Origin of the sequence: Streptomyces tagetis (assembly GCF_018069565.1) — a bacterium.
GTDB classification, from domain to species: Bacteria; Actinomycetota; Actinomycetes; order Streptomycetales; family Streptomycetaceae; genus Streptomyces; species Streptomyces tagetis.
Genome location: NZ_JAGPNL010000003.1, coordinates 172,279 through 228,140 on the forward strand (window position 1 = coordinate 172,279; position 55,862 = coordinate 228,140).

54 protein-coding genes and 1 pseudogene (2 of these 55 only partly in view) are annotated in these 55,862 nt (G+C 74.5%); 30 read left to right on the plus strand and 25 right to left on the minus strand.

Annotation, left to right across the window (positions count from 1 at the left end):
• A protein-coding gene (locus J5Y05_RS12825) for an alpha/beta fold hydrolase (protein WP_307853886.1) crosses the window boundary here: on the minus strand, positions 1-877 show its 5' portion. The gene continues 635 nt to the left of window position 1, outside the view; 877 of the gene's 1,512 nt are visible here — the first part of the coding sequence; its start codon is at positions 875-877; the stop codon falls past the left edge of the window.
• Between the two features lie 145 nt (positions 878-1,022).
• Here J5Y05_RS12825 and J5Y05_RS12830 point away from each other — a divergent pair, with 145 nt between their 5' ends.
• The 13 genes from J5Y05_RS12830 (at position 1,023) to J5Y05_RS12890 (ending at position 15,382) form a co-directional block, all read left to right on the plus strand.
• Complete coding sequence (locus J5Y05_RS12830; RefSeq protein ID WP_210871736.1) at positions 1,023-2,279, plus strand: ATP-grasp domain-containing protein; 1,257 nt, start codon at positions 1,023-1,025, stop codon at positions 2,277-2,279.
• A complete protein-coding gene (locus J5Y05_RS12835) occupies positions 2,276-3,268 on the plus strand; it encodes a hypothetical protein (RefSeq protein WP_307853887.1) in 993 nt (330 codons plus the stop codon). The genes J5Y05_RS12830 and J5Y05_RS12835 overlap by 4 nt, the downstream gene beginning before the upstream one ends.
• The gene (locus J5Y05_RS12840; protein ID WP_210871738.1) at positions 3,265-4,362 is read left to right on the plus strand and encodes a PLP-dependent cysteine synthase family protein; all 1,098 of its coding nucleotides are present in this window, start codon (positions 3,265-3,267) and stop codon (positions 4,360-4,362) included. The genes J5Y05_RS12835 and J5Y05_RS12840 overlap by 4 nt, the downstream gene beginning before the upstream one ends.
• The gene (locus tag J5Y05_RS12845) at positions 4,359-5,414 is read left to right on the plus strand and encodes a dipeptide epimerase (RefSeq protein WP_210871740.1); all 1,056 of its coding nucleotides are present in this window, start codon (positions 4,359-4,361) and stop codon (positions 5,412-5,414) included. Before J5Y05_RS12840 ends, J5Y05_RS12845 begins: the two co-directional genes overlap by 4 nt.
• A complete protein-coding gene (locus tag J5Y05_RS12850; RefSeq protein ID WP_210871742.1) occupies positions 5,411-6,670 on the plus strand; it encodes an MFS transporter in 1,260 nt (419 codons plus the stop codon). Before J5Y05_RS12845 ends, J5Y05_RS12850 begins: the two co-directional genes overlap by 4 nt.
• Positions 6,671-6,759: 89 nt before the next feature.
• Positions 6,760-7,578, plus strand: coding sequence for a class I SAM-dependent DNA methyltransferase (locus J5Y05_RS12855; protein ID WP_210871745.1), 819 nt, complete (start codon positions 6,760-6,762; stop codon positions 7,576-7,578).
• An 88-nt stretch (positions 7,579-7,666) separates the two neighbouring features.
• Complete coding sequence (locus J5Y05_RS12860; RefSeq protein ID WP_210871747.1) at positions 7,667-9,241, plus strand: ABC transporter substrate-binding protein; 1,575 nt, start codon at positions 7,667-7,669, stop codon at positions 9,239-9,241.
• Positions 9,238-10,191 (plus strand): ABC transporter permease, encoded by a 954-nt coding sequence (locus J5Y05_RS12865; RefSeq protein WP_210871749.1) that lies wholly within the window; start codon positions 9,238-9,240, stop codon positions 10,189-10,191. Before J5Y05_RS12860 ends, J5Y05_RS12865 begins: the two co-directional genes overlap by 4 nt.
• Complete coding sequence (locus J5Y05_RS12870) at positions 10,188-11,087, plus strand: ABC transporter permease (protein WP_210871751.1); 900 nt, start codon at positions 10,188-10,190, stop codon at positions 11,085-11,087. Before J5Y05_RS12865 ends, J5Y05_RS12870 begins: the two co-directional genes overlap by 4 nt.
• Before the next feature lie 17 nt (positions 11,088-11,104).
• On the plus strand, positions 11,105-12,718 hold the full coding sequence (locus J5Y05_RS12875; RefSeq protein WP_210871753.1) for an ABC transporter ATP-binding protein: 1,614 nt from the start codon (positions 11,105-11,107) through the stop codon (positions 12,716-12,718).
• Positions 12,719-12,793: 75 nt separating this feature from the next.
• Entirely contained in the window at positions 12,794-13,489 is a 696-nt protein-coding gene (locus J5Y05_RS12880; protein ID WP_210871755.1) for a hypothetical protein, read from the plus strand.
• Positions 13,486-13,950, plus strand: a complete 465-nt coding sequence (locus J5Y05_RS12885) for a hypothetical protein (RefSeq protein WP_210871757.1) — start codon at positions 13,486-13,488, stop codon at positions 13,948-13,950. The genes J5Y05_RS12880 and J5Y05_RS12885 overlap by 4 nt, the downstream gene beginning before the upstream one ends.
• Before the next feature lie 370 nt (positions 13,951-14,320).
• Positions 14,321-15,382, plus strand: coding sequence for a PucR family transcriptional regulator (locus J5Y05_RS12890; RefSeq protein WP_210871758.1), 1,062 nt, complete (start codon positions 14,321-14,323; stop codon positions 15,380-15,382).
• Positions 15,383-15,476: 94 nt separating this feature from the next.
• On the opposite strand, the gene J5Y05_RS12895 is transcribed toward J5Y05_RS12890, so the two are convergent.
• The gene (locus J5Y05_RS12895) at positions 15,477-17,012 is read right to left on the minus strand and encodes a flotillin family protein (RefSeq protein WP_210871760.1); all 1,536 of its coding nucleotides are present in this window, start codon (positions 17,010-17,012) and stop codon (positions 15,477-15,479) included.
• A gap of 156 nt (positions 17,013-17,168) precedes the next feature.
• A complete protein-coding gene (locus J5Y05_RS12900) occupies positions 17,169-17,678 on the minus strand; it encodes an NfeD C-terminal domain-containing protein (protein WP_210871763.1) in 510 nt (169 codons plus the stop codon).
• Between the two features lie 380 nt (positions 17,679-18,058).
• On the opposite strand from J5Y05_RS12900, the gene J5Y05_RS12905 reads away from it, so the two are divergent.
• Positions 18,059-19,957: an NAD-binding protein gene (locus J5Y05_RS12905; protein WP_210872733.1), complete on the plus strand. Its 1,899-nt coding sequence runs from the start codon at positions 18,059-18,061 to the stop codon at positions 19,955-19,957.
• A 469-nt stretch (positions 19,958-20,426) separates the two neighbouring features.
• Here J5Y05_RS12905 and J5Y05_RS12915 read toward each other — a convergent pair whose 3' ends face one another.
• Positions 20,427-22,256 (minus strand): S9 family peptidase, encoded by a 1,830-nt coding sequence (locus J5Y05_RS12915; protein WP_210871765.1) that lies wholly within the window; start codon positions 22,254-22,256, stop codon positions 20,427-20,429.
• Positions 22,257-22,375: 119 nt separating this feature from the next.
• Between J5Y05_RS12915 and J5Y05_RS12920 the strand changes: the two genes are divergently transcribed.
• Complete coding sequence (locus J5Y05_RS12920; protein ID WP_210871767.1) at positions 22,376-23,242, plus strand: SURF1 family protein; 867 nt, start codon at positions 22,376-22,378, stop codon at positions 23,240-23,242.
• 65 nt (positions 23,243-23,307) lie between these two features.
• On the opposite strand, the gene J5Y05_RS32240 is transcribed toward J5Y05_RS12920, so the two are convergent.
• The 7 genes from J5Y05_RS32240 to J5Y05_RS12955 all read right to left on the minus strand — a co-directional run bounded on the left by J5Y05_RS32240 (position 23,308) and on the right by J5Y05_RS12955 (position 30,037).
• Complete coding sequence (locus J5Y05_RS32240) at positions 23,308-24,753, minus strand: hypothetical protein (protein WP_281730731.1); 1,446 nt, start codon at positions 24,751-24,753, stop codon at positions 23,308-23,310.
• Entirely contained in the window at positions 24,750-25,325 is a 576-nt protein-coding gene (locus tag J5Y05_RS12930) for a SigE family RNA polymerase sigma factor (protein ID WP_210871769.1), read from the minus strand. The genes J5Y05_RS32240 and J5Y05_RS12930 overlap by 4 nt, the downstream gene beginning before the upstream one ends.
• Positions 25,326-25,802: 477 nt before the next feature.
• Positions 25,803-26,915, minus strand: coding sequence for an aspartate-semialdehyde dehydrogenase (locus J5Y05_RS12935; RefSeq protein WP_210871771.1), 1,113 nt, complete (start codon positions 26,913-26,915; stop codon positions 25,803-25,805).
• Complete coding sequence (locus J5Y05_RS12940) at positions 26,915-28,192, minus strand: aspartate kinase (RefSeq protein ID WP_210871773.1); 1,278 nt, start codon at positions 28,190-28,192, stop codon at positions 26,915-26,917. Before J5Y05_RS12940 ends, J5Y05_RS12935 begins: the two co-directional genes overlap by 1 nt.
• 194 nt (positions 28,193-28,386) lie before the next feature.
• Positions 28,387-29,046, minus strand: a complete 660-nt coding sequence (locus J5Y05_RS12945; RefSeq protein ID WP_210871775.1) for a DUF5063 domain-containing protein — start codon at positions 29,044-29,046, stop codon at positions 28,387-28,389.
• Positions 29,039-29,638, minus strand: a complete 600-nt coding sequence (gene recR, locus J5Y05_RS12950; RefSeq protein WP_210871777.1) for a recombination mediator RecR — start codon at positions 29,636-29,638, stop codon at positions 29,039-29,041. The genes J5Y05_RS12945 and recR overlap by 8 nt, the downstream gene beginning before the upstream one ends.
• Before the next feature lie 57 nt (positions 29,639-29,695).
• A complete protein-coding gene (locus J5Y05_RS12955; protein WP_210871779.1) occupies positions 29,696-30,037 on the minus strand; it encodes a YbaB/EbfC family nucleoid-associated protein in 342 nt (113 codons plus the stop codon).
• 309 nt (positions 30,038-30,346) lie between these two features.
• On the opposite strand from J5Y05_RS12955, the gene J5Y05_RS12960 reads away from it, so the two are divergent.
• Entirely contained in the window at positions 30,347-31,099 is a 753-nt protein-coding gene (locus J5Y05_RS12960; protein ID WP_210871781.1) for an SLATT domain-containing protein, read from the plus strand.
• Between the two features lie 49 nt (positions 31,100-31,148).
• On the opposite strand, the gene J5Y05_RS12965 is transcribed toward J5Y05_RS12960, so the two are convergent.
• Positions 31,149-33,305: a serine/threonine-protein kinase gene (locus J5Y05_RS12965; RefSeq protein WP_210871783.1), complete on the minus strand. Its 2,157-nt coding sequence runs from the start codon at positions 33,303-33,305 to the stop codon at positions 31,149-31,151.
• A gap of 315 nt (positions 33,306-33,620) precedes the next feature.
• Here J5Y05_RS12965 and J5Y05_RS12970 point away from each other — a divergent pair, with 315 nt between their 5' ends.
• From J5Y05_RS12970 to J5Y05_RS32245, 8 genes and pseudogenes are all read left to right on the plus strand, one after another.
• A complete protein-coding gene (locus tag J5Y05_RS12970) occupies positions 33,621-34,976 on the plus strand; it encodes an aspartate aminotransferase family protein (RefSeq protein WP_210871785.1) in 1,356 nt (451 codons plus the stop codon).
• Between the two features lie 110 nt (positions 34,977-35,086).
• Positions 35,087-35,800, plus strand: a complete 714-nt coding sequence (locus J5Y05_RS12975) for a GntR family transcriptional regulator (RefSeq protein WP_210871787.1) — start codon at positions 35,087-35,089, stop codon at positions 35,798-35,800.
• Positions 35,801-35,907: 107 nt separating this feature from the next.
• Positions 35,908-36,558 (plus strand): putative DNA-mimic protein, encoded by a 651-nt coding sequence (locus J5Y05_RS12980; RefSeq protein WP_210871789.1) that lies wholly within the window; start codon positions 35,908-35,910, stop codon positions 36,556-36,558.
• A gap of 221 nt (positions 36,559-36,779) precedes the next feature.
• Complete coding sequence (locus tag J5Y05_RS12985; RefSeq protein ID WP_210871791.1) at positions 36,780-37,115, plus strand: PadR family transcriptional regulator; 336 nt, start codon at positions 36,780-36,782, stop codon at positions 37,113-37,115.
• Positions 37,112-38,002: a hypothetical protein gene (locus J5Y05_RS12990; protein WP_210871793.1), complete on the plus strand. Its 891-nt coding sequence runs from the start codon at positions 37,112-37,114 to the stop codon at positions 38,000-38,002. The genes J5Y05_RS12985 and J5Y05_RS12990 overlap by 4 nt, the downstream gene beginning before the upstream one ends.
• A 235-nt stretch (positions 38,003-38,237) precedes the next feature.
• Positions 38,238-39,224 carry a DUF4184 family protein gene (locus J5Y05_RS12995; RefSeq protein ID WP_307853888.1) on the plus strand — a complete coding sequence of 329 codons (987 nt, stop codon included), beginning with the start codon at positions 38,238-38,240 and terminating at the stop codon, positions 39,222-39,224.
• 87 nt (positions 39,225-39,311) lie between these two features.
• Positions 39,312-39,560: pseudogene (locus J5Y05_RS32610) on the plus strand (Tn3 family transposase); the annotation flags it as partial.
• 160 nt (positions 39,561-39,720) lie between these two features.
• Positions 39,721-40,074 carry an ASCH domain-containing protein gene (locus tag J5Y05_RS32245; RefSeq protein WP_210871795.1) on the plus strand — a complete coding sequence of 118 codons (354 nt, stop codon included), beginning with the start codon at positions 39,721-39,723 and terminating at the stop codon, positions 40,072-40,074.
• Between the two features lie 28 nt (positions 40,075-40,102).
• Here the strand turns inward: J5Y05_RS32245 and J5Y05_RS13010 are convergent, their stop codons facing one another.
• Positions 40,103-40,978 (minus strand): glycosyltransferase family 2 protein, encoded by an 876-nt coding sequence (locus tag J5Y05_RS13010; RefSeq protein ID WP_210871797.1) that lies wholly within the window; start codon positions 40,976-40,978, stop codon positions 40,103-40,105.
• 291 nt (positions 40,979-41,269) lie between these two features.
• Here J5Y05_RS13010 and J5Y05_RS13015 point away from each other — a divergent pair, with 291 nt between their 5' ends.
• Together J5Y05_RS13015 and J5Y05_RS13020 are read left to right on the plus strand one after the other, a co-directional pair.
• Positions 41,270-41,563 carry a hypothetical protein gene (locus J5Y05_RS13015; RefSeq protein ID WP_210871799.1) on the plus strand — a complete coding sequence of 98 codons (294 nt, stop codon included), beginning with the start codon at positions 41,270-41,272 and terminating at the stop codon, positions 41,561-41,563.
• A 106-nt stretch (positions 41,564-41,669) separates the two neighbouring features.
• Positions 41,670-41,849: a hypothetical protein gene (locus tag J5Y05_RS13020; protein WP_210871801.1), complete on the plus strand. Its 180-nt coding sequence runs from the start codon at positions 41,670-41,672 to the stop codon at positions 41,847-41,849.
• A gap of 279 nt (positions 41,850-42,128) precedes the next feature.
• Here the strand turns inward: J5Y05_RS13020 and J5Y05_RS13025 are convergent, their stop codons facing one another.
• The 5 genes from J5Y05_RS13025 to J5Y05_RS13045 form a co-directional block, all read right to left on the minus strand.
• A complete protein-coding gene (locus J5Y05_RS13025) occupies positions 42,129-42,422 on the minus strand; it encodes a hypothetical protein (RefSeq protein WP_210871803.1) in 294 nt (97 codons plus the stop codon).
• Entirely contained in the window at positions 42,422-42,694 is a 273-nt protein-coding gene (locus tag J5Y05_RS13030; protein WP_210871805.1) for a hypothetical protein, read from the minus strand. The genes J5Y05_RS13025 and J5Y05_RS13030 overlap by 1 nt, the downstream gene beginning before the upstream one ends.
• A gap of 142 nt (positions 42,695-42,836) precedes the next feature.
• Positions 42,837-43,025, minus strand: a complete 189-nt coding sequence (locus tag J5Y05_RS13035) for a DUF397 domain-containing protein (protein WP_210871807.1) — start codon at positions 43,023-43,025, stop codon at positions 42,837-42,839.
• A gap of 14 nt (positions 43,026-43,039) precedes the next feature.
• Positions 43,040-43,894 (minus strand): helix-turn-helix domain-containing protein, encoded by an 855-nt coding sequence (locus tag J5Y05_RS13040; RefSeq protein WP_210871809.1) that lies wholly within the window; start codon positions 43,892-43,894, stop codon positions 43,040-43,042.
• Between the two features lie 94 nt (positions 43,895-43,988).
• Positions 43,989-45,272 carry an adenylosuccinate synthase gene (locus J5Y05_RS13045; RefSeq protein WP_210871811.1) on the minus strand — a complete coding sequence of 428 codons (1,284 nt, stop codon included), beginning with the start codon at positions 45,270-45,272 and terminating at the stop codon, positions 43,989-43,991.
• A gap of 183 nt (positions 45,273-45,455) precedes the next feature.
• Here J5Y05_RS13045 and J5Y05_RS13050 point away from each other — a divergent pair, with 183 nt between their 5' ends.
• Entirely contained in the window at positions 45,456-46,352 is an 897-nt protein-coding gene (locus tag J5Y05_RS13050) for a diacylglycerol kinase family protein (protein WP_210871813.1), read from the plus strand.
• Between the two features lie 225 nt (positions 46,353-46,577).
• Here the strand turns inward: J5Y05_RS13050 and J5Y05_RS13055 are convergent, their stop codons facing one another.
• Positions 46,578-47,084, minus strand: coding sequence for a GbsR/MarR family transcriptional regulator (locus J5Y05_RS13055; RefSeq protein WP_210871815.1), 507 nt, complete (start codon positions 47,082-47,084; stop codon positions 46,578-46,580).
• A gap of 74 nt (positions 47,085-47,158) precedes the next feature.
• Between J5Y05_RS13055 and J5Y05_RS13060 the strand changes: the two genes are divergently transcribed.
• The 3 genes from J5Y05_RS13060 (at position 47,159) to J5Y05_RS13070 (ending at position 50,307) form a co-directional block, all read left to right on the plus strand.
• Positions 47,159-48,160: an ABC transporter ATP-binding protein gene (locus J5Y05_RS13060; RefSeq protein ID WP_210871817.1), complete on the plus strand. Its 1,002-nt coding sequence runs from the start codon at positions 47,159-47,161 to the stop codon at positions 48,158-48,160.
• Positions 48,157-49,776, plus strand: coding sequence for an ABC transporter permease (locus J5Y05_RS13065; protein ID WP_210871819.1), 1,620 nt, complete (start codon positions 48,157-48,159; stop codon positions 49,774-49,776). Before J5Y05_RS13060 ends, J5Y05_RS13065 begins: the two co-directional genes overlap by 4 nt.
• 267 nt (positions 49,777-50,043) lie before the next feature.
• Entirely contained in the window at positions 50,044-50,307 is a 264-nt protein-coding gene (locus J5Y05_RS13070) for a hypothetical protein (RefSeq protein ID WP_210871821.1), read from the plus strand.
• Here J5Y05_RS13070 and J5Y05_RS13075 read toward each other — a convergent pair.
• The 6 genes from J5Y05_RS13075 to kynU all read right to left on the minus strand — a co-directional run.
• Complete coding sequence (locus tag J5Y05_RS13075) at positions 50,287-51,501, minus strand: cytochrome P450 (protein WP_210871823.1); 1,215 nt, start codon at positions 51,499-51,501, stop codon at positions 50,287-50,289. The two genes, J5Y05_RS13070 and J5Y05_RS13075, sit on opposite strands and share 21 nt — an antisense overlap.
• Before the next feature lie 62 nt (positions 51,502-51,563).
• Positions 51,564-52,232: a response regulator gene (locus tag J5Y05_RS13080; RefSeq protein ID WP_210871825.1), complete on the minus strand. Its 669-nt coding sequence runs from the start codon at positions 52,230-52,232 to the stop codon at positions 51,564-51,566.
• A complete protein-coding gene (locus J5Y05_RS13085; RefSeq protein WP_210871827.1) occupies positions 52,229-53,575 on the minus strand; it encodes a sensor histidine kinase in 1,347 nt (448 codons plus the stop codon). Before J5Y05_RS13085 ends, J5Y05_RS13080 begins: the two co-directional genes overlap by 4 nt.
• Positions 53,576-53,693: 118 nt before the next feature.
• The gene (locus J5Y05_RS13090; protein WP_210871829.1) at positions 53,694-54,578 is read right to left on the minus strand and encodes an alpha/beta hydrolase; all 885 of its coding nucleotides are present in this window, start codon (positions 54,576-54,578) and stop codon (positions 53,694-53,696) included.
• Between the two features lie 345 nt (positions 54,579-54,923).
• A complete protein-coding gene (locus tag J5Y05_RS13095) occupies positions 54,924-55,250 on the minus strand; it encodes a hypothetical protein (protein WP_210871831.1) in 327 nt (108 codons plus the stop codon).
• Positions 55,251-55,285: 35 nt separating this feature from the next.
• Positions 55,286-55,862, minus strand: the 3' portion of a protein-coding gene (gene kynU, locus J5Y05_RS13100) for a kynureninase (protein WP_210871833.1). It continues 635 nt past the right edge of the window; 577 of the gene's 1,212 nt are visible here — the last part of the coding sequence; the start codon falls outside the window, past its right edge — the gene reads right to left on this strand; the stop codon is at positions 55,286-55,288.

Below are 55,862 nucleotides of genomic sequence, written 5' to 3' on the forward strand. Positions count from 1 at the left end.
CGCGGCGCACCGCCGCCCGGTCGGCGCCGAGCCCGAAGCGGTCCGGATGGGCCGCCGCCCAGGCGAAGAACGTGTCCCGCGCCTCCAGCAGCGCCCTGCTCTGGATCACGTCGAAGTCGTGCCAGTCCCACGGGCCGACCACGCTGTCCAGCACCATCCGGCCGGTGCGGTGCGGGAACGCGGCGACATAGGCCGCGCCGAGGTACGTGCCGTAGGAGACGCCGAGGAAGTGCGTGCGCGGTTCGCCGAGGGCGGCGCGTAGCGCGTCCATGTCGCGGACGGTCTGCTCGGTCGACAGGTACGGCAGCGCCTCGCCCGTGCCCGCCGCGCAGTCGTCGGCCAGCGCGCGCAGGGAGGACAGGTACGCCCCTTCCGCCGCCGGTCCGGCCGGGACCGGGTCGGGTGCGGGGACGTCGAAGAGGCCGCCCATCGGGCCGCAGTCGGCCGGCGCGCTCGCTCCGGTGCCGCGCGGGTCGAAGCCGACGACGTCGTAGGCGCGGCGCACGCTCTCGGGGAGCCTGGCGCGCTTGGTGACCGCGTAGGGCACCCCGGAGCCGCCCGGTCCGCCCGGGTTGACCAGCAGCGCGCCGCGCCGCTCGGCGGGGGTGCCGGAGGCCGGTACGCGGGAGACGGCCACCTCGATACGGCGGCCGTGCGGGCGGTTCCAGTCGAGGGGCACGCTCAGCCGTCCGCACTCCACCCGGTCCGGGGCCGGGGGGCGGGGGACGGAGGCGGGGCAGGCGGCGAAGCGCAGCGGGGGGACCTCGGCGGCGGGGGCGGTGATCGCCTTCCCAGGCGGTGGCGCGGGTGGCGGGGCCGGGGGCGGGAGGGCCGTCGTCGCGGCCAGGGCGCACAGCAGCGTGGTGGAGCGGAACACGGGCGGTCTCCGAAGTGTCTCGACAAGGGACTGGAAGATGAAAATGATTATCGCTACTGTGTCGATGCGCAAGGCCCGGCCCCCTCCCCCCGAGGGCGCTCCGGGCTGCCCTGACATCCGAACCTCCGGCACGTAAAGGGGAGTTGTGGCGCATCTGCTGATGGTCGAGAGCTGGGTCGGGTCGATGGGCAGACTTCTGCCACGGGCCGTCCGGGAAGGCGGGCACGAGTTCACGTTCCTCACCCGCGACCCGCACCACTACCTCCGCGAGGCCCCCGAGGGGACCGCCCACCCGCTGCTCGGCGCCCGCAACATCGTCACCGCCGACACCAACGACCCCACGTCCCTGCTGCCTTACGCGGAGAAGCTGCACACCGCCCTCGGCTTCGACGGCGTGCTCACCTCCTGCGACTACTACCTGCCGGTCGCCGCCCGCGTCGCCGAACGGCTCGGCCTGCCCGGCGCTCCCCCCGAGGCGGTCGCCGCCGCCTGCCGCAAGGACGTCACCCGCCGCGTCCTCGCCGCCGCCGGGGTGCCCGGACCGCGCCACGCCGTGCACGAGGAACGGCACCGGCTCGCCGCCGCCGCACGGGAGATCGGCTATCCGCTGGTCGTCAAGCCGGTCGACCTGTGCGCCGGGATGTTCGTCCGCCGCGTGGACGACGAACGGCAACTGCACGACGCCCTCGACGCCTTGGCCGGATTCCCGGTCAACGCCCGCGGCCAGCGCCGGGACCCCGCCGTACTGCTGGAGGAACTGCTCGACGGGCCCGAGGTGAGCGTCGAGACGGTGTCCTCGGCGGGCACGGTCCACGTGGTCGGCGTGACCGACAAGAGCCTCGGCGGGGCGCCCGCGTTCATCGAGACCGGGCACATGTTCCCCGCCGACCTCCCGTCCGCCGACGCCGAGGCCGCCGGGCGGACCGCCCGGGACGCGCTCACCGCGCTCGGCCTCGTGGACGGCGTCGTGGCCCACACCGAGATCCGGCTGACCGCCGCCGGCCCCCGCGTCGTCGAGGTCAACCCCCGGCCCGCCGGGAACCGCATCACCGAGCTGGTCCGCCGGGTGACCGGCGTCGACCTCGCCGCCGCCTTCGTCGACGTCTCCCTCGGCCGCGCCCCCGGCCTGGGGCGCCGGGAGACCGGGCTGCGCAGCGCCGCCATCGGCTTCCTCGTGCCGGAGACCTCGGGCACCCTGCGCGCGCTCGACGGCGACCGGCTCCGCGACGCCCCCGGCGTACTGGAGGCGCAGTGGGCCGAACCGGGCCGCGCCGTGCGCGCCGCGGGCAGCAACAACGAGTACCTCGGGCACGTCATGGCCGGGGACGCCGAGGGTCCGGGCGCCCGCGCCCGCGTCGAGGCGCTGCTCGCCGAGGTACGCGCCGGGCTGGTGATCCGGTGACCTTCCCCGCCCGGCCCGCGACCGGCACACCCGGCGGCACCGACTCCGCCGACTCCGCCGACTCCCCCGGTGCCCTCACCACGTCCAGCACCCCCGACACCACCCCCGACACCCCCACCCCCGACGCCGTCGACTCCCTCACCGCCCGTGTCCTCGCCGGGGCGTTCGGGCCCGATCCCGCCGGGCTGCGGGTCTCCGTGGCCTTCACCACGCGGCAGGCCGTCCGGCACGAGGGGCGCGGCACCGGGTACCGCAACGAGGTCCTGAGCCTGCGCCTCGCCGAGGCCGTCGGCTCCTGTGCCGTCGAGCCGGGGACGCTCCACGACACCGCGGTCGAGGAGTGCGCGGGCGCCGGTGTGGCCGGGCTGCTGGAGCATCCGCTGCGGCCGGTGCGCGTGGCCGCGCTCGACGCCTACCTCGCGCACGTGGTCCCGCACGCCCCGGACAACGGCGCCCGCCCCTTCCCGCTGCCCGCCGGGACCTCCCTGGAGCGGTCCCGGACCCGGGCACGCGCCGTGGTCGACCTGCTCGACCTGGCGCCGGGCTCCCGCGTCCTGGTGGTCGGCGTCGTCAACTCACTGCTGGAGGCGCTGCGTTCACGCGGGCTGGGGTACGTGCCCTGCGACCTCAAGGGCGGGTCGACCGAGTGGGGCGAGCCGGTCGTGACGGACGCGCTCGCCTCGGCGGGGCGCTGCGCCGCGCTGCTGGTGTCCGGGATGACCCTGGGCAACGGCACCTTCGAGCCGCTGCGGCGGCACGCGCTGCGGTACGGGAAGCCGCTGGTGATGTTCGCGCAGAGCGGCAGCGCCGTCCTGCCCCGGCTGCTGGGCGAGGGGGTGAGCGCGGTGTGCGCGGAACCGTACCCCTTCTTCTGGCTCGACGGCGGCCCCGGCGTCCTCCACCGCTACGCCGCCCCCACCAGCAACCCCGCCGGCACCACCGGCCCGTCCACCACCGCCCCCACCCCCACCCCCGAGGCCCTCCGATGAGCGCCACCGCCCTGCGCCCCGTCGCCCGGCCGGAGTTGCTGGAACTGCTCGGTGGCACGCCGCTGGTCCGGGTCACCGCCGATCTGCCCGGACCGCACCCCGGTTTCTGGGCCAAGCTGGAGGGGCTGGCGGCCGGGGGCATGAAGGCGCGGGCCGCCGTGTCGATGCTGTCCGGCGCCCGGGAACGGGGCGAACTGCTGCCCGGCGCCCCCGTGGTGGAGTCCACCTCCGGCACCCTCGGCATCGGGCTCGCCTTCGCCGGACAGGCCCTCGGCCACCCCGTCGTCCTGGTCGGTGACCGCGAACTGGAGCCGTCCATGCGGCGGTTGCTGGGCTCCCACGGGGTCCGGCTGGAGATCGTGGAGCGTCCGGCGCCCCGGGGCGGCTGGCAGGCGGCGCGGCTGGAACGGCTGCGGGAACTCCTCGCCGTCCTGCCCGGCGCGTACTGGCCGGACCAGTACAACAACCCCGACAACACGGCCGGTTACGCCTCCCTCGCCGCCGAACTCATCGACCGGCTCGACCACCTGGACGTCCTGGTGTGCAGTGTCGGTACCGGCGGGCACAGCGCGGGCGTGATCGGCCCGCTGCGGCGGCGCTGGCCGGCGCTGCGCCTGATCGGCGTCGACGCGGCCGGGTCCACCATCTTCGGGCAGCCCGCCCGGCCCCGGCTGATGCGCGGCCTCGGCAGCAGCATCCATCCGCGCAACGTCGCCTACGACGCCTTCGACGAGGTCCACTGGATCGGCCCGGCCGAGGCCGTGGACACCTGCCGCCGGCTGGCCCGGGGCAGCTTCGTCAGCGGCGGCTGGAGCACCGGCGCCGCCGCCCGCGTCGCCGCCTGGGCCGCCCGGGTCCGGCCCGGCGCGGTCGTCGCCGCCGTCTTCCCCGACGGTCCGCACCGCTACCTCGGCACCGTCTACGACGACGGTTTCACCGCCGCCCACGACCTCGACCCCGCCACCGCGGCCACCCGCCCCGTCCGCGTCCCGCACCCCCGCGCGGCCGAGTCCGCCGGCTGGGCACGCTGCACCCGCGTACGGGACCCGCTGACGGCCGTACGCCCTCCGGAAAGGACCCGGAACACCCTGTGAAGGCCCGTCTGCGCACCGTGCGCCTCGCCCTCGCCGAGCCGCTGCGCATCTCCCGCTCCACCCTGACCGCCCGCGACGCCGTGTGGCTCTCCGTCGAGCACGACGGCGCCGGCGGACACGGCGAGGCCGTCAGCAGCGTCTACCACGCCCTGCCCACCGGCGAGTTGGAGCGGCGCCTCGCCGCCGTCGGCGCCGGCCTCGCCCGCTTCCCCGATCCGGAAACCGCCCTGGAGGCCCTGCGGGAGGGCCGCGTCCCGGGCGCCGGGACCGGCACCCCGCCGGCGGTGACGGCCGCCGCCGAGGCCGCCCTGCTCGACCTGGCCGGACAGCGCGCCGGCCTGCCCGTGCACCAACTGCTCGGCATCACGGAGCCGCCCGTCGCGGCCACCGCCCGCACCCTCGGCATCACCGGCCCGGCCCAAGCCGCCGACCTGGCCCGGCGGCTCGCGGAGAGCGGCTTCCGCGTCCTCAAGGTCAAGGCCGGCTCCCCCGACCCCGAGGACGACCTCGAACGCGTCCGCGTGATCCGCGACGCCGCCCCGGCCGCCCGGCTGCTCCTCGACCCCAACGGCGCCTGGACCCCGGCGCGGGCGGCGGCCCTGCTGCCCCGCTTCGCGGAGCTGGGTGTCGAGGCGGTCGAGCAGCCCATCGCCCCCGGCGATCCGGAGCAACTGGCCGCGCTGGCACGCCGTTCGCCGCTGCCGGTCATCGCGGACGAGGACGCCGTCGGCCTCGACGACGTACGCCGGCTCGCCGGACGCGTCCACGGCGTCAACGTCAAGCTCGCCAAGTGCGGCGGCGTCCACGCGGCCCTGCGCATCGCCGAGGCGGTCGCCGGCAGCGGTACGGAGGTGATGCTGGGCTGCCTCACCGCGAGCAGCCTCGGCCTCGCTCCCGCCGTGCACCTCGCGGGCCGGGCCCGCTGGACCGACCTGGACGGGCACCTGCTGCTCGCCCACGACCCGTGGACCGGCATCGGCGGCGAGGACGGCACCGTACGGGCGGGTCCCCGGCCCGGACTGGGCGTCGCCGAGAGGGGGGCGCGGCCGTGAGGATCTGGCGCGAGACACTCCGCTTCCCGCTCGCCGTCCGGCTGCTGCTGGTCAACCAGTTCGGCGTCAACACCGGCTTCTACCTGCTCATCCCCTATCTCGCCACGCACCTCGGCGAGGACCTCGGCATGTCGGCGGCCGTCGTCGGCATCGTCCTCGGCGTGCGCAACCTGAGCCAGCAGGGGCTGTTCGTCATCGGCGGCTCCGCCTCCGACCGGCTCGGCGCGCGGGGCGTGATCATCGCCGGCTGCGCGCTGCGCACCGTCGGGTTCGCGCTCTTCGCGCTCGGCGACGGACTGGCGGTGCTGCTCGCCGCCTCGGTGCTCAGCGGCTTCGCCGGGGCGCTGTTCAATCCGGCCGTGCGCGCCTACCTGGCGCAGGAGGCCGAAGGGCGCGGGGCGGAGGCGTTCGCGCTGTTCAACGTGTTCGCCACGGCCGGGGCGCTGGTCGGCCCGCTGCTCGGCAGCGCCCTGCTCCTGGTCGACTTCCGCACCTCCGCGCTGACCGCCGCCGGGATCTTCGCGGTGCTCACCGTCGCGCAGGCGCTGGTGCTGCCGGCCCGGGACGTGGCGCCGAGCGGCGGCACGGTCCTCGCGGACTGGCGCGAGGTCCTGCGCAACCGGGCCTTCGTCGCCTTCGCGCTGGCCATGGTCGGCATGTTCACCCTGGAGAACCAGCTCTACCTGCTGCTTCCCGACGGCGCCCGGCGGGCCACCGGCTGGGACGGCGCGGCCGGGCTGGTGTTCCTCGTCGGCACGCTCGCCAACCTCACCCTGCAACTGCGCATCACGCGCGCCCTGAAGCGGCGGGGCGAACGGGCCCGGTGGATCGCGGCGGGCCTCGGCCTGATGGCGGTGGCCTTCCTGCCGCCGGCCCTCGTCGGGGGCGGCTCCGGCGGACCGGACGGGTGGGCCGGCGCGGTGCTGCGCGCCCTGCCCGTCCTGGTCTGCGCCCTGCTGCTCTACCTGGGCGTGATGGTGGCCCAGCCGTTCGTGCTGGAGCTGATCCCCGGCTTCGGCCGCCCGGAGCTGACCGGCACGTACTTCGGCTTCTTCTACGTCGTCTCCGGCATCGCCGCCGCCGTCGGCAACACCCTCGTGGGCTGGGCCATGGACGCCGGTGGGCGGGACGCCGGCCGGCTGCCGTGGGTGTGCTGCGTCCTGTTCGGGCTGGTCTCCGCGCTGGGCGTGGCCTGGCTGCACCGGCTGGGTTCGCTGCCGGCCCGGGAGCGGGCGAGCGTGCCGGCCCCGGCGTGAGAGGGCCCCGCGCGCCCAGGCCGGTCCCCGCCGCCCTTCCCACCCCCATCCCCCATCCCCCGACCCCCCGATCCCCGAGAGGAGCGCCCATGCCCTCCCCCGCCGCGCCCGGTCCGCGCAACCTGCTCACCGACCGCCCCGAGCTGTACGAGGCCCGGTTCCCCGACCCCGGCCGGCTGGCCGCCCGGTGGACCGAGGACGTCCTGCGCCGCCACGGGGCCGGGCCCCGGGTCCTGGACCTCGGCTGCGGCACCGGCCGCGACGCCGCCCACCTGCACGCCGCCGGCCGCACGGTGACCGGCGCCGACGTGTCCGAGGCGATGCTCGCGTACGCCCGCGCACACCACCCCGGGCCCCGCCACGTCCACGCCGACCTGCGCGGATTCGACCTGGGCCAGGGGGAGTTCGACGCGGTGACGTGCCTGGACAGCGCCCTGCTGTACTGCCACACCAACGAGCAGCTCGACGCGTTCCTCGCCTCCTGCCGCCGGGCCCTGTCCCCCGGCGGGCTGCTGGTCGCGGAGATGCGCAACGGCGCCTACTTCCTCGGCCGCACCGACCTGCTGGAGGCGCCCAAGGTCGCCGGGTTCGCCTGGGGCGGCACCACGTACCGGTCCACCACCACGCTCACCGTGGACCGCACCGCCCAGCTCCTGCGCCGGACCCGCCGGTGGACCGCCGACGACGGGTCGGCGCCGGTCGAACAGCACTCCGCGTGGCGGCTGGTGTTCCCGCAGGAGCTGCGGCACCTGCTCGCGTCGCACGGCTTCGACGTCCTCGAACTCCACGACGGACCCGGCCCGCGCACCGACCCGCCCTGGTCCGAGGACGGACCGCCGCCCGGCCGCGCCACCGACGCCGACCGCCTCCACCTGGTGGCCCGCCACCCCGGCCCCACGACCCCCTGACCCCCTCCACACCCGCCCCCGCTCACCGCCGCCCCGTCCCCCACCGCCCGGCGCCCCCGTCCGTCCGCCCACCACCGTGAGGAACCCCATGCCCGACACCCCCTTCCCCGCCCTGCGCCGGCGCGGCTTCCTGGCCGCGGCCGGTGCCGCCTCCCTCGGCGGCCTCGCCCTCACCGGCTGCGGCACCGGCACCGACGCCGACGCCGAGGCCGGGGGCGGCTCCGCGCCGAAGCGGGGCGGGCGGCTGCGCGCCGCGTTCGCCGGCGGCGGGGCGAGCGAGACCCTCGACCCGCACCTCGCCAACCTCTTCGCCGACGTCGCCCGCGCCAAGGCCCTCTTCGACAAGCTCGCCGACTACGGCGCCGACCTCTCCGCGCAGCCCCGCCTCGCCTCCGCCTGGGAGCCGAACGCGGCCCTGGACCGCTGGCACGTCACCCTGCGCGAGGCCGACTTCCACGACGGCCGGCCCGTCACCGCCGAGGACGTCCTGTACAGCTACCGCCGTATCGCCGACCCGGACAAGGCGTTCCGCGCCAAGGCGTCCCTGGAGCCCATCGACCTGGCGGCCAGCCGCGCCACGGGCGCCCGCTCGCTGGAGTTCGTACTGAAGCGGCCCACGGCCGAATTCCCCAACGTACTGGCCTCGTTCGGGGCGTACATCGTGCCGGAGGGCGCCGGGGACTTCGACCGGAAGCCGGTCGGCTCGGGCCCCTTCCGGTTCGTCTCCTTCGCCCCCGGCCGCTCGGCCGTCCTGCGCCGCAACGACGCGTACTGGGACGGCGCCCCGCACCTGGACGAGCTGGAGTTCGTCGTCGCCAACGAGGAGTCGGCCCGCGTCAACGCGCTCCTGGGCGGACAGGTCGAGTACGCCCACGAGCTGAACCCGACCACCGCCCGCGCCCACGAGGACGGCGGCCGGATCAGCATCGTGCGGCTGCGCAACAGCGCCATGCAGGCGTTCTGCATGAAGACCGACCGGCCGCCCTTCGACGACGCCCGCGTCCGGCAGGCGTTCTTCCTCATCGCCGACCGCCAGGAACTCGTCGACGGCGCGCTGGCCGGCGCCGGGGTGATCGGCAACGACCTCTTCGGCAAGGGGTACGAGTACTACGCCGGCACCCTCCCCCAGCGCACCCGCGACCTCGACCGGGCCCGCGCCCTGCTCAAGGAGGCCGGCGCCGAGAAGCTGAAGGTCACCCTCGACACCTCCGCCGTCGCCGCCGGTTTCACCGAGGCCGCGGCCGTCTTCCGCGACCAGGCGCGCGAGGCGGGGGTCACCGTCGAGATCCGGATGGGCAGCAAGGACTCCTACTGGAGCGACATCCTCGACAGCGGCACCCTGTGCTGTTACCGCTCGGGCGCCATGCCCATCGAGGCCCACCTCTCCCAGCGGCTGCTGACCGACTCCACCACCAACGCCACCGGGTGGCGGCACGCCGACTTCGACGCGCTGTACCGGCAGGCCCAGTCCACCCGCGACCGGGCCGAACGCGGCGCCGTCTACGAGCGGATGCAGCGCCGCCTCCACACCGAGGGCGGCTTCCTGGTGTGGGGGTTCGCCGACTGGATCGTCGGCACCGCCCGTTCGGTGCGCGGGGTCGACGCGAAGGCACCGGCCAACACGCTGGACTGGGCCCGGTTCGACAAGGTCTGGCTGGCGTGAGCGGAGTGCGCCGCTTCGTCGCCCGGCGGCTGCTGCTCGGCGCCGCGCAGACCGTGGCCGTGGTGCTGCTGATCTTCGCGCTCACCGAGGCGCTGCCGGGCGACGCCGCCGTCGCCCTCGCCGGGGACCAGCCCGACCCGGCCCGCATCGAGGCGATCCGGGCCGCGCTGCGCCTGGACCGGCCGGCGCACGAGCGGTTCGCCGACTGGGCGCTGGGCCTGCTCCACGGCGACCTCGGCACGTCCCTGACCTCGGGTCGCCCGGTCGCCCGCTACCTCGCCGACGGCTTCGGGCCGACGCTGGTGCCGGCCGCGCTCACCGTGGCCCTGCTGGTGCCGGCCGGCTTCGGCCTCGGCATCCTCGCCGCGCGCCACGAGGGCCGCACGGCCGACCGGCTGATCAGCTCCGTGACGCTCGCGGTGTACGCGGTCCCGGAGTTCGCGCTCGGGGTGCTGCTGGTGACCGTCCTCGCGCTGAGGCTGGGGTGGCTGCCGCCGACCGCCGTCGGCCACGGCACCGACCTGCTCGCCGACCCGTCCGTGCTGGTGCTGCCGGTGCTGGTGCTGCTCTCCCGCCCGGTCTGCTCGCTGGCCCGCCTGGTGCGCGCGGGCATGATCGACGCGCTGGCCTCCCCTTACGTGGCGCAGGCCCGCCGCTACGGCCTCTCCGGCGCCCGCGTCCGCTACGCCCACGCCCTGCCGGCGGCGCTGGCCCCGGCCGCGCAGCAACTGGCCCGTACCGTCGACTGGTTGCTGAGCGGCGTCATCGTCGTGGAGGCGCTGTTCGTGATCCCGGGGCTGGGCACCGTCCTGCTGGACGCGGTCGCGGAGCGCGACGTGCCGGTGGTGCAGGGGCTCGCCGTGGTGTTCGGGGTGCTGACGGTCGTGCTGAACCTGGGCGCCGACCTCGTCGCCCACCGTCTCGCGCCCCGGGCGGGGGTGGCGGCGTGAGGGGCCGCCGGGGCCGTTTCGCCCTCGGCGCGGCGCTGGTCGCCGTGCCGCTCGCCCTCGCCCTGCTGGGGCCGCTGCTGGCCGGGGAACCGGGGCCGCGGTCACCGTCGTTCACCGTCGGCGGCGGCCACCCGCTCGGCAGCGACTTCGTCGGCCGGGACGTGGTGCGGCAGGTGCTGCTGGGCGGGCGTCCGGTGGTGCTGACCGCGCTCGCCGCGACCGCCCTCGCCTATCTGGTGGCGCTCCCGGTGGGCCTGGCCGCCGCGCTCACCCACCGGCGCGGGCTGGAGGAGCTGCTGATGCGCCCGCTGGACGTGCTGCTCGCGGTGCCGTCGCTGCTGCTGATCCTGCTGGTGGCCACGGTGTTCTCGCCCGGTGCGGTGGGGCTGGCCGCGCTGGTGGCGCTGGTCAACGTGCCCGACGCGGCCCGCCTGGTGCGCGCCGCGGGTGCGGAGGCCGCCGCCCGGCCGGCGGTGGAGGCGTTGCGGATGCAGGGCGAGAGCTGGGCGCGCATCGCCTTCGGCTACGTGGGCCGCTCGGCGCTGCGCACCCTGGTCGCCGACGCCGGGACCCGGCTCACCGGGGTGCTGTACCTGGTGGCGACGGCCGCCTTCCTGGGCGTGGGGGTCGCCCCGGACGCCGCCGACTGGGCGGTCATGGTCGACCGCAACCGCACCGGCCTGTTCGTGCAGCCGTGGGCCGTGGTCGTCCCGGCGGTGCTGATCGTGGCCCTGACGACGGGGACGAACCTCCTCTTCGACGCCGCGCTGGACTCCGGCGGCGCCCGGGACCGTGACCGCCCCGGCCCGAGGCGGCGCCGCCTCCGCCGCACCGGCCCGCCCGGCGGCCGTACGGCGCGGAAGCGGGCGACCGCCGGAAGGGAGACCCCCGCGTGAAGAACGGAGACCCCCGTATGAAGAACAGGGAGTGGGCAGAGGCGAAGGACGAGGAGCCCGTGCCCGACGACCCCGCAAGCGCCCCCGCCCCCGTCGCCGAGGTCCGTGACCTGCGCGTCGAGGTCGGCGGCACCGTGCTCGTCGACGGGGTGAACCTCACGGCGCGGCCCGGCCGGGTCACCGCCCTGGTCGGCACCTCGGGCAGCGGCAAGACCACCACCGGCCTCGCCCTGCTCGGCACGTACCCGCCCGGCGCCCGCGTCAGCGGCGAGGTGCGGATCGCGGCCGACGGGCCGGTCGGCTACGTCCCCCAGCATCCGGCCTCGGTCCTCAACCCGGCCCGCCGCGTCTCCGCCCTGCTGACGGACATCGCCCGCCTCCGGCTCGGCCGGCTCCCCCGCGCCCGGCGCCGGGCCGCGGTGGCGCGGGAGGTCCGCCGGGCCCTGGCCGAGGCGCAGCTCCCGGACGCGGACACGGTGCTGCGCCGCTTTCCCCACCAGCTCTCCGGCGGACAGCAGCAGCGGGTGGTGCTCGCCCAGGCCCTGTTGCTCGGCGCCCGCGTCGTCGTCGCCGACGAGCCCACCACCGGCCAGGACGCCCTGACCAAGGCTCGGGTCACCGAGCGGCTGGCGGCGCTCGCGGCGCGCGGCATCGCGGTCGTCCTGCTCAGCCACGATCTGGACGTCGTCCGGGCGCTCGCCGACGATCTGGTCGTGCTGCGGGAGGGGCGCGTCGTCGAATCGGGCCCGGCGCACCGGCTGTGGAGCGCGCCCCGGCACCCGTGGACCCGCGCGCTCCTCGCCGACCGGGCCGCGTCCGACGCCCCGGACCCCGCGCCGAAGACCGGACCGGCGGCCTTGCGGGTCCGGGGGCTGACCGCCCGGCACCGCGACGGCGGGCGCGGCACCGCCGAGGTGCTGCGCGTCCCGGAACTCGACCTGCGCGCGGGCGAGTGCCTGGCCGTCCTCGGCCGCTCCGGCAGCGGCAAGACCACCCTCGGCCGCTGTCTGGCCGGACTCCACCGCGACCACTCGGGGCAGATCCTGCTCGACGGCGTGCCGCTGCCGCGCAGCCTGCGCGACCGCGACCGGAGTGCGCTCGCGGCCGTGCAGTACGTCTTCCAGGACGCGCGCGCCGCCTTCGACGAGCACCGGCCCGTCCTCGGCCAGGTCGCCCGCACCGCCGTCCGGCTGCGCGGTGTCCCGGCGGACACGGCGGCCCGGGAGGCCCTGGACACCCTGACCGGCCTCGGTCTCGCCGAGACCCTGGCGCACCGGCGCCCGGGACAGCTCTCCGGGGGCGAACTCCAGCGCGCGGCCCTGGCGCGCGCCCTGCTGGCCCGGCCGCGCGTCCTGGTCTGCGACGAGATCACCTCCGGGCTGGACCCGGTGACCCGCCGGGGCATCCTCGGCGTCCTGTCCACCCTGCTCCGCGAGCGGGACGACCTGGCCCTCGTCCTGATCACGCACGATCTGGAGTCGCTGGCTCCGGCCCACCGGATCGCCGTGCTGGACGCCGGGGAGGTGGTCGAGGAGGGGCCGGCGGAGCGCGTACTGAGGGCCCCTCGCCATCCGTTCACCTCGGCGCTGCTGCGGACCCGGGACCGGCTCGGGGCACCTTCGGGTTCGTAGCCCCTCGCTCATGGGTAGTCACTCACCGTACACGGCGTGCTAGCATGCGCGGGGTTGTCGTACCTAGGGGGCTCCATGTCATGGAGAGATGTACGCGCCGGTGCCCTGAGCGTTCTGGACCCGACCGGCGCCGTGTTCCCCGCCCATCGGGCCGGTGCCGGACCGGGCCCCGGCCTCGGTGAGCGGCTCGCCGCCGTCAACGCGGCACTGGACACCGCCGCGCGCCTGCCCACGGCTCCCACGGAGGACGGCACGGACGCGCGGGAGATGCGGGACGCGCTGGCCACGCTGCGCCTGGTCGCCGTGACCGTGAGCTTCACCTCGGCCGCGCTGTCGGCGGTGCTGGCGGTGCTGGCCCTCGTCGTCGACTCGCGCTGGCCGGTGGTGGTGATAGGCGTGCTGTCCGCCGTGACCCTCACCTCCCTCGCCGCGTTCCTCTGTGCGCTGCGGCACGCGCTGACCCGGCGCGGACGGCGCGGGCGGGCGCTCTACTCGGAGTTGCGCGCCCTCGCCTTCAAGCGGGTGGAGGAGCTGGACACCGCGCAGCTCATGCGGCGGAGCGAGCGCGACCACGAGATGGCGCGGGCGCTCCTGTTCCAGATCCTCACCGAGTACGAGGAGGCGTCGGCCGCCCGGGGCGCCCCCGGCACCCTGCGCTCCGTGCCGACACCCGACACCGCGCGCCGGCTGATGCGCTCGGCCAGCCCCACCCACCCGGTCCGGCAGGCACTGCACATGATGGTCGCCGACCTCCAGGAGAAAAGCGCTTGAACGAACGCCCGGCGGCCCCCGCCCCGGCGGACCCCTCGCTCGTCGCCCAACTCATCGAACTGGCGAAGCACTTGGAGGTCGCCAACAAGCGGCAGCTCCGTACCGTCCTGCACGCCGTGACCGCCGACTACCGGGTGCAGCGGATACAGGCCATCGGCCAGATGGCGCAGAACCTGGTCGGCCAGCTCTTCGCCACCGGGCTCGTGGGCGGATTCCTCTTCCTCGCCTACCACATGGTCCAGCGGGGCGAGTCCGGGTACGCGGTCCTGCTCGCCGGGTTCCCGGCGAGCAGCATGGCGGGGATCTTCGTCCTGCGGGTGCTGCCCGACTTCAAGGCGATGAGCGCCTTCGCCCGGCAGGCCGGCGCCCTCGCCGCGAACGGCTCCGCCGCCGTCCCCGCCCAGGCCGGACCCGGCACCGCTCCGGCCGGCGTCCCCCCGTCCGACGGCGCCGCCGTCTGACCCGGCGGGCCCCGGACTTCCGCCGGTACGCGTACGCGTGACAGCCCGGCGCGCACCCGCGACACCCGCGATGCCCCACGCCCGTATACCCGTAAGCCCCGATACCCGTACGCCCGTACGCCCGTAAGCCGTACGCCCGTACGCCCGTAAGCCGTCCGCCCGTAAGCCGTCCGCCCGAAGGGGCCGCCCGCACCCGGTGGGCGGCCCCTTCGCGTGCTCCGGAACCCGTGCCGGGCACCGGTTCCGGCCGGCCCCGCCCGACCCCCACCCGCCCCCCTCCCCCCGCGTTGCCGGGCTCCGGCAAGGTTTACTACCCTCTCGTTGCCGGATACCGCGCACCGGGGCGTGAACGGCAGGGGAGGGCGCGGACATGGGGGAGCAGCACGAGGCATACCTGTCGGGGTACGCCGAGATCCTGGCGGAGGTGGCCGGCACCGGGCGGCGCCTGACCCGCGACGAGTTGGACGGGCGGCGCAGGCTCGGCGAGGAGGCCGCCGAGGTCGGCCACAGCCTGCGCACCCTCGTCCGGGGCCATCTGCACGCCACCCGCGTGTCATGGCCCGGTAAAGCGGGGAGCGAGGGGACCGTCCCGAACGTGCTCGCCGCCGTCGCCCAGGCCGTCGACGCCTTCGCCGAGGGGTACGAACGCGCCCAGCGCCTCGCCGTACGCCAGGAGGAGGCGGCGCGGCGGGAGTTCATCGACGACCTGCTCTACGGCCGCAGCGACCTGGGCCGGCTCGCGGAGCGCGCCGAACGCTTCGGCCTCGTCCTCTCCCGGGCCCACGCCGTCGCGGTGGCCGAGGGCCCCGAGCCCTACGACGACACCGCGCCCGTGACACGGCTGGTGGAGACCGCGCTCATCTCCCGCTTCGGGGACCGGCGCGTCCTGATCACCACCAAGAACGGGCACCTGGTCTGCATCGCCCCCGGCGACCAGGACGAGATCCTCGCCTTCTTCGCCAAGCAGGCGTACGCCGCCACCGACGGCGGCCGGGTGGCCATCGGCCGCGCCCAGAGCGGCCCCGGCGGCGTGGTGCACAGCTACGAGGAGGCGCTGAGCACCCTCGAACTCGCCGAGCGGCTGGAGCTGGGCGAGCACGTGGTGCGCGCCGCCGACCTGCTGGTCTACCCGGTGCTCACCCGCGACCGGCAGGCCATGGCCGACCTGGTGCTGAGCGTCCTCGGCCCGCTGCGGGACGCCCGGGGCGGCGCCGAACCGCTGCTGCGGACGCTGGAGGTGTACTTCGACGCCGGCTGCACCGCGGCCGAGGCGGCCCGCCGGCTCTCCCTGAGCGTGCGGGCGCTGACGTACCGGCTGGAGCGCGTCCACCAGTTGACCGGGGCCGACGCCTCGGACCCGGTGCACCGGTACACGCTCCAGACCGCGGTCATCGGGGCCCGCCTCCTGGGCTGGCCCGACGAGGACCTCTGACCCCGGAACGCGGACCGGCCCGGCCGGGGGAACCCGACCGGGCCGAAGGTCCGTCCGGACCGGAGGCGGAGCGCCCCCCGTCCGGACGGGTGGTTCAGCCGGTGATCTGGACCTTGCCGTTGTCGGCCGGCTCCGCGACGTCGTCCTTCTTCCCGGCGAGCGGTCCGGCGCCCGCGACGTTCTTCAGCAGCGCCGCCAGGTCCACGCCGGTGGTGGAGTTCAGCAGCTCCATGCCCTGGGCCACGTTGTCCGCGACCGTGCGGGAGAGCTGGCTCGCCCCGTCGGTGGAGATGACCGTCAGCTTGTCCACGGCCGACAGCGGCTCGGACGCCTTGGCCACCACCTGCGGCAGCACCTCGACCAGCATCTGGAGCACGGCCGCCTCGCCGTACTGCTCGAAGGCGTCGGCCTTCTGCCGCATCGCCTCGGCCTCGGCAGCGCCCTTGGCGCCGATCGCCGCGGCCTCCGCCTCGCCCTCCAGCCGGACCGCCTCCGCGATCGCCGCACGGCGGGACCGCTCGGCCTCACCCTGCTTGAGACCCTCGATCGCCTCGGCCTCGGCCAGCGCGCCACGGCGCTGCTTCTCGCCCTCACCGGTGAGCCGGGCCCGCTCGGCCTCGGCCTGGGCGGCGGCGATCTCGGCGGAGCGCTCGGCCTCGGCCTGCTTGACGCGGGCCACCCGGCGGGCCTCGGCCTCCTGCTCGGCGGCGTAGCGCTGGGCGTCGGCGGGCTTGCGGACCTCGGTGTCGAGCTGGCGGTCCTTCAGCGCGGCCTGATGCTGGGCGACCTTCTCCTGCTCGGCGAGGATGTCCTGCTGGCGGGCCGCCTCGGCGAGGGGACCGGCGGCGTTGGCGCGGGCCGCGGCCTGGTCGGTCTCGGCCTTGATCTCGGCCTGCTTCAGGTAGAGGGTCCGCTGCGCGATCGCGATCTCCTCCTCGGCCTTCAGCCGCGCCTGCTCGGCCGCGCGCCGGGCCACGGCCTCGGCGATGTCGGCCTCCTGCTTGGCGCGGGCGGCCTCGGGACGGCCCAGGTCCTCCAGGTAGGAGCCCTCGGTGGTGATGTCCTGGATCTGGAAGGCGTCCAGCACCAGGCCCTGCCCGGACAGGCTCGCCTCGGCCTCCTCGGCGACCTGGCCGGCGAAGGCGGCGCGGTCGCGGATGACGTCCTCCACGGACATCCGGCCGACGATCGCGCGCAGCGCGCCGGACAGCACCTCCTGGGTGAAGCCGACGATGCCGTCCTGCTGCATCAGGAAGCGCTGGGCGGCGGCGCGGATCGCGTCCTCGGTGCCGCCGACCTTGACGATGGCGACGCCGTCCAGGTTGGCCTTCACGCCGCGCAGGGTGACCGCGCCGCGGACGGCGACCGGGATGTGCCGCGAGGAGAGGTCCAGGGTGAAACGCTGCTGCACGAACGGCACGACGAAGACGCCACCGCCGACCACGACCTTCTGGCCGCTGTTGTCGGTGATGACCCGGCCGGTCTCCGGATCGGTGGACTTCTTGCCGCGCCGGCCGGTGACGATGAACGCCTCACTGGGTCCGGCGACTTTGTAGCGGCTGACGACCACCAGCGCGAGCAGTACGAGGAGTACGACGACTCCCAGTACCGCGATCACGACAGGACTCATGACACTGCCCCCGAATCACGGAGAAGGAACGAGAAGAGAACACGTGGGAAAGGAGGGATGGCGAAGGAATACCGGGCGCGGCGGTAAAGGAAAGGCACGCGGAATGGACTCGTATGTCCCGGCGGGGCCGAAACCGTCCGCGTCGCTCTCCACCGCTCAGCGCTCCACCGGGCGCACCACGACCGACGTCGACGTCGGCGCCGACTCGACCCACACCTCGGTGCCGCGGGCCACGGGCAGCGCGCTGCGTGCCGAGCACTTCAGCGGCTGGCCGGCGAGCCGGAGCATCACCTCGCCGAAGCCGTCGGCGGGGATCGCGGTCACCACCCGGCCCGACGTGCCGACGAGCTGGTCGTGGGTAGGCGTGCCGTCCGTCTGATCCCGCATCAGCGCCCGGCTGAAACGGTACGTCAGCCAGCCCGCCGCGACACCGGCCAGGGCTCCCACACCGACGGCTCCCGCCGTGCCGGTCCAGCCGGTGCCCAGGGCGATCGCGCCGCCGAAACCGGTCATCGCGGTGAATCCGGCGATCACCGGCAGGGACAGCCATCCCTCCAGGAGACCGTCCAGGGCGCCGTCGAAGACGCCTTCCAACAGCCCGTCGAAGATCAGCGACAAGGCGAGCAGCACAACCCCCGTGATACCCAGCCCAAGAAACCAGGCCATATGCGCCGTCCCCCTCTCGCCCGTCGCTGAGCTTCGGTGAAACGAATCCTCACATGCGGGGGAAGACGATGTCATTGCCCGGCTCCGGCAATCTTTACGCTGCTTTTATGCCGCCCTCACCCGCAACCGTCCTCATCCTACGGAACACCCGGCCCGGCGGCTGTCCGCGAACGGTGACCCGTCGGTAACGGTATGGCACGCGAACCCGTGGGAGCGGTCCCGCGAGAAGCCCGCCAGGGGCCCGCCCGGGGCCGCGCACGCCGGCCGCGGGGGCTGGAACCGGTGGTGACGTTGCGGCAGTCTTGTCCCCCGTGGCGATCGTTCCGAACCAGGGTCCCCCGAGCGGTCCGCAGGGCGGCCCGCCCGGCGACGCGACCCACATGGTGGTCTGCGGCGACGACGGGCTGGCGCACCGGCTCGCCGCCGAACTGCGCGGCGTGTACCGCGAACACGTCACCCTCGTCGTCCCGCCCTCCGGGCGCCAGGTCCGCCGGCCGGTCGTCGGCCGGGCCCGCGCCGCCTCGGCGGCGCTGCTGGACCGGGTGGTCAACGCGACCGTCAACCGCGGTGGCGAGACCAACGGCACGCCCCGCCCCGTGGAGGCCCTCGAACCCACCGAGGACGTGCTCGCCGAGGCGGGCGTCGACCGGGCGGTCGCCCTCGCCCTCGTCTACGACGACGACGAGACCAACATCCGCGCGGCGCTGACCGCCCGCCGGCTCAACCCCCGCCTCCGCCTCGTGCTGCGCCTCTACAACCGCCGGCTCGGTCAGCACATCGAGGAACTCCTCGACCAGACCGCCGCGTTGTCCGCCGGAGACGGCCGGGCGCGGGGCCTGGACGGCGGCGGGGCCTCGACCACCGTGCTCTCCGACGCGGACACGGCCGCGCCCGCGCTGGCGGCCACGGCGCTGGTCGGCACCGGCAAGGTGGTGGAGACCGACGGGCTGCTGCTGCGCGCGGTGGAACGGCATCCGCCGCGCCCCGGCGAGGTCGCCGACCCGGGGCTGTGCACACTGGCGCTGCTCTCCGCGACCAGCAACGACCCCGCGGGAGCGGACGGTTCGGAGACCAGCGGCGACCAGGCGCCCTACCTGCTGCCCGACGCGGCGGCCGTGGAGGCGGCCACCGGGCGCGGGACGGTCGCCCTGGAGCAGGTCTCCTACTCCGGTCCGGCGCTGTCCGCCGCGCGGACCCGGGTGCCGCCGTTCGCCTCGCTCTTCTCCCGGCGGCTGCGCTGGTCGCTGGCGGGCCTGGCGGCCTGCGTGATCGCGCTCGCGGTGGCGCTGGCGGTGGTCACCGGCGACAACGCCCTGCACGCCACCTATGTGACCCTGCTCGACCTGTTCGCCATCAACGAGCCGGCGCACAACCAGTCGGCCGGCGAGCAGATCCTGCAACTCCTCTCCGGTTTCACCGGGCTCCTGCTGCTGCCGGTGCTGCTGGCGGCCGTGCTGGAGGCGCTGGGCACCTTCCGCAACGCCTCCGCGCTGCGCAAGCCCCCGCGCGGGCTGGGCGGGCACGTGGTCCTGCTGGGCCTCGGCAAGATCGGCACGCGGGTGCTGACCCGGCTGCGGGAACTGGACATCCCGGTGGTGTGCGTCGAGGCCGACCCGGAGGCCCGCGGCATGGCGACCGCGCGGCGGCTGCGGGTGCCGGTGGTGCTCGGGGACGTCACGCAGGAGGGCGTCCTGGAGGCGGCGCGGGTCCACCGGGCGCACTCGCTGCTCGCGCTGACCAGCGCGGACTCGACCAACCTGGAGGCGGTCCTCTACGCCCGGTCCTTACGGTCCGACCTGCGCGTGGTGCTGCGCCTGTACGACGACGACTTCGCCACCGCCGTGTACCGCACCCTGCGGGCCGCGCATCCGCAGGCACTGACCCGCAGCCGCAGCGTGTCCCACCTGGCCGCGCCCGCCTTCGCGGCGGCGATGATGGGCCGCCAGATCCTGGGGGCGATCCCGGTCGAGCGGCGGGTGCTGCTCTTCGCGGCCGTCACGGTGGCCGGGCATCCCCAACTGGAGGGGCGGACCGTCGGGGAGGCGTTCCGGGCCGGGGCGTGGCGGGTGCTGGCGCTGGACACGGGGGCCGACGGCGGCCGTCGCCCGGGTGAGCCGGGTGGCGGCGCCGAGGGGGTGCGGTCGTCGGGGCTGGTGTGGGAGCTGCCGGAGACCTACGTCCTGCGGGGCCAGGACCGGGTGGTGCTGGCGGCGACCCGGCAGGGCCTGGCGGAACTCCTGGGCCGCCGCGCCCGCGTCCCGGGCCCGCCGTCGTACTGACGGCCCCGGGGGGCCTTCGGGGGATGCCCCGGGGCCTCCGAGGGACCGGTCGGGGACACCCCGGGACCCCCGAGGGACCGGTCGGGGACACCCCGGCCCCGGCCCTGCGGGGCCCGGCCGAGACGGCCCTCGCCGAACCTGCCGGGGCCGCCAGGTCCGCCAGGTCCGCCAGGTCCGCCAGGTCCGCCAGGTCCGCCAGGTCCGCCAGGTCCGCCGGGACCGCCAGGACCGCCAGGACCGCCAGGACCGCCAGGACCGCCAGGACCATGCGCCTACCGTTGCCACCCCGGTCGGGGAGGCACCCTCCGGGCCCCGCCCGCGCCGCCCCGCGCCGCCCCGCGCCGCCCCCTGCCGGCCTGGCCGGAGCGCCGCCGCCCCGGCCGGGCCAGCTCGGGCCGGCTCGGCCGGGAAAACGACCGGCGACAGCCCCGGCCCACCCCCTTGCCGGGCCGCCCGGGGCATCCGCCCCCTACCGCGCCGGCAGGTGCCGGGCGGCGAAGTCCAGCTCCAGGCGGACCTGCTTGAGCCGTTCGTCCACCACGAGGGAGCCGTGTCCCGCCTCGTACCGGTACACCTCGTGGACCGCGCCCCTCGCCTCCAGGCGCCGTACGTAGTTCTCGATCTGGCGGATCGGGCAGCGCGGGTCGTTGACCCCGGCGGAGATGTACACGGGGGCCTTGACCTGGTCGACGTAAGTCAGCGGCGAGGACGCCTCGAAGCGCTCCGGGACCTCCTCCGGGGTGCCGCCGAGCAGCGTGCGGTCCAGGGCCTTCAGGCCCTCCATCTCGTCCTGGTACGCGGTGACGTAGTCGGCGACCGGGACGGCGGCGATGCCCAGCGTCCACGCCTCGGGCTGGGTGCCGAGGCCGAGCAGCGTCAGGTACCCGCCCCAGGAGCCGCCGGTGAGGATCAGCCGGGCGGGGTCGGCGAGGCCGGAGGAGACCGCCCACTCCCGCACCGCGGCGATGTCCTCCAGCTCGATGAGGCCCACCCGGTGCTTGAGGGCGTCGGTCCAGGCCCGGCCGTACCCGGTGGAGCCGCGGTAGTTGACCCGGACCACCGCGTACCCGTGGTCGACCCAGGCGGCCGGGCCGGCGGCGAAGGCGTCGCTGTCGTGCCAGGTCGGTCCGCCGTGGATGTCGAAGACGGTCGGCAGCGGCCCGCTCGCGCCCGCCGGCTTCTGCACCAGGGCGTGGATACGGCCGCCCGGCCCCTCCACCCACACGTCCTCCACCGGCACCGAGCCCGGCGACCGCATGCCGGGCGGGTCCAGCACGACGCGGCCGGTGGTGGAGCGGACCGCGGACGGCTCGGCGGCGGAGGACCACAGGTATTCCACGCTGCCGTCCGGGCGGGCCGTCGCCCCGGAGACCGTGCCGGCCGGGGTGGGGATCTCCACCAGCTCGCGCTCGGCCAGGTCGTACCGGAACAGCTCGCTGCGGGCCTCGAAGCCGTGCACGATCAGCAGGCCGCTGCCGTCCGGGTACCACTCGGCGCTCACGTCGCCGGGCAGCTCCAGGGCGAGGTCGGTCTGCTCGCCCGTCGCCACGTCCCACACCAGGGGCTCCCAGCGGCCCCGGCGCTGGTGGCCGATGAGCAGGCGGGTGTCGCCGTCGACGGGGGCGAAGCCGAGCACCTCCAGGCCCAGTTCCTCGGTGCCGCCCCGGGTGTCGTCGAGGTCGGCGACGGCCGTGCCGTCGGGGCCGAGGACGCGCAGCGCCGAGTGCATGGCGTCGCCGTGCTCCGTGTGCTCGATGGCGATCAGCGTGCCGTCGTGCGAGAGGTCCCCGACGCCGGCCGACTCGCGGTGCCGGTAGATCTCCACGGGCTCCCCGCCCGCGCGCGCCAGGTGGATCGTGGTGCCGTCGGCGTCGGTGGAACGCCCGATGACCGCGGTGCGCCCGTCCCGGCCGAGGGCGAGGCCCGCCGGATAGGAGGGGTCGAGTCCGGGCACCGCCGGCTCGTCCGCGCCGCCCGCGAAGGGCTGGCGGCGCCAGACGCCGAACTCGTCGCCGTCCTTGTCGTCGAACCACCAGATCCACTCACCGTCGGGCGAGAGCACGCCGACCGTGGTCCCGTTCGGCCGGTCCGTGGCCTGGCGTTGCCCGCCGGTCGACCGGTCCCAGGCGTACAGCTCGTAGGTCCCCGTCGCGTTCGACACGAACAGGGAGCGGTGCGGCGCGTCCTGCGCCCAGTCGGGCAGCGACACCCTCGGCGCCCGGAACCGCTTCTCCCAGTCCGGCATCTTCTCAGCCTGCTCCCGCCGCCGCGGCGAGAGGGACCCGTTGCTCTCAGTCATGGCCCCATACTGCCCCGTCCGGCCGGACGGCGCGGATCACGTCCCCAGCCTGTGGACAACTTCGCCCGCGGGCCGCCCCGAGGCCCACTCCCGCGCGGGCGCCCCGTACCGTGGAGGGCGTGTACCGGTTTCTGCTGACGCCCCGGTGGTGGGGGATCAACGTCTTCCTCGTCCTGTCCATCCCCTTCTGCGTCTTCATGGGGTCCTGGCAGCTCGGCCGGTTCGAGGACCGCGTGCAGGCCCACGACCGCGCCACCACCCAGGCGGCCTCCGACCGCCGGGAGGCCGCGCGCCCGCTGGCCGACCTGCTCCCCGTCGACCAGTCCACCGTCGGCAAGCAGACCACCGTCACCGGCCGGTACGACGAGCAGTTGCTCGTACCGGACCGGACGCTGGACGGACGCACCGGTTACTACGTCCTGACCCTGCTGCACACCGACGAGGGGCGCGCGCTGCCCGTCGTCCGGGGCTGGCTGCCCGGCACGCCGGACGCGTCGAAGGCCCCGGCCCCGCCGACGGGTGAGGTCACCGTGACCGGGGCGCTCCAGGCATCCGAGACACCCGGCAACAACGGGGTCGGCTCCCGCTCCGGACTGCCCGCCGGCCAGACCGGCGCGATCAGCACCGCCACGCTCGTCAACCTCGTGCCGTACGACCTGTACGACGCGTGGGTGACGCTCAACGACGGGGACTCCGGGATGCGGGCGGTGCCGGTGAGCGCCCCGCAGAACACCGGCCTGGACCTCAAGGCGTTCCAGAACCTCGGCTACACCGCCGAGTGGTTCGCCTTCGTCGGCTTCGTGATCTTCATGTGGTTCCGGCTGCTGCGCCGCGAGGTGGAGCTGACCCGCGACGCGGAGCTGGGCCTCGCCCCCGACGGCACCGAGACCGCCGACACCGCTGGGGCCACCGAGGCCGATGGGGCCGCGCAGACCGCCGGGGCCGGGCGGGAGCTGGAGGACCGTCCCAGCCCGACCGGCGTCTGAGCCACGCCGCGCCGCATCAGGCCGACCCGGATCAAGACAGCCCGGAGGCCAGGACGGCCCCCGCATCAAGCCGACCCCGGGAGCACTCCCGTCCAGTACACCGTCCCCGCGCACGCGTTGGACACGGTGGTCGTCGCCGTCCCCGAGCCGCCCTCGGGGGCGTACGTCACCGTCACGCTCCCGTCGGCCGGGGCGTCCTCGGTGATCAACTGGGTCTGGGTGCCGCTGTCGCCGCCGGTGGAGCCGCCGCTGTTCGTGGCGACGTCCTCCGAGGGCGTCGGGTCGGGCGAGGCGCCGCCGCTGCCGCCGCCGGGCGTACCGCCCGTGCTGGGGCAGGTCTCCGAGGGCACCCAGGCGAACCGCACCTCGTAGGAGGAGCCCGGCGCCAGGGTCAGCGAGGCGACCTCCAGGGACGGGTCGGGCAGGGCCGCCGCCGCGTCCCCGGCCGTGTGCCGGGCGGTGCCGATCCGGCCGGCGTCCGCCGCGCCCTGGGCACCGGCGGAGAGGCTGCCGGGACCGGCGACGGTACAGCCGGCCGAGGAGACGTTGGTGACGCGGAAGGTGCCGTAGACGGCGCCGGTGGAGTCGGGGGCCGCGCTGCCGGCGACGGCCGGTCCGAGCTGCCCCGCCGTACAGGAACCGGGGTCGGCGGCGCTGCTGGCGGAGGGGTCTGCGCCGTCGGCGGAGCCCTCGGCGGCGCCGGTCTCCGCGTCGTCCGGCGTACGCGCCGGGCCGGTGCCGTGCTCGCCGTCGGCCGGGCCGCCACTGCCGGCGGTGCCGCCGTGCCCGCCGGCCGGGCCGGTGCCCTGGGTGGCGCCGCCCTGCGCCTGCGAGGCGTTGCCGGCGACGGAGGGGTCGGCGCCGAGTCCGCCGCCGGAGGAGACGTGCACCAGGGCCGGGACGGCCGTGCCGAGGAAGAGCGCGGCGGCGGCCACGCCGACGACGGCCTGCCGCTTGCGGGCCCGGCGCGCGGGCACGGCCCGGCGCAGGTGCTCCAGCGTGCCGTCGCGCGGCGCCACCTCCCGCACCGCCTGGTGCAGCAGACCGCGCAGCGCGGCCTCGTCGCCCCCGAGCGCGTCGGGGTGCTCGCCGTCCGCGGCCCGGGGGGCCGGTACGAGGGCGATGGGCGCCGTGTCACCGGGGGTGCCGGCGGCGCCTTCCGAAGCGAGGCTTTCCCGGGCGGCGCCTTCCAGCGCCGTGCCGTCCGGGTCGGACGGGATTTCCGGACCCGAGTCGTCCGGGTCCTGGCTCTCCGACGTCGGGCCGTCCGGCGCGGAAGCCGCCGGGGCCGGCAGGTGGTCGGTGGGGGTGTCCCCGGGGGTGGGGCCCGGGTCGGCGGGGCCGTGGTTCACAGTTCCGTTCCCAGCGTGCGTGTACGTCGGCTCGTGCGTGTCCGGGCTCTCCGGCCCGGCGTCGGCGCCGTCCGGCGGCGCCGCGTCCTCGTGCGGGGCCCGCTCCTGGCGGGCCTCCTGCCCCTCGGGGGCGTCCCGCCGCGCGTCCTCGGCGCTCATGCCGTGGCCCCCATGGCCACCCTGAGCGCCGCCATGCCGCGCGATCCGTACGCCTTGACCGAGCCCAGGGATATGCCGAGCGTCTCGGCGACCTGAGCCTCGGTCATGTCCGCGAAGTAGCGCAGGACCAGCACCTCGCGCTGACGGCGCTGGAGCCCTTTCATCGCCTGGATCAGCGAGTCGCGCTCCAGGAGGTCGTAGGCGCCCTCCTCCGCGCTCGCCATGTCGGGCATCGGCTTGGAGAGCAGCTTGAGGCCGAGGATGCGCCGGCGCAGCGCGGACCGCGAGAGGTTGACGACGGTCTGCCGCAGGTAGGCGAGCGTCTTCTCCCGGTCGCGGACGCGTTTGCGCGCCGAGTGGACGCGGATGAACGCCTCCTGGACGACGTCCTCGCAGGACGCGGTGTCGTCCAGGAGCAGCGCGGCGAGGCCGAGCAGCGACCGGTAGTGGGCCCGGTACGTCTCCGTGAGGTGGTCGACGGTGGTACCCGCCACCACGCTCTCCTCCGCGCCGTCGCGCTGGTCCGTGAGGCGGGCCGGCCGGGCCGCGGGCATGGGCGCGATCACCGGCATGCCACCGGCCGCGCCGGCGGCGCGGGGACGAAGGGGCCGGACGGGCCGGACGGCTGCCCGCAGAGCCGCACCGCGTGTCGCCGCGGTGAAGTCGAGTACCTCTGCCACGCCAGTTGGACCCACTTGCCCCCGCAAGGGTTGTACGTGCCGGACGTCACGTTCCCGTCCGTGCCGGACCGCCACCCGTCCGACACCGCGTCAAAGGCCCTCATACGCCCCGCTCATCCCCTATGTCGCTGTGAACGGGCGTCCCCTTACGCCCGCGTCCGGCGCCCCGCGCCGGCACACGTGTGTCCCCACGCCCCGAGGAGGGTGACCGCAAAGACGCTCCCCGCCTCCGCGCGGTTGCGGGGGCGGGGAGGAAATCCTCCGGTGCCGTCGGGCGCGGGACAAGTGCCCCGGTTCGTCTTCCGGATCACATCCCGTACGGGAATCCTATTAAACGAACGTCTCGGTGGCCGAGGGGTTTTGCCGTGGTCAGCCCTTCTCGGCGGCGACCAGCTCGGCGATCTGCACGGCGTTGAGGGCGGCGCCCTTGCGCAGGTTGTCCCCGCAGACGAAGAGTTCCAGGGCCGTCGGGTCGTCCAGCGCCCGCCGGACCCGGCCGACCCAGGCGGGATCGGTGCCGACCGCGTCGGCGGGGGTGGGGAACTCGCCGGCGGCCGGGTTGTCGAAGAGGACGACCCCGGGCGCCGTGTCCAGGATCTCCCGGGCCCGCTCCACGGTGACCTCGTCCTCGAAGCGGGCGTGCAGGGTGAGCGAGTGCGTGGTGACCACCGGGACCCGTACGCAGGTGACGGCGACGGGCAGCCGGGGCAGTCCGAGGATCTTGCGGGTCTCGTCCCGCACCTTCATCTCCTCCGAGGACCAGCCGTCCTCCCGCAGCGCGCCGGCCCACGGCACGACGTTCAGCGCGACCGGCTCCAGGAAGGGCCCGGTGTCGTCGCCGACGGCCCGGCGCAGGTCCCCGGGGTGGGTGCCCAGCTCGGTGCCGGCCACCGCGGAGAGCTGGCGGCGCAGCGTCTCCACCCCGGCCCGCCCGGCCCCGCTCACCGCCTGGAACGCGGTGGCGACCAGATCGCGCAGCCCGAACTCGGCGTGCAGCGCGCCCAGCGCCACGATCATCGAGAGGGTCGTGCAGTTGGGGTTGGCCACGATCCGGCGCGGGCGCAGCCGCACGGCGTGCGGATTGACCTCGGGCACGACGAGCGGCACGTCCGGGTCCATCCGGAAGGCGCCGGAGTTGTCGACCACGACCACGCCGCGCTCGGCGGCCACCGGCACCCACCGGGCGGTGACCTCGTCGGGCAGGTCGAACACGGCGACGTCGACCCCGTCGAAGACGTCCTCGGTGAGCGCCACCACCTCGGTCTCCTCGCCGCGCACGGTCAGCTTGCGGCCGGCCGAGCGGGACGAGGCGACCAGGCGGATCTCGCCCCAGACGTCCGCGTGCTGCGAGACGATCTGGAGCACGACGGAGCCGACCGCGCCGGTCGCCCCCACGACCGCGAGCACGGGCCGGCCGGCCCGGTCGTCCGCCCGGACCTGCGGGGCCGGTGCGGCCCACCCCGGGTGTCCGGTACCGGACATCAGCGGCCGGTGCCCCCGTAGATGACGGCCTCGTCGCTGTCGGAGTCGAGTCCGAAGGCGGCGTGCACGGCGCGGACGGCCTCGGTCACATCGTCCTTGCGGGTGACGACCGAGATGCGGATCTCGGACGTCGAGATCAGCTCGATGTTGACGCCTGCGTCGGACAGGGCGGTGAAGAAGTCGGCCGTGACACCCGGGTTGGTCTTCATCCCGGCGCCGACGAGGGAGATCTTGCCGATCTGGTCGTCGTAGCGCAGGGAGTCGAAGCCGATGCCGGCGCGGTTCTTCTCCAGCGCGTCGATGGCCTTGCGGCCCTCGGACTTGGGCAGCGTGAAGGAGATGTCCGTCAGGCCCGTGGCGGCAGCGGAGACGTTCTGCACGACCATGTCGATGTTGACCTCGGCGTTGGCGATGGTCCGGAAGATCGAGGCGGCCTCGCCCGGCTTGTCCGGCACGCCGACGACCGTGATCTTGGCCTCGGAGGTGTCGTGTGCGACACCGGAGATGATGGCCTGCTCCACCCTCTTGTCCCCTTGCTCGATCGGCTCGCTGCTGACCCACGTGCCGCGCAGTCCGCTGAAGGACGAGCGGACGTGGATCGGGATGTCGTACCGGCGCGCGTACTCCACACAGCGGTGGAGGAGCACCTTGGAACCGGAGGCGGCAAGCTCCAGCATGTCCTCGAAGGAGATCCAGTCGATCTTCTTCGCCTTCGGCACCACGCGCGGGTCGGCGGTGAACACGCCGTCCACGTCGGTGTAGATCTCGCACACGTCGGCGTCGAGCGCGGCGGCCAGGGCCACGGCCGTGGTGTCGCTGCCGCCGCGGCCCAGCGTGGTGATGTCCTTCTTGTCCTGGCTGACGCCCTGGAAGCCGGCCACGATGGCGATGTTGCCGCCGTCCACGGAGGCGCGGATGCGGCCGGGGGTGACGTCGATGATCCGGGCCTTGTTGTGGACCGAGTCGGTGATGACTCCCGCCTGGCTGCCGGTGAAGGACTGGGCCTCGTGGCCCAGGTTTTTGATCGCCATCGCCAGCAGGGCCATGGAGATGCGTTCTCCGGCGGTCAGCAGCATGTCGAGCTCGCGTCCCGCGGGAATCGGGGAAACCTGCTCGGCGAGATCGATCAACTCGTCCGTCGTGTCGCCCATCGCGGAAACGACGGCGACCACCTGGTTGCCGTTCTTCTTCGCTTCCACGATCCGCTTGGCGACGCGCTTGATGCCTTCGGCATCGGCTACGGAGGAGCCTCCGTACTTCTGCACGACAAGGCCCACGTGCGCTCCTCGCTCAATCCGTCTCTTTCCGCACGTGCGTATATGCACTGCGGTCGGCTCATTTTACCGAGCGTCCGGAATTCCCCCCCGCGGTACCGCATCGTGAGATTCCCAGGCCCTCGTTTCAGGCTGGCTCATGCCCACGAGAGGGCCCCTCACTCGGAAAAGTGCGGTGTGTCACACGGGAGCGCGGATCAGGTGACCGGGCGCAGGCCGAGGGGGCCGGCGATCTCGCGGGCCATCACCCGGCCCGCCTCCTTCTCCAGCGTGTCGTCGCCGAGGTGCTGGTCGGTGTCGAGGCCGTCCAGGGCCTCCAGCGGCTGGTCGAGACGGACGTGGGCGACCACCGACTGGAGCGCGCGCAGGCTCGCCGAGGCCGTGGAGCCCCAGTTGGAGAAGTACGAGAACTGCCACCACCACAGGGCCTCGGTGGTGCGGCCCGCGCGGTAGTGGACCATGCCGTGGCGCAGGTCGGTGATGACGTCGGCGAGGTCGTCGGAGATCCGGGCCGCGACGGGGGCGCGGCGCGGCTCGTAGGGGTCGAAGACCTCGGAGTAGACGTCGATGGGCTCCAGCAGGCGGGCCAGGTTCTCGCGGAGTTCGTCCACGTCCGGCTCGGGGCCCGGGTCGGGCTCGTAGCGCTCCTCCGGGAGGAAGTCCTCGTGGGCGCCGAGCCGGCCGCCCGCCAGCATGAGCTGGGAGACCTCCAGCAGCAGGAAGGGGACCGCCGAGTCGGGCTCGTCGCCCTTGGCGACCTCCGTGACGGCGACCAGGAAGCTCTCGATCTGGTCGGCGATCTGGACCGCGAAGTCGTCGGGATTCTGGTGGGTCGCGTGCAGCGTGGCGTCAGACATCTAGGAGTCGTCTCCCCTCGAAGGCGCGTCCGAGAGTCACCTCGTCCGCGTACTCCAGGTCACCGCCCACCGGAAGGCCGCTCGCCAGGCGGGTGACCTTGAGCCCCATGGGCTTGATCATGCGGGCGAGGTAGGTGGCCGTGGCCTCGCCCTCCAGATTCGGGTCCGTGGCCAGGATCAGCTCCGTGACCGCGCCGTCGGCCAGCCGGGCGAGCAGTTCGCGGATGCGCAGGTCGTCGGGGCCGACGCCGTCGATGGGGCTGATCGCGCCGCCGAGCACGTGGTACCGGCCGCGGAACTCGCGGGTGCGCTCGATCGCCACGACGTCCTTGGGTTCCTCCACCACGCAGACGACCGACAGATCGCGCCGCGGGTCGCGGCAGATGCCGCACAGCTCCTCCTGCGCCACGTTGCCGCAGGTGGCGCAGAAGCGGACCTTCGCCTTGACCTCCATGAGGGCCTGGGCGAGGCGCCGTACGTCGGCCGGTTCCGCCTGGAGGACGTGGAAGGCGATCCGCTGCGCGCTCTTGGGACCGACGCCGGGCAGCCGCCCCAGTTCGTCGATGAGGTCCTGGACCACGCCTTCGTACAACGGACTGCCGTCCTTCCTGAGGTTGCTGCTACGTACGGTAGAGGGCCGCGGCCCGTCTTAGAAGGGCAGACCGGGGATGCCGCCGCCGCCCAGCCCCTGGGCGAGCGGGCCGAGCTTCTGCTGCTGGAGGGTCTGCGCGTTCTCGTTGGCCGCCTGGACGGCGGCGACGATCAGGTCGGCGAGGGTCTCGGTGTCCTCCGGGTCCACCGCCTTGGGGTCGATCACCAGGCCGCGCAGTTCGCCGGAGCCGGTGACGGTGGCCTTCACCAGACCGCCGCCCGCCTGGCCGTCGACCTCAGTCCGCGCCAGTTCCTCCTGGGCGTTCGCCAGGTCCTGCTGCATCTTCTGGGCCTGCTGGAGCAGTTGCTGCATGTTGGGCTGGCCGCCACCGGGGATCACGTTCCGCTCCTGTCGTTACGGGGTTCGCCGCGGGAATTTCCCGCTCGGCACGAGCCTACGTGGTCCGCGCGGCCCTCGCCCTGGCACTCTTTCGAGTGAGTCGGCCGCCTGCCTTATACCTGATCAACGCCCATTTCCGGACGGAATGGCCGCGAAACCTGGTTCCGGGCCACCCATTGGGGGGTAGGAAGGGGCGGCACGTCGGTCCCGGAGGTCGGGGACACGACCGAAGAGGCCATCCGTGCGCCGTGGCGTCGTCACGCACTGTGATCGCCTCGCCGAGCTGTCGTGATCAGTAGGGAGTGCCGGGTGGGTCAGCCGGAGATGCAGCCCGAGGGGCCGCCGCAGGACGGGAGGGGCGGTGAGGGGGCGGCCGGGCTGCGGCCGGGCGACCTGATGGGGCGGCCGTTTCCGCTCGGGGACTGGTCGGTCCCCGCCGAGCGGCTGGACGAGCTGTACCGGTGGGTGGAGCGGGGCGCGCTGGACACCGCCGCCTGGTACCTGGCGGACCGGACGGGCAAGCGGCGGGCCGCGCGGCTGCTGCGGTGCGGGACGGCGGCGGGGGCGGTCACCGGGGCCGCGCTGCCGCTGCTGGACCTGGCGGGGGTCACGGGCGGGGTCGCGCCCTGGGGGTATCTGGCGGTGCTGCTCGCGGTGGCGTGCGTGGCCGGGGACCGGTACTTCGGGCTGACGTCCGGCTGGATACGGGACGTGGCGACGGCGCAGGCCGTACAGCGGCGGCTCCAGGTGTTCCAGTTCGACTGGGCGTCGGAGAGCGTGCGCGAGGTGCTGGGTCCCGCGGACGGCACGGCGAGCGAGGCGGCCGAGCGGTGCCTGCTGGTGCTGCGGCGTTTCTCGGAGGACCTGACCGAGCTGGTACGGGCGGAGACGGCGGACTGGATGGTCGGCTTCCGCACCGGTTCGCCCCCGCTCGGCCTCCAGTCCGTGCCGTCCGGCGGTTCGCGCGCGGAGGGCGGCCTGAGCGCCCAGGGCCGCTTCTCCATGCCCCAGCCCGGCACCCGCCCCAACATGCCCCGTCAGCGTCCCCCGGAGCCCCGCTGAGGGTGCTGCCCCGCGGGGTGGGCGGGGCGGTGGGCGGCGGTGGGCGGCCTCAGCCGCGGGTGTAGGTGAGGCGTTCGCCGGTGGCGGTGTTGGTGCGTTCCAGGGTGCCGTCGGTCAGGAGGCGGACCTCGGTGGGCTCGCCCGGCGAGCAGGACGAGGCCGGGCGGCCGACCGTCACCCGGGAGGCGCCGATCCGCAGCGGGCCGTCGGTGCCCGGGTCGGCGGAGAGCCCCGCCTCGAACACGCAGTGGTACGTGCCGCCGCCCGCGGGGCCGTCGGCGACGAGGGACAGGACCGTGTCGCCCACCCCGCCCTGCTGGATGGTCAGCCGGCGGCTGTGCGAGCCGGTCGCGTTGTCGATGGTCGCCGACCACGAGCCCAGGTACCCGGTGGGGATCGCGCCCTCCCGGGACGCCGGGGCCGTGGTCGGCCGTCCGGTCGCCGGGTCCGGCCCGCTGGTGGCGGCGCCGGTGCCCGGGTTCCGCGGGGCCCCGGTGCCCGGGGAGACCGACGGGTCGCCGCCGGCCCGGTGGCCGTCCCGGTCGCCGCTCATCAGGGCGTAGACCGAGCCGCCGGCGCCGAGCGCGACGACCAGGGCGACCACGACCAGCAGCGCGGTGGAACGGCCGCGCGGGGCGTTCGCCTGCGGCGGGCCGTAGGGCGGCGGGTGGGCGGCGGCGGGCTGCGGCGGGCCGTACGGCGGGGTCGAGCCGTAGGGCGGGGTCGAGCCGTGACCGCCGTACGGGTGGTACCCGGGAGGCGTGGCCGACCAGGCGGGGTCGACGGGCGGGGGCGGCGGGGTGGCGCCCGCGGCCATCGTCGGGAGGTGGTTCAGCGGGGCGCCGGGGCCCGCCGGGGGCGGCGGGCAGGGGGGCGCGGAGGCACCGCCGCCGGGTCCGTACGGGGACGGGCCGGGGCCGTCCGACACGCCCGGGGCGGCTCCGAAGGCCCCTGCGGCGCCCGGCACGCCGTCCGACACGCCGTGACCGTGCCGCGCGGCGGCCGACACGCCGTCCGACCCGCCCGGGACGGCCCCCGGGGGCGCCGGGGCGGCCGACACGCCCGGGGCACCGGCCACGGCCTCGCCGCCCGGCCTCCCCGACACACCCGGGGCGCCCTGCGCCCGCTCCCCGGCACCCGGCACGCCCGGGAAACCCGCCCCGGCCGGCGCCACCGGCGTGTCCCCCTCCCCCGGGACACCCGACACGCCCGGCCCGCCCGACACGCCCGACACGCCCGGCGCACCCGGCCCGCCCGGCACCCCCACCGCCGTTCCCCCCGGCGTCTCGGGGTTCTCGGTGTCGAGGAGGCGTACGGCGTGGCGGCCGAGCTGGGCGACGAGGGCGCCGGGGAGCCAGGGATCGCGGGAGCGGCCGTCGGCGACGGTGTCCTGGGCGCCGGTGCGCGCCAGGACCTCGCCGAGGCTGGGCCGCGCCGCGGGGTCCTTGGTGAGGCAGTCGCGCACGAGGTCGGCGAGCCCCTCGGGCACCGCGTCCAGGTCGGGCTCCTCCTGGGCGATGCGGAACATCAGCGCGTGCACACCGCTGTTGGCGGTGCCGAAGGGCAGCGTGCCGGTGGCGGCGTAGGCGAGGACGGAGCCGAGGCAGAAGACGTCGCAGGCGGGCGTGATCCGGTCGCCGCGCACCTGCTCGGGCGCCATGAAGCCGGGCGAGCCGACGAGCGCGCCGGTACGGGTGAGCCCGCCGTCGGTCACCGTCTCCAGCGCCCGCGCGATGCCGAAGTCGATGACGCGGGGCCCGTCGATGGTGACGAGGACGTTGGACGGCTTGAGGTCGCGGTGCACGATCCCGGCGGCGTGGATGTCCTGGAGGGCGTGGGCGAGCCCGGCCGCGAGGGTGCGCACCGAGCGCTCGGGCAGCGCCCCGTGGTCGTGTCCGACGACCTGCTGGAGGCTGGGCCCGGCCACGTACCCGGTGGCGACCCACGGCACGACGGCCTCGGTGTCGGCGTCCAGGACGGGCGCGGTCCAGTGGCCGCCGACCCGGCGGGCGGACTCGACCTCCTGCCGGAACCGCTGGCGGAACTCGTCCAGGGCGGCCAGTTCCGCCCGTACCAACTTGACAGCGACGGTCCGTCCGCGGTCGGACCGGGCCAGGTAGACGTGGCCCATGCCGCCGGCGCCGAGCCGTCCCAGCAGCCGGTAGGCCCCGATGTGCCGCGGGTCCCCGCCCCCGAGCTTCTCCATGCGCCGCCCTTCCCCCCGATGTGAGCAACAGCCCGAGGATAATGCGGGCCGCCCGCGCGGTGTCCGGGAGTTGTCTACGGTTCCGTAACAGGCTGCTTCCGGACAGACCGGCGAACACCCCGCACCCACCCCGGCGGGCCACCCCCGCACCCGCCCCCGCACCGGCCCCGGCGCACGCCCCGCACCCGCCCACGCGAGCCACCCCCGTACCCGCCCCCAGGGGAGCCCCCGCGTCGACAACCTGTCGTGGAATGGGCCCGCCCGCAGACAGGACGCCGATTCCGCTCCCGCATCGCGGACACCTACGCTCGCCGCATGACCCCTCAGCCCAACCCCCAGGCCGGCGCGGCCGTGAAGGCAGCGGACCGCGCGCACGTCTTCCACTCCTGGTCCGCTCAGGAGCTCATCGACCCGCTCGCCGTCGCGGGCGCCGAGGGCTCGTACTTCTGGGACTACGACGGCAACCGGTACCTCGACCTCACCAGCGGCCTCGTCTACACGAACGTCGGCTACCAGCACCCGAAGGTCGTCGCCGCGATCCAGGAGCAGGCGGCGCGGATGACGACGTTCGCGCCCGCGTTCGCGGTCGAGGCGCGCTCCGAGGCGGCCCGGCTGATCGCCGAGCGCACCCCGGGCGACCTGGACAAGGTCTTCTTCACCAACGGCGGCGCGGACGCGGTCGAGCACGCCGTGCGGATGGCGCGGCTGCACACCGGGCGGCCGAAGGTGCTGTCGGCGTACCGCTCGTACCACGGCGGCACCCAGCAGGCCATCAACCTCACCGGCGACCCGCGCCGCTGGGCCTCCGACGGCGCCGCGGCCGGGGTCGTGCACTTCTGGGCGCCGTTCCTCTACCGCTCCCGTTTCTACGCGGAGACGGAGGAGCAGGAGTGCGCGCGGGCGCTGGAGCACCTGGAGACGACGATCGCCTTCGAGGGTCCCGGGACCGTCGCCGCGATCGTCCTGGAGACGGTCCCGGGCACGGCCGGGATCATGCTGCCGCCCGCCGGCTACCTGGCCGGGGTCCGCGAGATCTGCGACAAGTACGGGATCGTCTTCGTCCTGGACGAGGTCATGGCCGGTTTCGGGCGGACCGGCGAGTGGTTCGCGGCGAACCTGTACGACGTCGTGCCCGACCTGATGACCTTCGCCAAGGGGGTGAACTCGGGGTACGTGCCGCTGGGCGGTGTCGCCATCTCCGGGAAGATCGCGGAGACGTTCGCGCGGCGCCCCTACCCCGGCGGGCTCACCTACTCCGGGCACCCGCTGGCCTGCGCCGCCGCCGTGGCCACCATCAACGTGATGGCCGAGGAGGGCATCGTCGAGCACGCGGCCCGGATGGGCGCCGAGGTCGTCGGCCCGGCCCTGCGGGAGCTGGCCGAGCGCCACCCGAGCGTCGGCGAGGTGCGCGGCGTCGGCATGTTCTGGGCACTGGAGCTGGTGAAGAACCGGGAGACCCGCGAGCCGCTGGTGCCGTACAACGCGAGCGGGCAGGACAACGCGCCGATGGCCGCGTTCGCCGCCGCGGCGAAGGCGCGGGGCGTGTGGCCCTTCGTCAACATGAACCGCACCCACGTGGTGCCGCCGTGCAACGCGAGCGAGGCGGAGCTGAAGGAGGGACTGGCGGCGCTCGACTCGGCGCTCTCCGTGGCGGACGAGCACACGGAGTAGGGCAAGAATCGAACGCGTAAGGTGGCGTGCTCGTAGAACTCTACGTACACCCCTCGACGTGCACAGATATATGCGCACGCCACCCGCACGCGACGAGGAGACGCCCGACCATGCCCGGCCCCAGCGGCACCGGTGCCGTCACGCGCAGCACCCTGCGGCAGCAGATCGCCGACGCCCTGCGCGACGAGGTGCTGGCCGGGCGGCTCCAACCCGGGCAGGAGTTCACCGTGAAGGAGATCGCCGAGCAGTACGGCGTCTCCGCCACACCGGTGCGCGAAGCCCTGGTCGACCTGTCCGCGCAGGGGCTCCTGGACGCGGACCACCACCGGGGATTCCGGGTGCACGAGTACTCGTTCGAGGACTTCCGGGGGATGGTGCAGGCACGCAGCCTGGTCACCGACGGGATGTTCCTCGCCCTCGCCGACGACCGCTACGAGGGACCGCGCCCCGGCGATCCCCGGCTGACCGCCGATCTCGCGGCGGTCCGGCGTCGCGGCGAGGAGGCGCAGCGGGCCGCGCTCACCGGTGAGCTGACCGTCCTCATCGGCTACGACCTGCGGTACTGGCGGGAGTTGGCCGCGCTCTTCGGCAACCCGTACCTCTCCGACTTCCTGCACCGGCTGCGGGTGCAGAGCTGGGTGTGCACGGTGCAGCACCTGCGCCGGCTCGACGATCTGCGCGGCGCGCTGTGGTCGGGCCACACCGAGCTGGTCGACGCGCTCACCCAGTGCGACGCCCGGTCGGCCCGCGCGCTCGTCGCCGCGTACAACGCCCACTCCCTCGCGCTGATCGAACGGCTCACCAGCCCGCCGACGTCCCCCTGACGCGAGGTGGCCCGGCGCCGGGGTGGGTAAGGGACCTGCACGCGAGGGCACCGACTACGCTTTCGTGACCGACCTGCCCGCCCGCCGAGCTGTGTGAGGAGCCTCTTTTGGCCTGTGACCTGTGGCTGGTGCCGCTCGTCGACGTCTTGTGCCACACCCCGGACAACCCCTTCGCCGAGGAACTCGCGCAGTACGACTCGGTGCTCTCGGCGGCCGGCCTGCCGCCCGTGCCGGTGTACCAGTACATGCCGGGCCTGTCCGGCGAGGTCGCCCCGGTGGCGGGCTTCGACTACGACGCGCTGCACTTCCTGCGCCGCGCCTACCTGCTCCAGGTCTGCGAGCTGCCGGTGACTCCGGTGGACGAACTCGGCGGTGACTACGAGCAGTTGCTGGAGATGTTCGAGTCGACGGCCCAGCAGTCGCACCTGGTCTGGCACTACGACCACGCCGGCGCGTACGTCCCCGTGGACTTCCCGCACCCCCTCGCCGACGACGACCTCCTCGCGGGCGGCGGACCCCTCGGCTCCTCGCACGCCCTGCTGCGCGAGCTGGAGGCCGTCGCCCCGGCCCTCGGCATCGATCCGGCCAACCCGCCGGCCAACCCCGAGCCCCCGGCCGCGCCGACCGAGCTGGAGGAGCCGGCCGCCCCCGCGCCCTACGACCCGAGCCCCTTCGCCCGCGAGCGCCATGTCTGGCTCGGCCTGCACACGGCCGCGACCCGGAGCCTGGCCCAGGGCTCGATGATCGTCTTCAGTTGACGGCCGACGTCCCGTGCGCCGCCATCCCGCCCCTCCTGCTGCGCACGGTCCCCGAGACAGCCGGTCCCCTGGCCGAGCTGTCGTTGCCGGCGGGTCGAAGGATGCGTCGATGACAGCGGCGCGCCGCTCGTAACGGCAGGCAAAGCGGTAGAAGGCGTTCTGCCTGGCGTGGTGCTTGCTCCGGTCTGCCGAGGGTCCGTCGGGCGGAATACTCTGTTGCCATGAGTGAACGAGGGATGCAGGAGCTGGCGCTGCTGCTGCTGACGGCGTTGGCGAATGCGCCTCGGCACGGGTATGCCATTGCCCAGGAGGTCAAGGTCATAACCGACGGCCGCGTGACGCCGCGTACCGGGGCGCTCTACGGGGCGCTGGACAGGCTGCTGGTGGAGGGTTTGATCCAGGTGGAGCGTGACGAGGTGGTGGGCGGCAGAGCTCGTCGGATCTTCGCTCTCGCTCCTGCCGGTCGGGAGCGGCTGGAGGCCGAGGCGAAGCGGCTGGCCGCGACCGCTCGGGAGGTCCGGCGGCGTCTGGCCGACGGCGCGGCGGCGCCTGCGTGAGCGATCTCCTCGTCCGTCTGTACCCGGCTGAGTACCGGGCTGCTTACGGGCAGGAAATCGTCGACGTGCACCGGGAGATGACGGCGGACCTGCCGCGTCCGGCCCGGCTGCGTGCGGACGCCGACCTGGTCGCGCACGCTCTGCGGGTTCGGCTGGGTCTTGACTCGGCGTCGCCCGCTGGGCGTTTCTTCGCCCTGGCTGCCCCGTTCGCGTTGGCGGCCGGTGCGGTGGGCAGCGGGCTGCATCTGACGCGCTGGTACACCGGACTTGTTCTCTCGCCGGCTCCGGTGTGGGTCCAGCTCTCCACCATGGACGGTCCCTGGGCCTTGTCGTTGCTGCTCTCGCTGCTGGTGTGCGTCGGCGCGGTCATCGCCCTGACCGGCGGGTGGGTGCTGGGCGTGGGGGTGGCCGTGTGCGGGCTGCTGGGGAGGGCTGCGCTGTGGTCGGCTGCCGTGCCCGTGCCCGGCGAGGGTGCTCTCGCTCCTGTCGCGGCGGCGCTGCTGACCGCCGCCGTCGTGCTCGCCTGCCCTGCGGATCGGCGCGGTGACAGGCCGCTGTCGGCGGCAGCCGGAGCCATGGCCGCCGCGGGATGGTTTCCCGTCGTTGTCGTGGACGCAGGGGCCTATACGGGGGCCTTCGGCGTGACCACGGACTACGGCGCCTGGCCGATGCTGGTCCTCACCTTCACCGGGGCCGCCGTCGCCCTGCGCTCACGTTCCTCAGGTCTGCGTGAGCTCGGCGCGATGGCCGTGGCCTCGCCGCCTCTGGTCGCCTATGCCTACACGGACGTGTGGGGAGATCCGTGGCCCGCCCTCGGCATCCTCCTCCTGCTTCCCGTCATGGCCACGGCCACCGTGGTCTGCGAGGCCGTGCGCCGACGGCGCTGACCCGGACTCTTTCTCCGACCGGCCGCCCGTCGTCGGGCGGCCGGTCGGCTTCGTCACGCGCCCCAGGGGTTGTTGCCTGGTGGCTTCTTCGTGCCGGCGGCACACCGTGGCCGACACGCCTGGCAATAGTCCGTTGAGATGAATACTCTCTCCAGTGTTCTATCCGTGAGTGCCACCTGAGCCAGGCCGGCCGCGCGATCGCGGACGCCTCAGCTCAGGGCGCCCGCGGCGCGGTGTGAAGTGGCCCGCGGCCGGTCTCGTCCGAACAGAGAAGATCACCGACTTGCCATTCACCTTGTCTCACCCCGCTGCGGTGCTGCCGCTGATGCGCCGGCCGTTCGTTCCGTCGGCTCTGGTCGCGGGTGCCGTAGCCCCCGACGCCCCGTACTTCCTGGCCATCCTCGGACTGTCCGAGACCAGTGCTGAGGACTGGTACGGGCCGTTCCTCAACGCCACACAGACCCACTCGTTCGGCGCGGGCCTTCTGGTGAATCTGCCCTTTGCCGTCGGCCTGGTGGCCGCCTACCGGTTGCTGCGGGCGCCGGTTGACGCACTGCTCCCATCCGGCCTCGGCCTGCCAGAACCGGAACGGACAGCCGGCCTGCCGGCCAAGGCCCGGTACGCCATGTGGCTGATGCTCTCCGCTCTGATCGGTATTGCCTCTCACATCGCGTGGGACGCCTTCATCCATGGCGACTTCCTGGTCATCCATGTGGAGGCGCTGCACGTCTCGGCCCTGGGGGGCTTGTCGGTCGCCCGGCTGCTGCAGTACGCGAGCACCGTCTTCGGCCTGGCGGCCGTCGGCTGGTATCTGTGGCACCGTCGCGGCCGGTTGCGCACCGAGGGCGGGACCGTTGCCCGCCTGGGGCCCCTCCTGCGGTGGAGCGTGGTGACGGTGCTGGTCGTAGCCCCCGTGCTCGGCGGCATTGTCGACGCCCATGACGACTTCAACGCTTACCGCTATGTGACGGAAGTGGACTACAGCCGCCCGACCACCGTCGACCTGGGCGGCGGCGCGAGCGATACGACCTATCCCTCCAAGACGGTCCGGGCCCCGTGGGGCACCCTCGCTGAAGGCGTGTTGACCGGAGCCACCAAGAGGGCAGGCGCCACCTTCGCGGTCGCGCTGCTGCTGTACTCCGCCGCCTGGCAGATCGGCATCATGTCCCACCGGCGGGCGACAGCATCCGGCGCCGCCCCCTCACCCCCGCCGAATTCATGACGAGAAGCACCGCTGGCGCCGCCTCGACCCGGTGGCGGCGCCACCAGTGATCCGCCGGCTTGCAGACCAGGCCGCAGAACCGCTCCCGACAGGCGCCCCACCCCGCTCGGCAAACGCGATCGCGCGCTACGGGCGGATCGCCAGGACCCTGCACAGCCCGCGCCTGACGACAAGCCCGGCTACCGCCGCCAGAGCAAGGTGCGGGCCAACCTCCAGGAGGGCCGCCACGCGCTCGCCCGGAAGATCTTCCACGGCCGGGCCAGACAGCTCCACCCGCGCCACCAGGGCGGCATGGAGGATCAGATCGGCACCCTCGAACTGGTCGTCAACGCCTTGGCGCACCGTCGGCGGCACGGTGCTACTGGAAACGCCCGCCGGCCGAGATCACCCCCGCCCACACCGAGCGGGCCCAGGCCCACATCGGGAAGCCGGCGGTGCCGCTCCGCAAGGGCATCCAGCGCGGCCGGCGGTTCGTCGCCTACGCCGAACGGCACACGTGACCGGCGTCCAGCGACAGCCTGCCGGGCACTCCCTCACCATCCGCAAGCCGTACTTCGACCTGATCGCCAGTGGTGCGAAGACCATCGAGGTCCGCGTCGGCCACCCCAAGATCCGCAGGATCGACGCCGGGGACACCCTGCGGATCGCCTGCGGGGACGAGTCCCTGATCACCCGCGTCGACGCGGTGAGGGAGTACGGGTCCTTCCAGGCGATGCTGGACGCCGAGGACCCGGCCGCGACCGGCGGACCGGACATGAGCCACGACCAGCTCGTGGCCGCGATCCGCGACATCCACCCGCCCGAGAAGGAGGCCCTCGGCGTCTTCGCCCTCCACCTCACCGTGCCCTGACCGGGCGACCGGCAGCACGGGGCCTCTTTCAGATGACCGGCGGCCGGCCCAGGCGGGTCATGCGCCATACCGTGGACCATCGCATCGGGCGGCGCGGCGGGCACGGGGTGCGCACTCCCTCGGCGAACCCGCCCAGCCAGGCCCGCAGCCCCGCCACCGACCGGGTCCGGGCCACGGTCATCACGGTCCAGACGCCCAGGTAGAGGGGGACCAGGAGCGCCGGGAGGTGCCTCTTGGCGAGCCAGACCCGGTTGCGGGCGACCATGCGGTGGAAGACCGCGTGCCGCGTCGGCGACGTCCACGGATGCCGGAGCACCAACTCCGGTTCGTAGAGCACCGTCCAGCCCGCGTCCAGCGCCCGCCACGCCAGGTCGGTTTCCTCGTGCGCGTAGAAGAACGGCTCGGGCCAGCCGCCGATCCCGTCCAGCATCCGCATGGACAGCCCGTGCCCACCGCCGAGGAAGGTCGTCACCGGGCCGCCCCGCATCGGGTCCGCCGCCCGCAGGCGCGGCACGTGCCGGCGCTGGGTGCGGCCCCGCTCGTCGGCGATGCGGAAGCCGACGATACCCAGCCGGTCGTCCGCCGCGTACAGCCCGGCGAGGCGGGTGAAGACGTCCCGGCTGATCAGCAGGCCGTCATCGTCCAGGTCCACCACCACGTCGACGTCCCCGAACTGCCGGAGCCGGGCCAGGGCCACGTTCCGGCCACCGGCGACCCCCAGGTTCTCCGGCAGTTCCACACCGGTCACCCCTTCGGGGAGGGGCGGCAGCGGCGAGCCGTTGCCGACGACCACCACCCGCGCCGCGGGCGTCTCCTGCCCGGCGACCGACTCCAGGAGCCGGTCCAGCTCGGCGGGCCTGTTGCCCATGGTCAGAATGGCAACGCCCAGGCGCGGGTGACACACGGATGAACTCTCCGTCCTTCGGACCGACGCGGCGATGTTAACGGGGCCCGGTACTTCTCGCCGAGAAACACCGCCAAGCCCGGGGGCCTCCCCCGATCTGGGCCGGCCCCGGAGAAACCGGGCGGTGGTGTGGTGCGGGTCCTCAGCGTCGCGGCCCCGGACGAAAGGGCGGTGCCCCTAGACGACCACTGGAGCCGATCGAGGACCAAGTACTACTCGTGGGGACGTATATCGGCCAAGGCGTGGGGACCCAACTGGGGCACCGGCCACGGAGGCTTATCACTTAAGATCATGGCGAACAAGCGGTGGACCTGTCGCATCGGCTCCTACGGCTGGATGACCTACACCATCGCCGTAGCAGCCCTGGGAATCATGGCCGCCGTTTTCCCACCGGCAGGACCACTGCTGGGAGTAGTGGCCGGGCTGATCACAATCATCGGAGCAACCATCCAGTTCATCGCCCAGAACGCGTCCGCGCGTGGGCAATGTCTGCACATCAACGTAGGAGCGGGCGTCTACGTGAAGTGGTGGGTTCCCCGATACCCGTTCGGTCGGTATGCCTATCCCTGGCGAGGCCGCTGCTGACGGGGTACTGCCCGGCATAAGCCGCTGAACGGGGCCGGGGACAGGCATGGAGAGCCTGTCCCCGGCCCACCACCGCGAACCGCCAACTCCCCCGGAAAGACACCGCATGAGTGTGAACCGTCGCGCTTCGACCACCTTCGCTCTGCTCGCCGCACTGCAAGCCGTCATCGGCATCGTTTTCACCATCACGCAGGGGCGGGCGTTCGGAGCCCCGCTGTTCTGGCTGTCCACGGGCAGCCTGGCGATCGCCTGGTACTTCGAGAGGAAGTCCACCGACCGCGGCTGACAAGAGGCGGGGACTGGCGTCACCTCTCCAGTCCCCACCACGGACGTGGTGTACCGACCTTGGTCACTCGTGCGGTCCGTCCAGTGTGCCGTGTACCCCGCCGGGCCTACAGGGTCGCCGTCCATCCCCCGCGCGACAAGGTGGTCGTGCCGTCGGGGGTGATGGTGTGGCTCGGCCGGCGGGTCCGGCCACGGGGTGGGGCGGTGACTGCTCCGTATCCGGCCACCGTGCCCTGCGGACCCGGCCGCGCCGTCGATGCGCGACCGGGGCCGGAGGTCGTCATGACCAGGTGTGCGGGCCCTCGCCCACGTCGCGGGTCGGTACGCGCCTTGCCGTCGGCGGTTTGCGGCAGTCCGGTACGCGGTCGGTCGCGGGCTCTTCGTCCAGGGCGTAGCACAACTGGGCGTGGAGCAGTTCCGCCTCCGCGGGCGTGAGGCTCAGGGCCGCGTCCGCGTCGAAGACCCCGTCCCGGCGCAGCCACAGGTCGATGGCGATCCTTCCGTCGCCCTGGCGTCGGACCGGCTTGCTGGGTACGCGGCTCACCTGGACCCGCGGGTTCGGCGTGGCGCTCATCAGTACGCCACCCCCGCCGGGCCGTTCACGAGGTGCGCCCGCTCGTACGCGAGCAGGTAGGGCCGGACCAGCGGACCCGGTTCCTGGACCGGCGCGCAGAGTCCGGCCACACCCGTGCGGTGGATCAGGAGGCGCAGCCCGGACAGGGTGCGCGGCGGTACGGGTACGGAGGCCGTGCCCTGGGCCCCCCGACGCCGACCGGTGGCCGGAAGCAACAGGGAGAAAAGCAGCGCGAGTACCCGTTCCAGGGCATGCCGCATAGGCTGGTGCATGCTGACGCTCCTTCACAGCGTTGGCTCCGCCCCGGGGGTGGTGGCTCACCTCCGGGGCATCGCACGTCGGCGGTAGTCACGCGACTACCGTCCGGAGCCAGGTTAGCGTCAACCATGATGGCGCATCAACGTTGATGCGAGATCAGATCAGATCGTCGAACTCGCCTGCCTTCGCGCCCGCGAGGAACGCGGCGAGCTTGGCACGCGTGGTCCTCACGACGACGTGGGGCTCGTCGCTCTCTCTGACGAGCACCAGACCGTCATCCAGCGCCAGTTCCAGGCAGTTGCCCGTCTGCTCGGAGTACGACGACTTGCGCCACTGAATGTTCATGCTGATTCACGCTCTCAGAGTTCTTGCAGAACCTTGTGGATGAAGTCCCGAGAGGGTCCCGGCTCCAGGGACCGCTGTTCCATGCGGTCAAGTACCGCGCGGTAGTTGGTCAGATGTGTCTCGGAGTCCAGGAAGGTGACGCTGTTCGGCACGTCGATCTGCACGGTGTCGAGCTGACGCACGGGGCCGCTGGCGTACATCGTCGAACTGCCCGCGCTGGGGAATCCTCCCGCCGAGAAGGGCACCACGCGAAGCGTCACCGACTCCCGCTCGGACTGCTCCAGCATGAACGCCAACTGGGTTCTCAGGACGGCCGGTCCGCCGAAGAGCATCCGTAGCGCGGCTTCGTGGATGAGGAAGGAGCAGGCGGGCGGCTCGGCGCGGTCCAGAAGCGCCCGGCGTCGCATACGGAAGGCGACCTGGATTTCCAACGCCTCGGGACGCAGCGGCGGTACGGCTTCGCCGAACACGACGCGGGAGTAGTCCTCGTGCTGGAGCAACCCTGGGAGGTGCGTGATCTGCACGTGCCGCATGGCGACGGCGTGATGTTCCAGTTCGACCAAGTCGAGCATGAAGGAAGCGACGTGGTCCCTGTACTCGCTCCACCAGCGAGAACCGGACCGTTCCCTGGCCATGTCCGCCAGCGCGTCGACGTAAGCGGGGTCGGGGCAGGAGTAGTTGGCCGCCCAGACCCGGACCCGGTCGGCACTCACCCCGAACCGAGCGGCCTCGGTGTTGCTGATCGCCGTCTTGTCGACTCGGTGCAGCGCCGCCGCCTCGGTGAGCGAGAGCCCGACGTGCTCGCGCATCCGGCGCAGCTCGATACCGAGCCGGCGCTGTCGAGCGGTCGGCGGCTTACGGACGGGCATCGGACGCTCCCCTGGCACGTTCTGGATCTGTGAAGGGCGGCCGGCCCGGGTCACCGTGCCGGTCGCCCTTCCAATCTCTCAGAACGCGGGGGCGTCAGAGGAACGAGTTGATCTCGATCGTCTCGTCACGGCCCGGCCCCACGCCGATCGCGGAGATCGGCGCCCCGGACATCTCCTCCAGCGCCTTCACGTACGCCTGCGCGTTCTTCGGCAGGTCGGAGAAGGTCTTCGCGCCGGTGATGTCCTCGGACCAGCCCGGCAGCATCTCGTACACCGGCTTCGCGTGGTGGAAGTCGGTCTGCGAGTACGGCAGCTCCTCGACCCGCTTGCCGTCGATCTCGTAGGCCACGCAGACCGGGATCTGCTCCCAGCCGGTGAGGACGTCGAGCTTGGTCAGGAAGAAGTCGGTCAGGCCGTTGACCCGGGTCGCGTAGCGGGCGATCACCGCGTCGAACCAGCCGCAGCGGCGGTCGCGGCCGGTGGTGACGCCCCGCTCGCCGCCGATCTCGCGCAGCGCCTCGCCGTCCTTGTCGAACAGCTCGGTCGGGAAGGGGCCGGCGCCGACGCGGGTCGTGTACGCCTTGAGGATGCCGATGACGCGGCTGATCTTCGTCGGGCCGACGCCCGCACCGGTGCAGGCGCCGCCGGCGGTCGGGTTCGACGAGGTCACGAAGGGGTACGTGCCGTGGTCGATGTCGAGCAGCGTGCCCTGGCCGCCCTCGAAGAGGACCACCTTGTCGTCGTCGAGCGCCTGGTTGAGGACGAGGACGGTGTCGGCGACGTACGGGCGGATCTGCTCCGCGTAGCCGAGCAGTTCCTCGACCACCTGGCCGGCGGCGATGGCACGGCGGTTGTAGAGCTTGGTCAGGATCTGGTTCTTGGCGTCGAGCGCGGCCTCCACCTTCTGGGTGAGGATCGACTCGTCGTAGAGGTCCTGGACGCGGATGCCGACGCGGTTGATCTTGTCCGCGTAGGTCGGGCCGATGCCGCGGCCGGTGGTGCCGATCTTGCGCTTGCCGAGGAAGCGTTCCGTCACCTTGTCGACGGTGACGTTGTAGGGCGTGATGATGTGCGCGTTGCCGCTGATCAGGAGCTTGGACGTGTCGACGCCCCGCTCGTTCAGCCCGCTCAGCTCGGAGAGCAGGACCGAGGGATCGACGACGACGCCGTTGCCGATGACCGGCGTACAGCCGGGGGACAGGATTCCGGAAGGGAGAAGGTGGAGGGCGTACTTCTGGTCGCCCACGACCACGGTGTGGCCGGCGTTGTTACCGCCTTGGTACCGCACCACGTAGTCGACGGAACCACCGAGGAGGTCCGTCGCCTTTCCCTTGCCTTCGTCACCCCACTGAGCACCGAGCAGCACAAGTGCGGGCACGCGCGTACACCCCTTCCGGGCGGGGCATGTCCAAGGTCAAGGGCGCGCACGGAGGTCTCCGCCGTGTGCACCGCGACCGTCGTTGGCCGCCAACCTCGGACCGGGAGCCCCGGTATAGACCAAGCCCCTGGCGCAATCGCGCAAGGGGCTCTTGCACAAAGATGCTACCCGAGGAAGCGAGGCATGGCCGAGGTGGCGACTTCCGCGACGCCCGATCAGCTCCTGGTGGTCATCGACCCGTCCGCCCGCCGGGCCGACGGCGAGTCCGTCAGGATCGCGAAAGACGTGCTCAGCGGGGGTGCGGCGCATACGAAGGTGTGCCTGCCGGACAGTCCCGAGGAGTTCGCCCGGGTGCTGCGCCGACGGGGCGCGCGGCGGCCGGTGGTGATCGGCGACGACCGCGCGCTGGTGCGGGCGGTGGCCCTGCTGCACCGGCAGCGGGAGCTGGACGCGTGCGCGCTCTCGGTGGTGCCGGTCGGTCCGGTGCTGGGGCTGGCGCGGTCGCTGGGGCTGCCGACGGGGGCGGTGGCGGCGGCGCGCGCGGTGCTGGACGGGGCGGTGCGGCGGCTGGACCTGCTCGTGGACGACAGCGACGGGGTGGTGCTGGGCGCGGTGGTGATCCCGCCGCTCACCGCGCGGGAGGCCGCGGGGCGGGAGGAGGCCGCCGGGGAGGGTCCGCGGGGCGCCGGCGCGGAGTCCGGGGCGGCGCCGGTCCACCCCTGGCTGCGGACCTGCCAGTCCCTGGTCCGGACGCTGGCGGCGGCGCGTCCGGCCCGGGGGGCGGCGGCTCCGGGCGGGGGCGGTCCGGCCCGGCTGCGGGTCGAGGTGGACGGGGTCACGCTGATCGGCCTGGACCGGGCGGTGGGGTCGGTGACGGTGACGCCGGGCTCGGGCGGGCTGGCGGAGGTGGAGGTCCGGCCGGCGTCGGCGGACACGTCGCCGCTGCGGGCGCGGGGGCGGACGGTGACGGTGTCGGGGGCGCACTTCCGCTACCGGGCCGACGCGGTGGTCTCGGGCCCGGTACGCACCCGCACGTGGACGGTGCGGGAGGCGGCCTGGGGGCTGACGCTGCCGGGGTGACCCGGAGGCGCACCGGGCGTATCGGCAGCGCCAGCAGCACCGGCCCGCACACGGTCTACGCGGGGGCCCGGCCGTACCGGCCTGCGCATGGCCTGCGCGGAGGGTCCCCGTCGTACCGGCCGACGCACGGCCTGCGCAGGGGGCCGGGTCGTACCGGCGTACGCAGGAAGCCCGGTCGTACCGCCGTACGCGGGGGCCCTGGTCGTCGCCCCGGAGGGCGCGGCGTCAGCGCGGGCCGAAGAGCGCTTCCCGGCGCACCTGCCAGCGCTCCATCATCGTGGTGATCTCCTCCTCGACGAACTCGAAGAAGGCGAGCGTCTCGGCCATGCGGCGCCCCGCCGGGGTGTCCGCGCCGAGGCTCGTCACGCCCTCGCGCAGGGCCGCCTCCCACCGCTTGAGCACGGCCTCGCGGCTGGTCAGCGCCTCGTACCACTGGTCGCTGTGCACCCGGTACCGCTCGCGCCGCGAGCCGGGCTCCCGCTCCCGGGACACCATGTGCTGCTGGGCCAGGTACCGCACGGCGCCGGAGACCGCGGCCGGGCTCACCCGGAGCTGTTCGCCCAGTTCGGCCGAGGTCAGCGAGCCCGGGTCGGAGGCCAGCAGCGCGGCGAAGACCCGGGAGGCCATCCGCTGCATCCCGGCCTCGACGAGCTGGGCGGCGAAGCCCTCGACGAACCTCGACACCGCCTCGGGGTCACGCCCCTGCCCCGCCCGCTCCGCTGCTTCGGTCATCGTCCGATCATCCCTCACCACCCTGACGTTTTCTTAACTTCACAAACTTCTGAAATAAGCGTACGTTCCCCGTCATGACGAAGGCAATCAGCGTCTCCGGGCTCCACAAGAGGTTCGGCCGGACGCCCGCTCTGGACGGTCTCGACCTGGAGGTCGAGAGCGGCGAGGTCCACGGCTTCCTCGGCCCGAACGGCGCCGGCAAGTCCACCACCATCCGCGTCCTGCTCGGCCTGTTGCGCGGCGACTCCGGCGCGGCGCAGGTGCTCGGCCGCGATCCGTGGCGGGACGCGGTGGAGGTGCACCGCCGCATCGCCTACGTCCCCGGCGACGTCACCCTGTGGCGCGGCCTCACCGGCGGCGAGGTCATCGACCTCTACGGCCGGCTGCGCGGCGGGCTGGACGCCGGGCGGCGGGCGGAGCTGGTCGAGCGCTTCGACCTCGACCCGACCCGCAAGGGCCGTACGTACTCCAAGGGCAACCGGCAGAAGGTCGCGCTGGTCGCCGCCTTCGCCTCCGACGTCGACCTGCTGATCCTCGACGAGCCGACCTCGGGGCTGGACCCGCTGATGGAGGCCGTCTTCCGGCGGTGCGTGGCCGAGGAACGGGAGCGGGGGCGCACCGTCCTGCTCTCCTCCCACGTCCTCGGCGAGGTCGAGGAGTTGTGCGACCGGGTCTCCATCGTCCGCAAGGGGCGCACGGTGGAGCGCGGTTCGCTGGCCGAGCTGCGGCATCTGACCCGGACCGGCGTCAGCGCCGAACTCGCCACCGTCCCCGAGGGGCTGGCCGCCCTGCCCGGCGTGCACGGGCTCGACGTGCGGGGCGACCGGGTGCGGTTCCAGGTCGACACCGACAAGCTGGGCGCCGTACTGCGCGTGCTGGGCGAGGCGGGCGTACGGTCGCTGACCTCGGCCCCGCCGACGCTGGAGGAACTCTTCCTGCGGCACTACCGGGACGACGGTCCGGGCGGCGGGCCGGACGGCGGGGGCGGCACCGGCGGGGGCCTGGACCGCGATGGCGGCGGCACCGGCGGCCGGGACGACAGCGACGGCCTGGTGGACGGGCCGGTGGCCCGATGACCGCCGCCGCTCCGCTCCCCGCGCCCCTCCCCCGGCCCGGCGGTACGCGCCTGCTGCCCGCCGGGACGGGCACGCTGCTGCGCCTCGCCCTGCGCCGCGACCGGGTGACGATCCCGGTCTGGGTCGCCGCCAACGCCCTCATGGTGCTCTCCATGCCGGGCACCCTGGAGAGCCTCTACGGCACCCCCGCCGCCCGCGCCGCCCTGGTCCGCCAGATGGAGGCCGCCGCCTCGCTGCGGGCGATGACCGGCCCCCTCTTCGGCGATTCGCCGGGCGCGCTCACCGCCTGGCGGGTCGGGGTGTACGCCGCCCTCCTGGCCGCCGCCATGAGCCTGCTCGTCGTCGTACGCCACACCCGGGACGAGGAGGAGAGCGGGCGGCAGGAGCTGACCGCGTCCGGGGCGGTCGGCCGCCGGGCCCCGCTGACGGCGGCCCTGCTCACCGCCGCCCTCGCCAACGGGCTCCTCGCCCTGCTGGTCGCGGCCGGGCTGGCCGGGCAGGGCGCGGCCGGCGCGGTGGCGCTGGGCCTCGGGGTGGCGGGCGTCGGGATGGTCTTCGCCACGGCGGCGGCCGTCGCCGCCCAGCTCACCGAGAGCGCCCGGCTCGCCCGGGGGCTGACGGCGGCGGTGCTGGGCGCGGCGTTCGTGCTGCGCGCGGCGGGCGACTCGGCGGCGGCCGACGGCGCCTCGGTGTGGACGTGGCTGTCCCCGCTGGGCTGGGTGGAGCACCTGCGGCCCTTCGCCGGCGAACGCTGGTGGGTCCTCGCCCTGTTCGCCGCCGCGGTCCTCGCCCAGGGCACCGCCGCCTACCTGCTCGCCGGGCGCCGGGACCTCGGCATGAGCTTCCTGCCGACCCGGCCGGGCCCGGCCGCCGGGCGCCTGGGCACGGCCGGTGCGCTGGCCTGGCGGCTCCAGCGGGGCGCGCTGCTCGGCTGGGGCGTCGGCTTCCTCCTCGCCGGGGCGGTCTACGGCGGGCTGACCGAGGGCGCCTCCGGTCTGGTCGGGGACAGCGAGCGGGCCCGGGAGATCGTCGAGCGGATGGGCGGCGGGACCGGGCTCACCGACGCCTTCGTGGCGACGACGACCGGGATGCTCGGGCTGGTGGCCGCCCTGTTCGCGGTCGCCTCGGTGCTGCGGCTGTCCGGCGAGGAGTCCTCCGGGCGGGCGGAACCGGTGCTGGCGGCATCGGTCGGCCGGGTGCGCTGGGCCGCCGGGCACCTGGCGGTCGCCTTCGGCGGGGCGGCGCTGCTGATGGTGCTCGCGGGGGCCGGTTTCGCCGCCGGGTACGGCCGGGACGTGCCGGGGGTCCTCGCCGCCTGCCTGGTCCAGGTGCCGGCGGTGTGGGTGATCGGCGGGGTGGCGGTCCTGCTGTACGGGGCGCTGCCCCGGGGCGCGTCGGCGGCGTGGGCGGTGGCCGTGGCGGTGCTGCTGCTGGGGTGGATCGGACCGGCGCTGGACCTGCCGTCGGCGGTGCTGGACGCCTCCCCCTTCGCCCACCTGCCGAAGCTGCCCGGCGAGGCCATGCGCTGGGGCCCGCCGGCGGCGCTGACGGGGCTCGCCGCGCTGCTGACGGCGGCGGGCCTGGCGGCGCTGCGCCGGAGGGACCTGGCGTCCTGAGGACGGGGCACGTCCCGTGGGGCGGCGGGGCCTGGCGGGCGGCCGGGAGGGCGCGTCCCGTACGGCGGCGGGAGCCCCGGCGGGCGGCCCGAAGGGGTGCTCCCGGACCGCGACGGGCGCCCCGGCTCGCGGCCGGGAGAGCACCACCCGTACGACGGCGGGGACGCCGGCGCGCGCCCGGGAACACGCGCCCCGGGCCACGGCCACCACAGTCCCTCCCGCGCCCGGCGGGAAACCGCCGCCCCCGCCCCCGGCGTCCCTCCCCGCATGACACGCAACGCACTGACCTGCGGCGGGTGCGCGGTGTCGGCCGTCGGGGCCGGGACCGCGCTGACGCTGTGGGGCACCTCCTCCCGGACCCGGCGCCACCTCGGCCAGGGCTTCGAGAACGAGGGCATGGACCTCGGCGCCGCCGTCACCGAACTCCCCTTCGTCTTCCTCGCCGGGGCCCTCCTGCCCGCCCTGGCCTGGGCCGCCGCCGCCTGGCTGCTGACCCGGGGACGGCGGCGCTCAGCCGACCTCGACCGCTAGCCCGGCCAGCCCCCGGATGACGAAGTTCGGCGTCCGCTCCGGCTCCTTCGCCAGGCGCAGGGAGGGCGCCCGCTCCAGCAGGGCCCTCATGGACGCGGCCAGTTCGATACGGGCCAGCGGGGCGCCGACGCAGTAGTGGATGCCGGCGCTGAAGGAGATGTGCGGGTTGTCCCGGCGGGTGAGGTCGAGCCGCCCGGGGTCGGTGAAGACCGCCGGGTCGTGGTTGGCGGAGCCGAAGAGCAGGGCGAGTTCCGCACCGCGCGGGATGACCGTGCCGTCGATCTCGATCTCGTCCAGCACCCAGCGTTCGAAGAGCTGGAGCGGGGTGTCGTAGCGCATCAGCTCCTCCACCGCGCCCGGCACCAGGGAGTGGTCGGCGCGCAGCGCGGCGAGTTGATCGGGGTGGCGGAAGAGCGCCCACCAGCCGTTGACCGTGGAGTTCACCGTCGCCTCGTGGCCCGCGTTGAGCAGCAGCACGCAGGTGGAGATCATCTCCTGCTCGGTGAGGCGGTCGTCCTCGTCGTGCGCCGCGATCAGCCCGGAGATCAGGTCGTCGCCGGGGTCGGTGCGGCGGGCCGCGATCAGGGTGCGCAGGTACTCCGAGAACTCGACGGAGGCGCGGACCGCCCGCTCGGCGGTCTCCTCGGACGGGTTCAGCTCGTACATCCCGCAGATATCCGCCGACCAGGGGCGCAGGGGTGCCCGGTCGGACTCCGGGATGCCCAGCATCTCGGCGATCACCGCGACCGGCAGCGGTTCGGCGACGTCCCGCAGCAGGTCGCCGCCGCCCGCGTCGACCAGCGCGGCCACCAGATCGCCCGCCAGCCCTTCGACGTACGGCTTCAGCCGCTCGACCGTGCGCGGGGTGAACGCCTTCGTCACCAGCCGCCGGATGCGGGTGTGGTCCGGAGGTTCCAGGTCGAGCATCCCGTGGTCGTTGAGGGTGTGGAAGGGCTCCTGCTCGGGCGGCGGAGCGGTCCGCCCGAACTCCTCGTGCGTGAAGCGGTGCCGGTAGGTCCGCCCGAGGCGCCGGTCGCGCAGCAGCGCCGAGACGTCCGCGTGGTGCGGGACCAGCCACTGGTCGCTGGGCTCGTAGTAGAGCACGCGGCCCCGCTCGCGCAGTCCGGCGTAGGCGGGGTAGGGGTCGGCGACGAACGCCGGGTCCCACGGGTCGAATCGGTCGAGAGCGGCCATGGCAGGACGCTAACCCCCCGCCACCCGCCCTGACCAGGGGTCGCGCCCGCCCCTCACGTCCCTCAGCCCGGGGTGACCAGGCGGGCCTCGTAGGCGAAGACGGCCGCCTGGGTGCGGTCGCGCAGGCCGAGTTTGACCAGGATGCGGCTGACGTGCGTCTTGATCGTCGACTCGGCGACCACCAGGTGCGCGGCGATCTCGGCGTTGGAGAGCCCCTGCGCGATGAGGACCAGCACCTCCGTCTCCCGCTCGGTCAGCTCCCCGTACGCCGCGTGCGCCGAGGGCATCAGCCGGGGCACCTCGGAGAGCTTGGAGAACTCGGTGATCAGCCGCCGGGTGACCGAGGGCGCGAGCAGCGCCTCCCCCTCGGCCACCACCCGCACCCCGTCGGCGAGCCGGCGGGCCGAGGCGTCCTTGAGCAGGAAGCCGGAGGCACCCGCGCGCAGCGCCTGGTACACGTACTCGTCCAGGTCGAAGGTGGTGAGCACCAGCACCTTCGCCCCGCTGTCCGCCGCGACGATCTCGCGGGTCGCCTCGATGCCGTTCATGCCGGGCATGCGGATGTCCATCAGGACGACGTCCGGGGCCAGTTCGCGGACCTTGGCGACCGCGTCCCGGCCGTCCACCGCCTCGCCGACGACCTCGATGTCCGGCATCGCGTTGAGCAGCACCGAGAAACCCTCGCGGACCATCATCTGGTCGTCGGCGATCACGACCCGGATCGCTGTCATGCCTCGTCCTCGTCGACCACGGCGACCGGCAGGAACACCGACACCTCGTATCCCCCGTCACCGGCCGGGCCGGCCGTCATCGCGCCGTTGAGCATGGCCACCCGCTCCCGCATCCCGGTGAGCCCGTGACCGGCGCCGGGGGACGGCTTGGCGAGCGACGTCGGCGGCAGCGGCCCGTTGACCACCCGCAGGCCGAGGCCGCCGAGCACGTAGGAGACCTCGACGCGGGCGCTCGCGCCGGGCGCGTGGCGCAGCGTGTTGCTCAGCGCCTCCTGCACGATCCGGTAGGCCGACAGCTCGACGCCGGGCGGCAGTTCGCGCACCGCGCCGGTCACCGTCCGCTCCACGTCGAGGCCGGCCTCGCGCACGTTGGCGAGGAGCCCGTCCAGGTCGGCGAGGGTGGGCTGCGGGGCGTCGGGGGCCTCGTAGTCCTCGGCGCGGACCACGCCGAGGACGCGGCGCAGCTCGGTCAGGGCGGCCACCGCGTTCTCCCGGATGGTGGCGAAGGCCCGCTCCAGCTCCTCCGGCGGGTTCTCCACCCGGTACGGCGCGGCCTCGGCCTGGATGGCGACGACCGACATGTGGTGGGCGACCACGTCGTGCAGCTCGCGGGCGATGGTGGTGCGCTCCTCCAGCAGCGTCCGCCGGGACCGCTCGTGCTCGGTCACCGTCTGCTGCGCGCTCACCTCCTGGCGGGCGTCGCGGCGCACGTGCCAGACGCAGACGACCAGCAGGGCGAAGGCGGAGAAGACCAGCATGGGGCCGGAGTTGTTGCCGTAGTGCCCGGCGCCGAGCACGCTCTCGGTGAAGAAGCCGTAGGCGGCGGTCAGGCACCACATCCAGACCGCCGTACGCGGCCGGGTCCGTATCGCCACGATCACCAGGACCGACAGATGGCAGACGAAGGCGCCCGGCGCCCACGGCCAGTCGCCCCAGGCGCCGCCGACCACCGCGATCACCGGGGTCACCGCCATCGAGGCCCAGAAGGCGCCCACCGGCCGGATCAGCGTCAGCAGCACCGGCAGCGCGCACAGCGCCCCGGCGAGCACGCCCTGCGCGTGGGCGTAGGGGCCGCTCGCCGTGCCGATGAAGAAGGCCAGCAGGGCGGCGAGGCCGACCATCGCGTGCGGGAGGCGGGCCGCCTGGGCGCGCAGCCGGCCGGGCAGGCGGCGGGTCAGCACCCCGTCCGTGGACATGGGGGGCATCGGCCGCAGGGCGAAGGCGTCGTGGAAGAGGTCCGCGCGCAGTCCGCTCAGCGTCTCCACGGCCAGCCGGTGTTCCGGGCTGCCGGCCCCGGTCCCGCCCCCGGGCGGCACGGTCCTGCTCTGAGTCGTCTCGGTCACGTGGGCAACGGTAGGGGCAGCCCGGGGGCGCGGTCGTCACCAGTGAGGGGGGTCCTGCGGCATCCGTCTCAGGTACTACGCGGGCCGGGCGGCCCACCCCGTGGGCCGATGCCGGTGCTCACCAGGCCAGTTGGGCGATCTCCTCGGCCACCACCGCGCAGGCGTCCGCCGCCGGGTCGATCAGCGGGAAGTGGCCGACCTCCTCCAGCAGGGTCACGCCGACGACCTCCCCGGCCCGCGCCGCCGCCTCGGCGTACGACTCGGCGACCGCCTGCGGCACCTCCACGTCGGCCCGGCCCTGGACGAGGGTGGTGGCGATGCCGGTGGGCAGGAGCAGCGCCGGATCGGCGTAGGGGCGGCGGTCGGCGAAGCGTTCCGCCCCGCCCAGCAGCTCCCGGACCGCGCCGCCGCACACGTCCAGCTTCCCGGCGACCTCGAAGTCCGCGATCGGCGCCAGGGCGACGACCCCGCGCAGCGGCGCCGGGCGGCCGGTGCGCCACGGGGCGTCCTCGGGCAGCAGGTGCCGGGCCGCCGCCCACAGGGCGAGGTGGCCCCCGGCGGAGTGGCCGGTGAGCACGGTGCGGCGGGCGTCGGCCTGCGGCAGGTGCCGCGCCACCAGGCCGGGCAGCGCGTCCAGCGCGGCGGCCACGTCGTCGAGGGTGTCCGGCCAGCGCCCGGCGACCGGGCCGCCGCCGGGGGCGCCGCGCCGGTACTCCACGCTGACCACGGCGAAGCCCCGCCCGGCCAGGAAGGCGGCGAACGGGCTGATGTGCCGCCGGTCGTACGCGGCCCGCCAGGCGCCCCCGTGCAGCACGGCGACGACGGGGGCGGGGCCGCCCGGACCGCCGGTGGCGCGGGGGGCGTAGAAGTCGATCACCTGATCGGGGTGGTCGCCGTAGGAGGCGGTGCCGTCGGGGTCGGCCGCCGGGTGGGAGAGGGCCGATTTCTCCTCCGCCGCGGCCCTCGCGGCAGCGGTGCCCGGCTCTGCGGCGGCGTCCGGCATGCTCCAACCTCTCAGCGACATAGGGGTGTTGGCGGACCGCGGTGGGAAATCGGCCGTTGGCGGGAGACGGTATCAGGCCCATGACAGGCGCCCACATGCGGATGTGACACAGGGTGAGGGAGGACGGTTTCGCCGACCGCCGTGACACGCCGGGGCGGGCCGGGGGGCGGGCTGGGCGGGGGGCGCGGGGGCTGGGGCGGCGGGCTCTCGCGGACCGGAACGGCGGGCCCGGCGGACCGGGGCAGCGGGCTCTCGCGGACCGGAGCGACGGGCCCGGCAGGCTTAGGCGACGGGCCCGGCACGCCGGGACGGCCGGCGCGGCACGCCGGGACGGCCGGCGCGGCGCTACCCCATGAACTCGGGCTGCTCGTACGGCGTCCACCAGCTCGTCAGCCCCCAGACGCCCAGCCCGAGCGCCGCCACCGCCACCAGGGCCGCCGCCCACGGCCGGCCCAGCAGCCGCAGGGCCAGCGCCCCCGCCAGGACCGGCAGGAGCGCCCCGCCGAGCGCGACGAGCGGCAGGTCCAGGTACAGCACGCTCAGGTCGCGGTGGTTGCCGGCGAACCCGCCGGTGACGCTGACGCGGGCCCGCGGCGCCCAGACGAGGACGGCGACGGCACCGCCGGCCCCGGCGAGGACGAGTCCGGCGCAGCCACGAGTTTCATGATCCACACCGGTGTCGACGTGCCGGGGCCCGCCGTGGTTCCTCAGGCCGTCTCCCGCAGCACCTCCCCCAGCACCCGCGCCGCCCGCTCCACGTCCGCGAAACCGACGTAGAGCGGGGTGAAGCCGAAGCGCAGCACGTCCGGCCTGCGGAAGTCCCCGACCACCCCGCGCGCGATCAGCCGCCGCATCACCTCGGCCGCGTCCGGGACGCCCTCGGCGGGGGCGCAGCGCAACGCGACCTGGCTGCCCCGCTCGGCGTGGGCCGACGGGGTCAGCGACTCCACCCGGCCCCCGGGGACGTACGCGTCGACGCAGCGCAGGAAGAAGTCGGTCAGCGCCAGGGACTTCTCCCGCACCGCCTCGATCCGCACCCCGTCCCACACGTCGAGGGCCGCCTCCAGGGCGAGCATCGACAGGATGTCCGGCGTCCCCACCCGGCCGCGCGGCGCCCCCGGGGCCGGGGCGTACTCCGGCCGCATCCCGAAGGGCTCGGCGTGCGAGTTCCAGCCGGGCAGCGGCGAGTCGAACCGGTCCTGGAGGTCCCGGCGCACGTACAGGTACGCGGGCGAACCGGGCCCCCCGTTCAGGTACTTGTAGGTGCAGCCGACCGCCAGGCCG

Coding starts and splice junctions, on each gene's coding strand:
- J5Y05_RS12840 (WP_210871738.1), top strand. CDS start 3,265: ATGAGCGCCACCGCCCTGCGCCCCGTCGCCCGGCCGGAGTTGCTGGAA.
- J5Y05_RS12855 (WP_210871745.1), top strand. CDS start 6,760: ATGCCCTCCCCCGCCGCGCCCGGTCCGCGCAACCTGCTCACCGACCGC.
- J5Y05_RS12860 (WP_210871747.1), top strand. CDS start 7,667: ATGCCCGACACCCCCTTCCCCGCCCTGCGCCGGCGCGGCTTCCTGGCC.
- J5Y05_RS12875 (WP_210871753.1), top strand. CDS start 11,105: ATGAAGAACAGGGAGTGGGCAGAGGCGAAGGACGAGGAGCCCGTGCCC.
- J5Y05_RS12880 (WP_210871755.1), top strand. CDS start 12,794: ATGTCATGGAGAGATGTACGCGCCGGTGCCCTGAGCGTTCTGGACCCG.
- J5Y05_RS12890 (WP_210871758.1), top strand. CDS start 14,321: ATGGGGGAGCAGCACGAGGCATACCTGTCGGGGTACGCCGAGATCCTG.
- J5Y05_RS12895 (WP_210871760.1), bottom strand. CDS start 17,012: ATGAGTCCTGTCGTGATCGCGGTACTGGGAGTCGTCGTACTCCTCGTA.
- J5Y05_RS12900 (WP_210871763.1), bottom strand. CDS start 17,678: ATGGCCTGGTTTCTTGGGCTGGGTATCACGGGGGTTGTGCTGCTCGCC.
- J5Y05_RS12905 (WP_210872733.1), top strand. CDS start 18,059: ATGGTGGTCTGCGGCGACGACGGGCTGGCGCACCGGCTCGCCGCCGAA.
- J5Y05_RS12915 (WP_210871765.1), bottom strand. CDS start 22,256: ATGACTGAGAGCAACGGGTCCCTCTCGCCGCGGCGGCGGGAGCAGGCT.
- J5Y05_RS32240 (WP_281730731.1), bottom strand. CDS start 24,753: ATGAGCGCCGAGGACGCGCGGCGGGACGCCCCCGAGGGGCAGGAGGCC.
- J5Y05_RS12930 (WP_210871769.1), bottom strand. CDS start 25,325: ATGCCGGTGATCGCGCCCATGCCCGCGGCCCGGCCGGCCCGCCTCACG.
- J5Y05_RS12935 (WP_210871771.1), bottom strand. CDS start 26,915: ATGTCCGGTACCGGACACCCGGGGTGGGCCGCACCGGCCCCGCAGGTC.
- J5Y05_RS12945 (WP_210871775.1), bottom strand. CDS start 29,046: ATGTCTGACGCCACGCTGCACGCGACCCACCAGAATCCCGACGACTTC.
- J5Y05_RS12965 (WP_210871783.1), bottom strand. CDS start 33,305: ATGGAGAAGCTCGGGGGCGGGGACCCGCGGCACATCGGGGCCTACCGG.
- J5Y05_RS12970 (WP_210871785.1), top strand. CDS start 33,621: ATGACCCCTCAGCCCAACCCCCAGGCCGGCGCGGCCGTGAAGGCAGCG.
- J5Y05_RS12975 (WP_210871787.1), top strand. CDS start 35,087: ATGCCCGGCCCCAGCGGCACCGGTGCCGTCACGCGCAGCACCCTGCGG.
- J5Y05_RS12985 (WP_210871791.1), top strand. CDS start 36,780: ATGAGTGAACGAGGGATGCAGGAGCTGGCGCTGCTGCTGCTGACGGCG.
- J5Y05_RS13015 (WP_210871799.1), top strand. CDS start 41,270: ATGGCGAACAAGCGGTGGACCTGTCGCATCGGCTCCTACGGCTGGATG.
- J5Y05_RS13020 (WP_210871801.1), top strand. CDS start 41,670: ATGAGTGTGAACCGTCGCGCTTCGACCACCTTCGCTCTGCTCGCCGCA.
- J5Y05_RS13025 (WP_210871803.1), bottom strand. CDS start 42,422: ATGAGCGCCACGCCGAACCCGCGGGTCCAGGTGAGCCGCGTACCCAGC.
- J5Y05_RS13030 (WP_210871805.1), bottom strand. CDS start 42,694: ATGCACCAGCCTATGCGGCATGCCCTGGAACGGGTACTCGCGCTGCTT.
- J5Y05_RS13035 (WP_210871807.1), bottom strand. CDS start 43,025: ATGAACATTCAGTGGCGCAAGTCGTCGTACTCCGAGCAGACGGGCAAC.
- J5Y05_RS13040 (WP_210871809.1), bottom strand. CDS start 43,894: ATGCCCGTCCGTAAGCCGCCGACCGCTCGACAGCGCCGGCTCGGTATC.
- J5Y05_RS13050 (WP_210871813.1), top strand. CDS start 45,456: ATGGCCGAGGTGGCGACTTCCGCGACGCCCGATCAGCTCCTGGTGGTC.
- J5Y05_RS13055 (WP_210871815.1), bottom strand. CDS start 47,084: ATGACCGAAGCAGCGGAGCGGGCGGGGCAGGGGCGTGACCCCGAGGCG.
- J5Y05_RS13060 (WP_210871817.1), top strand. CDS start 47,159: ATGACGAAGGCAATCAGCGTCTCCGGGCTCCACAAGAGGTTCGGCCGG.
- J5Y05_RS13065 (WP_210871819.1), top strand. CDS start 48,157: ATGACCGCCGCCGCTCCGCTCCCCGCGCCCCTCCCCCGGCCCGGCGGT.
- J5Y05_RS13070 (WP_210871821.1), top strand. CDS start 50,044: ATGACACGCAACGCACTGACCTGCGGCGGGTGCGCGGTGTCGGCCGTC.
- J5Y05_RS13075 (WP_210871823.1), bottom strand. CDS start 51,501: ATGGCCGCTCTCGACCGATTCGACCCGTGGGACCCGGCGTTCGTCGCC.
- J5Y05_RS13080 (WP_210871825.1), bottom strand. CDS start 52,232: ATGACAGCGATCCGGGTCGTGATCGCCGACGACCAGATGATGGTCCGC.
- J5Y05_RS13090 (WP_210871829.1), bottom strand. CDS start 54,578: ATGCCGGACGCCGCCGCAGAGCCGGGCACCGCTGCCGCGAGGGCCGCG.